This is a genomic window from Pseudocitrobacter sp. 2023LY-00077, assembly GCF_055796175.1.
This window is the reverse complement of record NZ_JBSPEI010000015.1, coordinates 56,681-111,953: the sequence shown is the minus strand read 5'-3', so window position 1 is coordinate 111,953 and position 55,273 is coordinate 56,681. Positions and strand designations below refer to the sequence as shown.

57 protein-coding genes (2 of these 57 cut by a window edge) are annotated in these 55,273 nt (G+C 55.3%); 20 read left to right on the top strand and 37 right to left on the bottom strand.

Translation table 11 applies throughout. From position 1 onward, the window contains the following. Positions 1-252, bottom strand: the 5' portion of a protein-coding gene (cybC, locus tag ACWWFX_RS18870; RefSeq protein ID WP_231825542.1) for a cytochrome b562. Its footprint begins 138 nt before the window's first position; the window shows 252 of its 390 coding nt (coding positions 1-252); its start codon is at positions 250-252; the stop codon falls past the left edge of the window. A gap of 65 nt (positions 253-317) precedes the next feature. After that, positions 318-1,670, bottom strand: a complete 1,353-nt coding sequence (gene pmbA / locus ACWWFX_RS18865) for a metalloprotease PmbA (RefSeq protein ID WP_473224471.1) — start codon at positions 1,668-1,670, stop codon at positions 318-320. A gap of 94 nt (positions 1,671-1,764) precedes the next feature. Here pmbA and yjgA point away from each other — a divergent pair, with 94 nt between their 5' ends. Next, the gene (gene yjgA, locus ACWWFX_RS18860; RefSeq protein WP_015966156.1) at positions 1,765-2,316 is read left to right on the top strand and encodes a ribosome biogenesis factor YjgA; all 552 of its coding nucleotides are present in this window, start codon (positions 1,765-1,767) and stop codon (positions 2,314-2,316) included. 125 nt (positions 2,317-2,441) lie between these two features. On the opposite strand, the gene ACWWFX_RS18855 is transcribed toward yjgA, so the two are convergent. Further along, entirely contained in the window at positions 2,442-2,963 is a 522-nt protein-coding gene (locus tag ACWWFX_RS18855) for a GNAT family N-acetyltransferase (RefSeq protein ID WP_473224470.1), read from the bottom strand. An 81-nt stretch (positions 2,964-3,044) separates the two neighbouring features. Next, positions 3,045-4,421: a UDP-N-acetylmuramate:L-alanyl-gamma-D-glutamyl-meso-diaminopimelate ligase gene (gene mpl / locus ACWWFX_RS18850; protein WP_473224469.1), complete on the bottom strand. Its 1,377-nt coding sequence runs from the start codon at positions 4,419-4,421 to the stop codon at positions 3,045-3,047. A 175-nt stretch (positions 4,422-4,596) separates the two neighbouring features. Here mpl and fbp point away from each other — a divergent pair, with 175 nt between their 5' ends. Next, a complete protein-coding gene (fbp, locus tag ACWWFX_RS18845) occupies positions 4,597-5,595 on the top strand; it encodes a class 1 fructose-bisphosphatase (RefSeq protein ID WP_276220600.1) in 999 nt (332 codons plus the stop codon). A 38-nt stretch (positions 5,596-5,633) separates the two neighbouring features. Here fbp and yjfF read toward each other — a convergent pair whose 3' ends face one another. From yjfF to ytfQ, 4 genes are all read right to left on the bottom strand, one after another. After that, a complete protein-coding gene (gene yjfF, locus ACWWFX_RS18840) occupies positions 5,634-6,626 on the bottom strand; it encodes a galactofuranose ABC transporter, permease protein YjfF (RefSeq protein WP_473224468.1) in 993 nt (330 codons plus the stop codon). Then, positions 6,613-7,638, bottom strand: coding sequence for a galactofuranose ABC transporter, ATP-binding protein YtfT (gene ytfT / locus ACWWFX_RS18835; RefSeq protein WP_276220601.1), 1,026 nt, complete (start codon positions 7,636-7,638; stop codon positions 6,613-6,615). Before ytfT ends, yjfF begins: the two co-directional genes overlap by 14 nt. 10 nt (positions 7,639-7,648) lie before the next feature. Then, the gene (gene ytfR / locus ACWWFX_RS18830; RefSeq protein ID WP_473224467.1) at positions 7,649-9,151 is read right to left on the bottom strand and encodes a galactofuranose ABC transporter, ATP-binding protein YtfR; all 1,503 of its coding nucleotides are present in this window, start codon (positions 9,149-9,151) and stop codon (positions 7,649-7,651) included. A 121-nt stretch (positions 9,152-9,272) separates the two neighbouring features. Further along, positions 9,273-10,229 (bottom strand): galactofuranose ABC transporter, galactofuranose-binding protein YtfQ, encoded by a 957-nt coding sequence (gene ytfQ, locus ACWWFX_RS18825; protein ID WP_253898310.1) that lies wholly within the window; start codon positions 10,227-10,229, stop codon positions 9,273-9,275. Between the two features lie 392 nt (positions 10,230-10,621). On the opposite strand from ytfQ, the gene ppa reads away from it, so the two are divergent. Further along, entirely contained in the window at positions 10,622-11,149 is a 528-nt protein-coding gene (ppa, locus tag ACWWFX_RS18820; protein ID WP_473224466.1) for an inorganic diphosphatase, read from the top strand. A 239-nt stretch (positions 11,150-11,388) separates the two neighbouring features. Here the strand turns inward: ppa and ACWWFX_RS18815 are convergent, their stop codons facing one another. From ACWWFX_RS18815 to tamA, 5 genes are all read right to left on the bottom strand, one after another. Beyond that, positions 11,389-11,739 (bottom strand): type II toxin-antitoxin system ChpB family toxin, encoded by a 351-nt coding sequence (locus tag ACWWFX_RS18815; protein ID WP_276220603.1) that lies wholly within the window; start codon positions 11,737-11,739, stop codon positions 11,389-11,391. Further along, entirely contained in the window at positions 11,733-11,984 is a 252-nt protein-coding gene (locus ACWWFX_RS18810) for an AbrB/MazE/SpoVT family DNA-binding domain-containing protein (RefSeq protein WP_473224465.1), read from the bottom strand. Before ACWWFX_RS18810 ends, ACWWFX_RS18815 begins: the two co-directional genes overlap by 7 nt. A 207-nt stretch (positions 11,985-12,191) precedes the next feature. Continuing rightward, positions 12,192-12,536, bottom strand: coding sequence for a gamma-glutamylcyclotransferase family protein (locus tag ACWWFX_RS18805; protein WP_015966166.1), 345 nt, complete (start codon positions 12,534-12,536; stop codon positions 12,192-12,194). A gap of 2 nt (positions 12,537-12,538) precedes the next feature. Next, entirely contained in the window at positions 12,539-16,318 is a 3,780-nt protein-coding gene (gene tamB, locus ACWWFX_RS18800) for an autotransporter assembly complex protein TamB (protein WP_473224464.1), read from the bottom strand. After that, a complete protein-coding gene (gene tamA / locus ACWWFX_RS18795; protein WP_473224463.1) occupies positions 16,315-18,048 on the bottom strand; it encodes an autotransporter assembly complex protein TamA in 1,734 nt (577 codons plus the stop codon). Before tamA ends, tamB begins: the two co-directional genes overlap by 4 nt. A 267-nt stretch (positions 18,049-18,315) precedes the next feature. Between tamA and msrA the strand changes: the two genes are divergently transcribed. Next, entirely contained in the window at positions 18,316-18,957 is a 642-nt protein-coding gene (msrA, locus tag ACWWFX_RS18790) for a peptide-methionine (S)-S-oxide reductase MsrA (RefSeq protein ID WP_473224462.1), read from the top strand. A 2-nt stretch (positions 18,958-18,959) separates the two neighbouring features. Here the strand turns inward: msrA and ACWWFX_RS18785 are convergent, their stop codons facing one another. After that, complete coding sequence (locus tag ACWWFX_RS18785) at positions 18,960-20,009, bottom strand: LacI family DNA-binding transcriptional regulator (protein ID WP_456146997.1); 1,050 nt, start codon at positions 20,007-20,009, stop codon at positions 18,960-18,962. Positions 20,010-20,199: 190 nt separating this feature from the next. Between ACWWFX_RS18785 and ACWWFX_RS18780 the strand changes: the two genes are divergently transcribed. The 4 genes from ACWWFX_RS18780 (at position 20,200) to paeA (ending at position 25,053) form a co-directional block, all read left to right on the top strand. Continuing rightward, complete coding sequence (locus tag ACWWFX_RS18780; RefSeq protein ID WP_473224461.1) at positions 20,200-21,354, top strand: Gfo/Idh/MocA family protein; 1,155 nt, start codon at positions 20,200-20,202, stop codon at positions 21,352-21,354. Positions 21,355-21,462: 108 nt separating this feature from the next. Then, a complete protein-coding gene (locus tag ACWWFX_RS18775) occupies positions 21,463-22,530 on the top strand; it encodes a Gfo/Idh/MocA family protein (RefSeq protein WP_473224460.1) in 1,068 nt (355 codons plus the stop codon). A gap of 10 nt (positions 22,531-22,540) precedes the next feature. Beyond that, on the top strand, positions 22,541-23,563 hold the full coding sequence (locus ACWWFX_RS18770; protein WP_473224459.1) for a Gfo/Idh/MocA family protein: 1,023 nt from the start codon (positions 22,541-22,543) through the stop codon (positions 23,561-23,563). 149 nt (positions 23,564-23,712) lie between these two features. Next, on the top strand, positions 23,713-25,053 hold the full coding sequence (paeA, locus tag ACWWFX_RS18765) for a polyamine export protein PaeA (RefSeq protein WP_456146994.1): 1,341 nt from the start codon (positions 23,713-23,715) through the stop codon (positions 25,051-25,053). 66 nt (positions 25,054-25,119) lie between these two features. Here the strand turns inward: paeA and ACWWFX_RS18760 are convergent, their stop codons facing one another. Next, positions 25,120-25,326 carry a DUF1107 domain-containing protein gene (locus tag ACWWFX_RS18760; RefSeq protein ID WP_015966176.1) on the bottom strand — a complete coding sequence of 69 codons (207 nt, stop codon included), beginning with the start codon at positions 25,324-25,326 and terminating at the stop codon, positions 25,120-25,122. A gap of 324 nt (positions 25,327-25,650) precedes the next feature. On the opposite strand from ACWWFX_RS18760, the gene ACWWFX_RS18755 reads away from it, so the two are divergent. Then, complete coding sequence (locus ACWWFX_RS18755; RefSeq protein WP_276220612.1) at positions 25,651-26,208, top strand: YtfJ family protein; 558 nt, start codon at positions 25,651-25,653, stop codon at positions 26,206-26,208. Here the strand turns inward: ACWWFX_RS18755 and cysQ are convergent. Beyond that, positions 26,198-26,941 (bottom strand): 3'(2'),5'-bisphosphate nucleotidase CysQ, encoded by a 744-nt coding sequence (gene cysQ / locus ACWWFX_RS18750; protein ID WP_276220613.1) that lies wholly within the window; start codon positions 26,939-26,941, stop codon positions 26,198-26,200. The genes ACWWFX_RS18755 and cysQ overlap by 11 nt on opposite strands. Positions 26,942-27,159: 218 nt before the next feature. On the opposite strand from cysQ, the gene ACWWFX_RS18745 reads away from it, so the two are divergent. Further along, positions 27,160-29,103 carry a bifunctional 2',3'-cyclic-nucleotide 2'-phosphodiesterase/3'-nucleotidase gene (locus ACWWFX_RS18745; protein WP_473224458.1) on the top strand — a complete coding sequence of 648 codons (1,944 nt, stop codon included), beginning with the start codon at positions 27,160-27,162 and terminating at the stop codon, positions 29,101-29,103. An 83-nt stretch (positions 29,104-29,186) separates the two neighbouring features. Here the strand turns inward: ACWWFX_RS18745 and ACWWFX_RS18740 are convergent, their stop codons facing one another. After that, positions 29,187-29,567 carry a winged helix-turn-helix transcriptional regulator gene (locus ACWWFX_RS18740; RefSeq protein ID WP_473224457.1) on the bottom strand — a complete coding sequence of 127 codons (381 nt, stop codon included), beginning with the start codon at positions 29,565-29,567 and terminating at the stop codon, positions 29,187-29,189. An 88-nt stretch (positions 29,568-29,655) separates the two neighbouring features. Between ACWWFX_RS18740 and ACWWFX_RS18735 the strand changes: the two genes are divergently transcribed. The 4 genes from ACWWFX_RS18735 to ytfE all read left to right on the top strand — a co-directional run bounded on the left by ACWWFX_RS18735 (position 29,656) and on the right by ytfE (position 33,244). Further along, the gene (locus tag ACWWFX_RS18735; RefSeq protein ID WP_473224456.1) at positions 29,656-30,504 is read left to right on the top strand and encodes an SDR family oxidoreductase; all 849 of its coding nucleotides are present in this window, start codon (positions 29,656-29,658) and stop codon (positions 30,502-30,504) included. Between the two features lie 81 nt (positions 30,505-30,585). Continuing rightward, positions 30,586-31,410 carry an AraC family transcriptional regulator gene (locus tag ACWWFX_RS18730; protein WP_473224455.1) on the top strand — a complete coding sequence of 275 codons (825 nt, stop codon included), beginning with the start codon at positions 30,586-30,588 and terminating at the stop codon, positions 31,408-31,410. Between the two features lie 75 nt (positions 31,411-31,485). Further along, positions 31,486-32,463 (top strand): DMT family transporter, encoded by a 978-nt coding sequence (locus tag ACWWFX_RS18725; RefSeq protein ID WP_473224454.1) that lies wholly within the window; start codon positions 31,486-31,488, stop codon positions 32,461-32,463. 118 nt (positions 32,464-32,581) lie between these two features. Further along, positions 32,582-33,244 carry an iron-sulfur cluster repair protein YtfE gene (gene ytfE, locus ACWWFX_RS18720; RefSeq protein WP_473224453.1) on the top strand — a complete coding sequence of 221 codons (663 nt, stop codon included), beginning with the start codon at positions 32,582-32,584 and terminating at the stop codon, positions 33,242-33,244. An 83-nt stretch (positions 33,245-33,327) separates the two neighbouring features. Here ytfE and cycA read toward each other — a convergent pair whose 3' ends face one another. Beyond that, positions 33,328-34,734 carry a D-serine/D-alanine/glycine transporter gene (gene cycA, locus ACWWFX_RS18715; protein ID WP_276220621.1) on the bottom strand — a complete coding sequence of 469 codons (1,407 nt, stop codon included), beginning with the start codon at positions 34,732-34,734 and terminating at the stop codon, positions 33,328-33,330. Between the two features lie 312 nt (positions 34,735-35,046). Further along, complete coding sequence (fklB, locus tag ACWWFX_RS18710) at positions 35,047-35,667, bottom strand: FKBP-type peptidyl-prolyl cis-trans isomerase (protein WP_015966186.1); 621 nt, start codon at positions 35,665-35,667, stop codon at positions 35,047-35,049. Between the two features lie 231 nt (positions 35,668-35,898). Between fklB and ACWWFX_RS18705 the strand changes: the two genes are divergently transcribed. After that, a complete protein-coding gene (locus tag ACWWFX_RS18705; protein ID WP_456146989.1) occupies positions 35,899-36,552 on the top strand; it encodes a LysM-like peptidoglycan-binding domain-containing protein in 654 nt (217 codons plus the stop codon). Positions 36,553-36,587: 35 nt separating this feature from the next. Here the strand turns inward: ACWWFX_RS18705 and ACWWFX_RS18700 are convergent, their stop codons facing one another. The 5 genes from ACWWFX_RS18700 to rpsF all read right to left on the bottom strand — a co-directional run bounded on the left by ACWWFX_RS18700 (position 36,588) and on the right by rpsF (position 39,104). Further along, on the bottom strand, positions 36,588-37,520 hold the full coding sequence (locus ACWWFX_RS18700) for a DMT family transporter (RefSeq protein ID WP_108476141.1): 933 nt from the start codon (positions 37,518-37,520) through the stop codon (positions 36,588-36,590). Between the two features lie 144 nt (positions 37,521-37,664). After that, positions 37,665-38,114: a 50S ribosomal protein L9 gene (gene rplI / locus ACWWFX_RS18695; protein WP_015368607.1), complete on the bottom strand. Its 450-nt coding sequence runs from the start codon at positions 38,112-38,114 to the stop codon at positions 37,665-37,667. A 41-nt stretch (positions 38,115-38,155) separates the two neighbouring features. After that, positions 38,156-38,383 (bottom strand): 30S ribosomal protein S18, encoded by a 228-nt coding sequence (gene rpsR / locus ACWWFX_RS18690; protein WP_000135199.1) that lies wholly within the window; start codon positions 38,381-38,383, stop codon positions 38,156-38,158. A 4-nt stretch (positions 38,384-38,387) separates the two neighbouring features. Further along, positions 38,388-38,702: a primosomal replication protein N gene (gene priB, locus ACWWFX_RS18685; protein WP_015966189.1), complete on the bottom strand. Its 315-nt coding sequence runs from the start codon at positions 38,700-38,702 to the stop codon at positions 38,388-38,390. Positions 38,703-38,708: 6 nt separating this feature from the next. After that, a complete protein-coding gene (gene rpsF, locus ACWWFX_RS18680; RefSeq protein ID WP_015966190.1) occupies positions 38,709-39,104 on the bottom strand; it encodes a 30S ribosomal protein S6 in 396 nt (131 codons plus the stop codon). A gap of 338 nt (positions 39,105-39,442) precedes the next feature. Between rpsF and yjfY the strand changes: the two genes are divergently transcribed. Then, positions 39,443-39,718: a DUF1471 family protein YjfY gene (yjfY, locus tag ACWWFX_RS18675; protein WP_276220646.1), complete on the top strand. Its 276-nt coding sequence runs from the start codon at positions 39,443-39,445 to the stop codon at positions 39,716-39,718. A 62-nt stretch (positions 39,719-39,780) separates the two neighbouring features. Here the strand turns inward: yjfY and ACWWFX_RS18670 are convergent, their stop codons facing one another. The 7 genes from ACWWFX_RS18670 to ulaA form a co-directional block, all read right to left on the bottom strand. Beyond that, positions 39,781-40,332: a YagU family protein gene (locus ACWWFX_RS18670; RefSeq protein ID WP_473224452.1), complete on the bottom strand. Its 552-nt coding sequence runs from the start codon at positions 40,330-40,332 to the stop codon at positions 39,781-39,783. Positions 40,333-40,469: 137 nt separating this feature from the next. Beyond that, positions 40,470-41,156: an L-ribulose-5-phosphate 4-epimerase UlaF gene (gene ulaF, locus ACWWFX_RS18665; RefSeq protein ID WP_064525814.1), complete on the bottom strand. Its 687-nt coding sequence runs from the start codon at positions 41,154-41,156 to the stop codon at positions 40,470-40,472. Continuing rightward, positions 41,156-42,010, bottom strand: a complete 855-nt coding sequence (ulaE, locus tag ACWWFX_RS18660; RefSeq protein ID WP_473224451.1) for an L-ribulose-5-phosphate 3-epimerase UlaE — start codon at positions 42,008-42,010, stop codon at positions 41,156-41,158. The genes ulaF and ulaE overlap by 1 nt, the downstream gene beginning before the upstream one ends. A 9-nt stretch (positions 42,011-42,019) precedes the next feature. After that, positions 42,020-42,670 (bottom strand): 3-keto-L-gulonate-6-phosphate decarboxylase UlaD, encoded by a 651-nt coding sequence (gene ulaD / locus ACWWFX_RS18655; RefSeq protein ID WP_023216462.1) that lies wholly within the window; start codon positions 42,668-42,670, stop codon positions 42,020-42,022. Positions 42,671-42,683: 13 nt separating this feature from the next. Then, positions 42,684-43,148 carry a PTS ascorbate transporter subunit IIA gene (gene ulaC / locus ACWWFX_RS18650; RefSeq protein WP_276220654.1) on the bottom strand — a complete coding sequence of 155 codons (465 nt, stop codon included), beginning with the start codon at positions 43,146-43,148 and terminating at the stop codon, positions 42,684-42,686. 9 nt (positions 43,149-43,157) lie between these two features. Then, positions 43,158-43,463, bottom strand: coding sequence for a PTS ascorbate transporter subunit IIB (ulaB, locus tag ACWWFX_RS18645; protein ID WP_000218362.1), 306 nt, complete (start codon positions 43,461-43,463; stop codon positions 43,158-43,160). A gap of 15 nt (positions 43,464-43,478) precedes the next feature. Then, the gene (gene ulaA, locus ACWWFX_RS18640) at positions 43,479-44,876 is read right to left on the bottom strand and encodes a PTS ascorbate transporter subunit IIC (RefSeq protein ID WP_276220660.1); all 1,398 of its coding nucleotides are present in this window, start codon (positions 44,874-44,876) and stop codon (positions 43,479-43,481) included. A gap of 362 nt (positions 44,877-45,238) precedes the next feature. Between ulaA and ulaG the strand changes: the two genes are divergently transcribed. Beyond that, positions 45,239-46,303, top strand: a complete 1,065-nt coding sequence (gene ulaG / locus ACWWFX_RS18635; RefSeq protein ID WP_456146987.1) for an L-ascorbate 6-phosphate lactonase — start codon at positions 45,239-45,241, stop codon at positions 46,301-46,303. A gap of 146 nt (positions 46,304-46,449) precedes the next feature. Then, positions 46,450-47,205 (top strand): HTH-type transcriptional regulator UlaR, encoded by a 756-nt coding sequence (ulaR, locus tag ACWWFX_RS18630; RefSeq protein WP_108476134.1) that lies wholly within the window; start codon positions 46,450-46,452, stop codon positions 47,203-47,205. Here the strand turns inward: ulaR and yjfP are convergent. Beyond that, positions 47,202-47,930 (bottom strand): esterase, encoded by a 729-nt coding sequence (gene yjfP / locus ACWWFX_RS18625; RefSeq protein ID WP_473224450.1) that lies wholly within the window; start codon positions 47,928-47,930, stop codon positions 47,202-47,204. The genes ulaR and yjfP overlap by 4 nt on opposite strands. Positions 47,931-48,136: 206 nt before the next feature. On the opposite strand from yjfP, the gene bsmA reads away from it, so the two are divergent. Then, positions 48,137-48,448, top strand: a complete 312-nt coding sequence (gene bsmA, locus ACWWFX_RS18620; RefSeq protein WP_149464966.1) for a biofilm peroxide resistance protein BsmA — start codon at positions 48,137-48,139, stop codon at positions 48,446-48,448. A gap of 160 nt (positions 48,449-48,608) precedes the next feature. Further along, complete coding sequence (gene yjfN, locus ACWWFX_RS18615) at positions 48,609-48,884, top strand: DUF1471 family protease activator YjfN (protein ID WP_015966203.1); 276 nt, start codon at positions 48,609-48,611, stop codon at positions 48,882-48,884. A 63-nt stretch (positions 48,885-48,947) separates the two neighbouring features. Here yjfN and ACWWFX_RS18610 read toward each other — a convergent pair whose 3' ends face one another. The 5 genes from ACWWFX_RS18610 to purA form a co-directional block, all read right to left on the bottom strand. Continuing rightward, complete coding sequence (locus tag ACWWFX_RS18610; protein ID WP_473224449.1) at positions 48,948-50,567, bottom strand: isovaleryl-CoA dehydrogenase; 1,620 nt, start codon at positions 50,565-50,567, stop codon at positions 48,948-48,950. A 118-nt stretch (positions 50,568-50,685) separates the two neighbouring features. Beyond that, positions 50,686-51,417, bottom strand: a complete 732-nt coding sequence (gene rlmB / locus ACWWFX_RS18605) for a 23S rRNA (guanosine(2251)-2'-O)-methyltransferase RlmB (RefSeq protein ID WP_276220670.1) — start codon at positions 51,415-51,417, stop codon at positions 50,686-50,688. A gap of 106 nt (positions 51,418-51,523) precedes the next feature. Then, positions 51,524-53,965, bottom strand: a complete 2,442-nt coding sequence (rnr, locus tag ACWWFX_RS18600) for a ribonuclease R (RefSeq protein WP_276220672.1) — start codon at positions 53,963-53,965, stop codon at positions 51,524-51,526. A gap of 38 nt (positions 53,966-54,003) precedes the next feature. Continuing rightward, a complete protein-coding gene (nsrR, locus tag ACWWFX_RS18595) occupies positions 54,004-54,429 on the bottom strand; it encodes a nitric oxide-sensing transcriptional repressor NsrR (RefSeq protein WP_015966207.1) in 426 nt (141 codons plus the stop codon). Between the two features lie 205 nt (positions 54,430-54,634). Further along, positions 54,635-55,273, bottom strand: the final stretch of a protein-coding gene (gene purA, locus ACWWFX_RS18590; protein WP_276220676.1) for an adenylosuccinate synthase. It continues 660 nt past the right edge of the window; the window shows 639 of its 1,299 coding nt (coding positions 661-1,299); its start codon lies beyond the right edge, outside the window; the stop codon is at positions 54,635-54,637.

Sequence of the window (55,273 nt, the reverse complement as noted above, 5' to 3'; positions counted from 1 at the left end):
ATAATCTTTCATCTCGGCGCTGTCAGCCGCTTTACTTTCCAGCTTCGGCGGAGTTTCTTTCTGGGCGTCCAGCGCGGCGGTACGCATTTCGGTGAGCGCCGCTTTCAGCTCGGTCGCATCCGAAGTGCTTTCCACCACTTTGAGGTTTTTCGCCAGCGTTTCCATATCCTCTTCGAGATCGGCGAACGCAGGTGCTGCCGCGCCCAATGCAAGGGAGGATACGGCCAACATTGCTAAGAGTTTTTTACGCATTGCTCACTTCCTTTTTTATTATTAAGCAATCAGACGCCGCAGGGCGCGTCCGTAAAAACCGGGCGTTATTGCCCGGCGATTTTCATCTCCGGCAGAAGCACGGAGCCACACTGGATATTGCTGCGCGTTTCAATGTCGTCAGCAATCGTGACGATATTACGCCACATATCTTTCAGATTTCCTGCGATCGTAATCTCACTGACGGGATACTGGATCTCACCATTTTCAACCCAGAAACCGGATGCACCGCGAGAATAGTCGCCGGTAATACCGCTGACACCTTGTCCCATCAGTTCGGTGACGACAAGACCTGTCCCCATCTCTTTAAGCAACTTTTCAAAACTCAGCCCTCGTCCGGCGATGCGCCAGTTGTGAATGCCGCCCGCGTGACCGGTGCTCTTCAGGCCCAGTTTCCGCGCAGAGTAATTCGTCAGCAGCCACTGCATCAGTACGCCATCTTTGATGATGTCGCGACGCTCGGTGCGCACGCCTTCGCTATCGAACGGCGTTGAGGCCAACCCTTTCAGCAGGTGCGGATGCTCTTCAATGGTCAGCCACTCCGGCAGGATCTGCTCGCCGAGGGAATCGAGCAGGAAGGTTGATTTGCGATACACCGAGCCACCGGCAATCGCACCAACCAGGTGGCCAAACAGACCGGTTGCCACTTCGTTGGCGAAAATGACCGGGGCTTTCATGGTAGAGAGTTTACGTGGCGACAGGCGCGCCAGCGTGCGGCGGGCACACTCTTCGCCGACGAACTCCGGCGTTTGCAGGTCGCCCAGCGCGCGGCCAATCGTGTAGGCGTAGTCACGTTCCATATCGCCGTCGGCTTCGGCGATCACACAGCTGGAGAGCGAGTGGCGCGTTGAGCAGTAACTTTGCAGCATACCGTGGCTGTTACCGAACACTTTGATGCCGTAGTGGCTATTAAAACTGCCGCCTTCGGTATTGGTGATGCGTTTATCCGCCTTCAGCGACGCCTGTTCTGCGCGCGCGGCGTATTCAATCGCCTCATCCGGCGTCACTTCAGCCGGGTGGAACAGATCGAGATCCGGTGCATCGAAGGCCAGCAGATCTTTTTCTGCGACGCCTGCGCACGGGTCTGGCGAGGTATAACGGGCGATATCCAGTGCCGCCTGAACGGTACGCGCGATGGCGTCCGGGCTGAGATCGGTTGAGGACGCGCTGCCTTTACGATTCTGGTGATACACGGTGATGCCAAGCGCACCATCGCTATTAAATTCAACGTTTTCCACTTCACCATAACGGGTGCTGACGCCAATGCCCGTGGTCTTACTCACCGCGACTTCAGCACCATCTGATTTGCCTGATGCCAGTTCCAGTGCGGTGGAGACAGCTTTTTCCAGCGCTATGCGCTGTTCTGCAACTTGTGTGATTACTTTCATCGCCAATGCCATAATGTTAGGTAAAGTTACCTGAAGTCTAACAGAGAACCCTTTCTCAGTGTGCGCCCAAGCTGTTAGTATTAGCCTCTTTTTTAAGGAGCCTGAAATGACAAAGCAGCCCGAAGACTGGCTCGACGACGTCCCCGGTGATGATATCGAAGACGAAGATGATGAAATTATCTGGGTCAGCAAGAGTGAAATTAAACGTGACGCCGAAGAGCTTAAGCAGCTTGGCGGTGAGATCGTAGACCTGGGTAAAAACGCGCTGGATAAAATCCCGCTCGATGATGACCTGCGTGCCGCCATTGAACTGGCACAGCGCATCAAGAAAGAAGGTCGCCGCCGCCAGATGCAGCTGATTGGTAAAATGTTGCGTAGCCGCGACGTCGAGCCGATTCGCCAGGCGCTGGATAAGCTGAAGAACCGCCACAACCAGCAGGTTGCCCTGTTCCATAAACTGGAACAACTGCGCGATCGTCTGATTGATAACGGTGATGAAGCGATGGATGAAGTCCTGAATCTGTGGCCGAATGCTGACCGTCAGCAACTGCGTTCACTGATCCGCAACGCGAAGAAAGAGAAAGAAGGGAATAAGCCGCCGAAGTCTTCGCGTCTGATTTTCCAGTATCTGCGCGAACTGGCGGAGAACGAAGGGTAAGTCGCCCTATGCTCTATCCGGCCTGCTGGCCGGATATCGCTTTGCCTGATGGCGCTTCGCTTATCAGGCCTACGATTCACCGAGTTTGTAGGTCGGATAAGCGCAGCGCCATCCGACGCGGTTTTTCACTGCATCACCACCTGACACAACCCCTCATTAAACCGCTGATACCCCACCGCATCGATCCCCTGCGGGTAACTCAGCACCACCAGTTCATGGTCGGCAATCCCCTGATGATACGTCGGGTGCGCGTGCGCCCACGGGTTGGCGACAAAACCCATTGATTCATAAAACCGTAGCCGCCGGTGGGCGATTTCCGTGGTAAGCGGATCAATTTCCAGCACCGTTAACGGTGCGCGGGTCAGAAGTTCAGCCAGCAAGATTTTACCGTAACCTTTCGAGCGCAATGTACCATCGACGGCCAGATGCTCAATGTAAAGCATCTCTCCCAGCCGCCAGCTACCGCTCATCCCCACAAATTGCTCACCGTCGAACCACGCCTCCAGCGTATAGCGCGGGTCGTTAAGCGCTTGCGCTTTCGCCGCAGGTTCACGCTGTTCATGCCACGGAAAAGCCTGCGCGTACAGCGCATCGACGCGCGCAAAAAGCACCGAATCAGTTGAAGTGATTTTATGTGTCGAAAGCATCCGTGTTCCCTTCTGAAAATTGCCAATAAAAAAGCCAACCGGTTTCCCGGTTGGCTGCGCAGAAACCTGACCTGAGTGAGGTTACTGTTGTTGCTGTTCCGCTTTTTTCGCCAGGCCGTCCAGCAGTTTCTGATGGATACCGCCGAAACCGCCGTTGCTCATCACCAGAATGTGATCGCCCGGATGCGCGGTTTTCAGCACCATGTCCACCAGCGTATCGACATCGGCGCTCCAGTGCGCAGGCTGCACGCAGGCTTCCGCCACTTCAGCCACCTGCCACGGAATGTGCTGCGGCTGAAGCAGGAAGACTTCATCCGCACGTCCCAGTGACGGGGCGAGATCGTCTTTGCAGATGCCCATTTTCATGGTGTTGGAGCGCGGTTCCAGCACCGCCAGAATGCGTGCCGTGCCGCCCACTTTGCCGCGCAGCGCCTGAAGCGTGGCGAGGATGGCCGTCGGGTGGTGCGCAAAGTCATCGTAGACGCTCACGCCGTTGGCTTCGCCGCGCAGTTCGAGACGACGACGGGCGTTGATGAACGTCCCCAGCGCGTTCGCCGCATCCGCAGGCGTAACGCCGACGTGACGCGCGGCAGCAATCGCCATAAGGCCATTGTGCATGTTGTGCTCGCCCACCAGGCCCCATTTCACCTGACCGACGACGTCGCCATCGAGCAGCACTTCCCACTCGGAGGCATCGGCGTTCAGTTTTTTCGCCTGCCAGTGGCCCTGCTCGCCCACCAGCTCCTGCTCGCTCCAGCAACCCATCGCCATCGTCTGCTTCAGGTTGATGTCGTTTTCCGGCCAAATAATGCGCCCCTGCCCAGGTACGATGCGTACCAGATGATGGAACTGTTTCTGAATCGCTTTCAGGTCGTCAAAGATGTCCGCGTGATCGAACTCAAGGTTGTTGAGGATCAGCGTACGCGGGCAGTAATGTACGAATTTAGAACGCTTATCAAAGAAGGCGCAGTCGTATTCATCCGCTTCAATGACGAAGAACGGGCTGTCGCCCAGACGCGCAGAAACCTCAAAGTTCCCCGGCACGCCGCCGATCACAAAGCCCGGCTTGTAGCCGCACGCTTCGAGGATCCAGGTCGCCATACCGGCAGTGGTGGTTTTACCGTGCGTACCGGCAACGGCCAGCACCCAGCGGTCGCGCAGGACGAAATCATGCAGCCACTGTGGACCGGACATGTACGGAATGTTCTTTTCCAGCACCGCTTCAACACACGGATTCCCGCGCGTCATGGCGTTACCGATGATCACCAGATCCGGCTGCGGGTCGAGCTGGCTGGCGTCGTAACCCTGAATTAAATCAATGCCCTGGTTCTCAAGCAGCGTGCTCATTGGCGGATACACATTCGCATCCGAGCCCGTTACTTCATGGCCGAGGGAGCGGGCCAGCATTGCCAGTCCGCCCATGAAAGTGCCACAAATTCCCAAAATATGAATGCGCATACGTCACTATCCTTCTTTTATCTGCCGCACATTTTACCCACATGTTCGCCAGCAGAGAAATGCATTTCAGGATATTCCGTACTTTGCTGGCGCGATTCACCTGTGCGCATTCTTTTTATTCTTTGTTAAGATTGTTGCAGTCGCTTTACTCCACATTAACTGCAGGGAAAGTGTTATGAAAACGTTAGGTGAATTTATTGTCGAGAAACAGCATGAGTTTTCTCATGCGACCGGTGAGCTTACCGCTCTGCTGTCGGCAATAAAGTTAGGTGCCAAAATCATCCACCGCGATATCAACAAAGCAGGTCTGGTTGATATCCTGGGTGCCAGCGGTGCTGAAAATGTTCAGGGCGAGGTGCAGCAAAAACTCGATCTGTTCGCCAACGAGAAACTGAAAGCCGCACTGCGCGCCCGCGATATCGTCGCTGGCATCGCATCCGAAGAAGAAGACGAGATTGTGGTCTTTGAAGGGTGTGAACACGCGAAATATGTGGTGTTGATGGATCCACTGGACGGCTCCTCCAACATCGATGTGAACGTCTCTGTCGGGACGATTTTCTCTATCTATCGCCGCGTGACGCCTGTCGGTACGCCGGTCACCGAAGAAGATTTCCTGCAACCGGGTAACAAGCAGGTCGCTGCCGGTTACGTGGTTTATGGCTCCTCAACCATGCTGGTTTACACCACCGGTTGCGGCGTCCACGCCTTCACCTACGACCCGTCGCTGGGCGTGTTCTGCCTGAGCCAGGAGCGCATGCGCTTCCCGCAAAGAGGTAACACCTACTCCATTAACGAAGGTAACTACATTCGTTTCCCGGCTGGCGTGAAGAAATACATTAAGTTCTGCCAGGAAGAAGACAAGTCCACGCAGCGCCCGTACACCTCGCGCTATATCGGTTCTCTGGTGGCGGACTTCCACCGTAACCTGCTGAAAGGCGGCATCTACCTCTACCCAAGCACCGCCAGCCACCCGGAAGGGAAACTGCGCCTGCTGTACGAATGCAACCCGATGGCGTTCCTCGCGGAACAAGCGGGCGGTAAAGCCAGCGATGGCGAGAATCGTATTCTGGATATCATCCCGGAAACCCTGCACCAGCGTCGTTCGTTCTTCGTCGGTAACGACCATATGGTTGACGATGTTGAACGTTTTATCCGTGAGTTCCCGGACGCGTAAATCCGCCAAAAAATGAAAAGGGAGCCTCGCTCCCTTTTTTATTGCTTCGTCGCGACCCTTGTCACTGGCGCATTCTGCCGATTTTCCCACAACACGGTCAGCGCACGTTGCAGGGCGATGAAGACAAACAACAGAATGCCGATGGCGATTTTCGTCCACCATGAACTGAGCGTGCCGTCGAAGTTGATGTAGGTCTGAATCAAGCCCTGAATCCCCACGCCAAACAGTGTGCCCAGCACGGTTCCAACCCCGCCGCTTAACAGCGTGCCACCGATGACAACCGACGCAATCGCGTCAAGCTCCACACCCACGCCCGCCAGCGCATAGCCCGCCTGGGTGTAAATCGAGAAGACAATGCCCGCCAGCGTCGCCAGCCCGGTTGAAAGCATATAGATGCGAATCGTCGTGCTGCGAGTGGAAATGCCCATCAGGTTCGCCGACGTCGCGCTGCCGCCGATGGCATAAACCTGATTACCAAAACGGGTGCGATGGGCGAGGAAAATCCCGATGACAACGACCATCAGCATCAGCAGCCCCATCGCGCTTAAGCGCCCGCCGCCGGGGATCATCCACGCAAGGCTGGAGAGCGTGTCGTAAACAGGATGGTTAATCGGAATCGACTCTTCAGAGACCAGATAGCTGACGCCGCGCAGGAAGAACATCCCCGCAAGCGTAATGATGAACGCCGGGATTTTCAGCGCATCAATCAGCAGCCCCATAAATGCGCCGAACGCACAGCCCATCACCAGCACCAGCGGGAAAGCCAGCAGCGGTGAGATCCCCCAGAACCCAATCGCTTTGGCGAGGAACACGCCGGTAAAGGCGATCACCGACCCGACCGAGAGATCGATCCCGCCGGAGAGGATCACAAACGTCATGCCGACCGCGATGATCCCCAGAAAGGCGTTGTCAGTGAGAATATTGCAAATCACCCGCGTTGAGGCGAAGCCGGGAAACTGGGTCAGGCAGTAGAGATAACCGAGGATGAAAACGCCGAGCGTGATCATCAGTGGTAAGTTACGTTTTATCATGGCCGCGCATCCCCTTCAGTATGCTAATAAAGCGCGGCGACTGAACAATCAGCACGCACAGCACCACCACCGCTTTCACTACCTGATTGAGCTCCGGCGGAAAACCCGAGAGCAAAATCCCGGTATTCATCCCCTGAATAATCAGCGCCCCCACCACCGACAGCAGCAGGTTAAAGCGCCCGCCCATCAGCGACCCACCGCCAATTACCACCGCCAGAATGGCGTCCAGCTCCAGCCAGAGCCCGGCGTTATTGGCATCCGCACCGCGAATGTCCGCCGCCACAATCACTCCGGCGATGGCTGCGCACACGCCACTCAGGACGTAGGTCAGCATCACCACAATACGGGTGTTTACCCCGGCATTTTTTGCCGCACGAATGTTGATACCTACCGCTTCGATAAACATCCCCAGCGCCGTTTTGCGGGTAAACAGCCAGAAAATCAGCAGCGTCACCAGCGCGATGATCACCGGCGTCGGGAACAGCAGCAGCGAGCCGCTGCCCAGCCATGCCAGATGCGGCGAATCAAAGGTGACGATTTGTCCGGTGGTGATCAGTTGCGCGACCCCACGCCCGGCGACCATCAGAATCAACGTCGCCACAAAGGGCTGAATTTTCAGGATCGCCACCAGAATACCGTTCCATAAACCCGCCAGTACGCCAGAGCCGAGCGCCGCCAGCAGGACTACAGGCAGGCTATGCCCGGCGACGGTCATCGAGGCCGCCGTCGCCCCGGCAATCGCCATTACCGCGCCAACGGAGAGATCAATCCCACCGGTGGCGATCACCAGCGTCATACCCACCGCCAGCAGCGCGACGGGTGCGGCGCGGTTAAGAATATCAATCGGGCTGCCGAACAGACGACCATCCTGCAACACCACTTGTAAAAAGTGCGGTGAAACAAGGCTATCGACCAGCAGCACCAGAAGAAGCGCGATAATTTGCGGCATGCCCGTCGGCCATTTGAAGCGGCGTTTGGGCTGGCCTGGCTGGGGTAAGGATTGTGGCATCACGGTTTACTCCTTATGCCGCAATAGCATTCATAATGGCCGGAACGGAGAGCTTATCGAGCGGGATCTCCGCCACCTGTCGGCGATCGCGCATGATGATTATCCGGTCGGCATAGCCCACCAGTTCTTCCAGTTCAGATGAAATCACCAGCAGCGCCAGCCCATCAGCGCACAGGGTTTCGATCAGACGGATGATCTCCGCATGTGCGCCGACGTCGATCCCGCGCGTGGGTTCGTCGAGGATCAGGAACTGTGGGCGCGTCAGCAGCCAGCGTGAGAGCAGGACTTTTTGCTGATTGCCGCCAGAGAGAAATTCGATCGGCTGTTCAGCACTCGGCGTGCGAATGCCGAGCTGACGAATAAAACGCTCGGCAATCTCGTTTTGTTCTTTGCGCGCAATGGGCCTTAGCCAGCCACGCTGGGCCTGAAGCGCCAGAATGATGTTTTCCCGCACCGACGCGGCGGCAATGATCCCGTCGGTTTTGCGATCCTCCGGGCAGAAGCCGATCCCCAGGCAGGACGCCTGATGCGGCGATCGCAGGGTTTGGCTTTTGCCTTTGATCGTCGCACTGCCGCTGTCGGCGGGTTTGATACCGAAGATCACTTCCGCCGTTTCGGTTCGCCCGGAACCAAGCAACCCGGCGAGTCCCACGATCTCACCAGGGCGCACCTGGAGATCGAACGGTTCGATAGTGCCCTTTTTGCCGAAACCTTCAAACGCGGCGATCGGTTTGTCGCTTAACAATGTGCGGCCTGCGCGTTGTAAGGCGTGGGTGTCCAGTTCGCGGCCAAGCATCATTTTCACCAGTTCAATCTGCGGAAGCTCGCGCGTTACCCGGCAGCCGACGAACGCGCCGTTGCGCAGCACGGTAATGCGATCGCTCACCGCGTAGACCTGATCGAGGAAGTGGGTAACGAAGATCAGACTGACGCCCTGATCGCGCAGCTGGCGCATCAGCGTGAACAGCATCTCCACTTCTTTGGTATCGAGGCTGGCGGTGGGTTCGTCGAGGATCAGCACTTTGGCGGAGAGATCGATAGCACGACAAATCGCGACGATTTGCTGCATCGCCACGGAAAACCGGTTGAGCGGCTCGCGGACATCCAGCGAAAAGCCGTAGGATTCCATCAGCGCGGTGGCGCGCTTTTCCATCTCTTTACGGCGCAGAAAACCGAAGCGTTTCGGTTCGCGACCAATGAAAAGGTTATCCGCTACCGACATATTAGGCAGCAGGTTCACTTCCTGATACACGGTGCCGATACCCAGCTGTTGGGCGTGAGCAGTATTTTTAGGCGAGATGGTGTTGCCATCCAGCCAGATTGTGCCGCGATCGGCATGATAAACGCCGGTTAAGGCTTTGATAAGCGTCGATTTCCCTGCGCCATTTTCGCCGAGCAGCGCCATGATCTCACCGCGCCGCAGGCTGAAATCGACGTTATCCAGCGCTTTAACGCCGGGGAAGAATTTGCTTAATCCTTCAGTGCGGAGGATTTCCTGGTGTTGGTTGGTACTCATGGTTTCCCCCTCACCCTAACCCTCTCCCGCAGGGAGAGGGGATAGAATGTGCATAATGGTTGGGTCCTGCTCCGGTTTTCTCCCTCTCCCTGCGGGAGAGGGCCGGGGTGAGGGGCCAAACTCAATACCCCATATTTTTCTTCTTCTCTAACTCTTCTTTTGCCGTATCCGGCAGGTAAAGCGTCGATTTAGTGACGGTCACTTTTTCCGGCAGGGTGCCATCTTTTTTGAATTTCTCCAGCGCATCAAACGCCGGTCCAGCCATGTTTGGCGTCAGCTCCACGCTGGCGTTTGCTTCACCGGCAATCATCGCTTTATAGATATCTGGCACGCCGTCGATAGAGCCGGTGAGGATATCTTTACCCGGCTTGAGTCCGGCTTCTTTAATCGCCTGAATCGCGCCGATCACCATATCGTCGTTATGGGCGTAAACCATGCAGATGTTCTTGCCATTGTTCTCAGCCTTGATGAAGCTTTCCATCACTTCTTTCCCCTTACTGCGGGTAAAGTCGCCGGATTGAGAACGGATAATTTTGATGTTTGGCGCTTTAGCAATCGCTTCGGCAAACCCTTTCTTGCGGTCAATCGCCACGCTCGCACCCACGGTGCCTTGCAGTTCAACCACGTTACACGGTTTGCCATCGACGGTTTTAGCAAGCCATTCGCCAATCAACTGCCCTTCGAGCACGTTATTTGCCGTGACGGTGGTCATGTAGAGCGATTTGTCTTTCACATCAATCGAACGGTCGAGCAGGAACACCGGAATCTGCGACTCTTTGGCCTCTTTCAGCACTGGCTCCCAACCTGTCGCCACCACTGGCGCAATGAAGATGGCGTCCACGCCCTGGGCGATGAACGAGCGTACCGCTTTGATTTGGTTCTCTTGTTTCTGCTGACCATCGGCGATTTTCAGGGTGATACCGCGCTTCTGCGCTTCACTCTTCGCAACGTTGGTTTCCGCTGCGCGCCAGCCGGATTCAGAACCTACCTGCGAAAATCCCACTGTTAAAGGGGCAGCCATGACCATAGACGACATGGCTGCGGAAACTGCTGTGACAAGAAGTAAGCGCTTCCACATAAAGTTATCCTCATAGGGTTATTGTTGGTGAAAAACACGCCTGCGGACAAACTATAGACAATGGCAAATGTAACAGAATGCGTTACATCACAATTCAGGAAAGTGAATGCAATGTTAATTGTCAGTGTTGACAGGAGCTGAGGAGGAACAAGGGATCGGGCGATGATTGATATTGCAGAATTTTCGTACGATCCGAGGTGCGTAAAAGCACCAATGTAAACGGTTTCACAAATTTATTCAGGATGCGGCTAACTTTATGGATTTTAGAGTCATCGGAAGGCGCTGAAAAAGGCACCGTCGGTTAGAGAAGAGGTAAAACAGCTCAAGACTTTCGCGATGAGTTGGCTATAATACCCGCCACTTGTTTGCCATACATTTTAAAGGAAACAGACATGAGCTTACTCAACGTCCCAGCGGGTAAAAATCTGCCGGAAGATATCTACGTCGTTATCGAGATCCCGGCGAATGCGGATCCTATCAAATACGAAGTCGACAAAGAGAGCGGCGCACTGTTCGTTGACCGCTTCATGTCCACTGCGATGTTCTATCCGTGCAACTACGGCTACATCAACCACACCCTGTCTCTGGACGGTGACCCGGTTGACGTACTGGTCCCAACGCCGTACCCGCTGGAGCCGGGTTCTGTGATTCGCTGCCGTCCGGTTGGCGTGCTGAAAATGACCGACGAGTCTGGCGAAGATGCCAAACTGGTTGCGGTACCGCACACCAAACTGAGCAAAGAATACGATCACATCAAAGATGTGAACGACCTGCCGGAACTGCTGAAAGCGCAGATCACCCACTTCTTCGAGCACTACAAAGACCTCGAAAAAGGCAAATGGGTTAAAGTTGACGGTTGGGACAATGCTGAAGCGGCTAAAGCGGAAATCATTGCTTCCTTCGAGCGTGCGAAGAAATAAGCTTTCTTTTTGCGTGAAAAAGACACCGCTTCGGCGGTGTTTTTTTATGCCTGAAGCCAGGGTTGCCGGATGCGGCGTAAACGCCTTATCCGGCCTACAAAATAGTGCAAATTCAATTTATTGCAGAAACCTTGTAGGCCTGATAAGCGTAGCGCATCAGGCAATGTTGCATTCGTCATCACTCTCACACCGCTTCGGCGGTATTTTTTTATGCCCGAAGGCATCACCGCGTACTCCGCCTAATCCAGAATTGCCTGCGCCCGAAGTAGAACATCTTCCACCACTTCCGCACTTGCTTCGCCCAGTTTCTTTGCCCCACGCGCGTTAAGATCCATCATGCGAAACTGATTAACCAGCACAACGCCGCTGACGTCGCCGGTTTTGCAGCTCAGTGGAACAGCGAAACCGGCATAGCGCGCATGGTTTCCACCGCGTGTAACAGGCGCGACAAGCACCATTCCTAAGCGATTAAAGGCGCTAACAGAGAGCACTAATGCAGGACGCCCTTCGCCCTTTTGTTCGTGGCCGCTCGTGGGGTCAAACCCCACCAGCACAATATCGCCGCGCGCAAACATTGTGCTTTTTACCATGCTTCGTCACCCTGCGGACCGCTTTGCCCCCAAAGCTCTTCTTCGCTTAACGCCGGCGCGTTGATGTCGCACTGGGCCAACAGCGCATCCAGCGAATAGTGCCGTTTCAGCGGCGTCAGGATTATCTGGTGTTCTTTCACCTTTACCTCCATGTTCTGCCCGGCGGACAGATTCAACTCTTTGACGACGGTACCTGGAATGACCATCCCCATACTGTTTCCCCATTTTTTGATGGTAACGTGCATAGCGCCCTCCTGAAGTTATACAAAGTATAACTCAGCAGTTCACCGTCGAGTTTGCCTTTTTGGGGTAAAACGCGCCAGCGTCCTTTTTAAGGTTTTCTTTAATCTGGAAAGAAGAACGTAGCGTGAAGAGACAACGGGAACAGATTGCAGAATAAGCGCGGTATGGCGCACAAAAAACAACGCCACCCGAAGGTGGCGTTATGAGGATTAATACTGGTCTTTATCTAACCAGTCTCCGCTTTCTATCAGCGGCAGCCCATCGACCGGGCGCTGATAGACGTACATCCAGGCACTACCGTATGGCGTTTGGATAAGGTGACGAGCGTATTCACCCGCTTTGGTGCGTAGCTCGTCAAGTTCAGCCATCGTCGCCGCATCAACCCGGTAAACCTCACCGTGTACTGTGCCCTTTCCCGGCACTGCGCCTGGATAGTGGCCCAGGCTGTACAGTTGATAATCGGCCACGCTGTGCTGGCCCAGCAACTGGGCGTTGGTCATCCAGTGGCTGTTGCCTTGTTTACGCCGCAAACTGCCGTATACAAATATTCGCATTGCTAAAACTCAAACTGATAGAGCAAATCAAGCGCCTGGTCGATACCAGACACCGCTTCCAGATATAGCTTAGGCATCAGGCGATAGCGTAACGTGAGAGTCGCTAAGGAGTCAAAGATCCCTACACCATATTTCACCTGTAGACCTGGCAGTACGTAGCCGCTGACCACCACCTGGGATGAGTCGCCCACCCCTTGCGTGTCCAGCGCCAGATTGCTTACGCCAAATGTCTCGCCGATTTTACCCACAACCTGACCACTTTGTGCAACCCCCAGGCCAATAAGCATGGATGTCATCGCGGCACTGTCGCTCTGATCGCTGTCCAGCCCCTGTCCACGAACCAGGTAAGAGAGCGCCATCTGTTGCGACATCGCCGGGTCGGAGAAGACTTCGGCTTTCGGTTGGTCTGCCGGGCCGGTGACGCGAATACCGGCAGTCACATCATCTTCGGTGGCGTCCGGGTTACGGATCGCTTCGATGTTCAGCAGCGGCTGATCCGGCGGGCCGGAGAAGAGCAGCTCACCTTTACGCACAATCAAATCCTGGCCGTAGGCGTGGAAGCGCCCTTCCGGAATGTTGATCTGCCCGTTCAGGCCGAGCCCCTGTTTATCCTGCGCCACTTTCAAATCACCGGTGAGTCGTGCTTTCAGCCCAAACGCATCCAGACGCACGTTGTTGCCGACGTGAATGGTCAGGTTACTGTTGATCGGAATCGACGCGCTTTTCGGGTTTTCCGGCTGTAGCTGATCGTTGAGCATCACTTCATCGCTGGAGACGCCCACTGCGCTTTCCGGTACGTCGTGTACCACAATGCGCGCCCACGGCACATCAACGCTGCCGTCGAGCGTAAACAGGCTCGGCGTGGCGTTAAATACCACATCCGGCGAAACGTCGAGGCGCACCATCGGCGGCACGGTAATACGTACCCGGCTGCCTTTCGCCGCCACGCTGGCGCGCCAGTTGTCGATCTGCGTCCAGTCGGCGTTGCCGCTCAGGCTAATACTCCCCTGCTGCGTGACCACTTCCCCTTGCAGAGTGGAACGCGTGCCGTTGAAGTTCATCGCTATCTGGCTCGGCTGCATGTCAAACGGCATGAAGTTGGCGTCGAGATCGACACCGTTCAACTGCATTTGGCCAAACAGCTGTGGCCCCTGAACGTCGCCCCCGAGACGCAGGTTGGCGTTCAGTGTTCCCGCCGCTTTCTCGCCTTTTGCGAAGATAGGGTTAATCATCGCCAGCGAGAAGTTGCGGATGTTGACGTTGCCGCCCAGGTTACGCCGCCCCTGCGGATCGGTAACCTGAATCTGTCCATCAAGTTGCCCGTTATTGGTCAGGCGAATCATCCAGCCCAGCTCGGCGCGGTTGTTGTGCAGGTCCGCATTGAGATTGAGCGTGTCGAACGCCACCGGTAGCGGCGCGTCGTTGACAATCTGAGTGACCTTCACGTTACGCCCGTTGAGCGTCACTTTCCCCTGCGGCAGGACTTCTTTGGTCGTGTCCCAGCTCACATCGGCGTTACCGCTGAACACGCCGCTGGCCTGCGTCTCTTCCGGCATAAACGGTTTGAGCATCGCCAGGTCGAAACGGTTAAGGTTCACCTGCGCACGCCCCGTCGCCCCGGCGTCGATGGTCTGCGGCACGCAAAGCTCGGCATTCGGGTTAGTCCAGCAGTGCGGGCCCACGCTGATTTTCTGCTCTTTGTTACGGTAATCGAGCGCGATCGCCCGAGACAGCGACCACGGGCCGACCGGCGTCTGGAAACGGGTATCGCTCAGCGAACCTTTCCAGCGCTCTTCTTTGCGATCAAAACTACCCGCCAGCGCCAGTTGCCCGGAGACCGGTTCACCGTTAATGCGCAGATTCAACGTGTGCTGTTTCTCGCTACCTTTGGCACTGAGATCCACGAGGCTGATATCCACGCCAGGCTGCGCAATACGCTCGACGCGCACATCAAGATTGCCCGCGATCTGGTCGGTGGATTTCACATCGCCTTCCACGCGTACCTGACCGACGGTCAGCTCCTGCCAGCGCAGGCCGCGCGCGGTGATATCCGCCAGCAACTGCGGCGCTTCCACCGTGCCGCGCACTTTCACCAGACCTTTCGCCGTGCCGCCCAGACCCGGCAAGGCATTATCCAGATTAGGCGCATCGATGGTGGCGTCGAGATTGAGATCTTTAACGCCCAACTCACCTTTCACGTCCGCACTGTTGCGCCCCAGCTCCAGATGCAGACCTGGAATGGTCCACTGCATGTAGCTGTTGCCCTTCAGGGAGCCGTCAACATTCACTTTGTTCTGCTTCACGTTGCCGGTAATTTTCAGCGACGGCACATCCATCTGCCAGGTGCCGCCGTACAGGCTACCCTGGGTTTTGATCAGGCCATCCAGTTTCGACGGCCAGTCCGGCACCTCTTTTGCCGTGTTGATGCCGTGCAGCGCCAGCTCGCCGCGCCAGCTGATCGCCTGCTGCCAGTCGAGCAGGGCTTTCAGCTCGGTGGTGCCTTCCAGCGCCGCGACGGTGAGTTTGTCGAGATTGACCTGAAGTTCGTTGCCTTTCGCATCCAGCTTAATGTTGGCAGGCGGCACGCCCTGACCTTTCACCGCCGTCGCGAACGACAGCGTGTAGTCGGTCATTTTGCCGCTGAGTTTCAGTTTCAGATCGTCGGCCTGGAACTGCTTCTCACCGGTAAATGGCCAGTACAGCTGCTTGCTGGTCACTTCCAGATTCAGCGGCAACCCGGCTTCGGCCAGTTGCGTTTGCGCGCGCAGTGACATATCCACCGGGCCGGAGAGATTCACACCCAGTTCCAGTTGCTTACGCACATCACCGCCCAGCTTGAGCTTGATTTTCTCGCCCTTCAGCGGGTCAATGTTCAGCGTGCTGTTGAGGGTGATATCCACCGGCCAGTCGTTGGTCAGTTGCGCAGTGCCGGTGGCATTTACCGTGCCCTGGCTGGAATCGATATCCAGCGTGTCCAGCTTCATATTGCCGTCGATGCTGCTCACCTTCAGCAGCATCTTGTACACCGTCAGGTCCGTATCGCCGGTGATGCGCAGTTGCTCGCCGCTGAAAGATTCAATATTCAGATTGAGCGGCAGATGCACATCGGTCATCTCCGGCAGCACCGGTTTCGAGAAGAGATCTTTCATCGTCTCGCCGAGCGGTTTTTCCTGCGGCTGCGGGTTGTCAATCTTCGGCTCAACCACCTCTTTCTGCGCCACGTCCGCCACTTTCGGCAGGGCGATCAGCAGCCCTTGCAGCGTGGTTGGCGTCAGCGTCAGGTTTTTCTCCTGCCAGTTCAGCCCGGTCATGAAATCCATCACCGACAAGGTGGTGTCGTCGATTTTGATATTCACATTGTTGAGCGACACGCGGCTAAGGGTAATGGGATATGGCGTGGAGAGATTCAGCGGGCCGCTCTCTTCCTCTTCCGCCGCCGGTGCGGACGGCGGCATTTTGCTGCTGTCGATGGCGACGTTGACGTCACGCAGGCCGATGTCGTCCACGCACAGGCTGCTGCTCCACAGGCATTCGGTTTTCACCGCCAGATGAAACTCACCCGCGTTCACCGCCACACCTGGCTGGGTGTAGCGCACGTTTTTCAGTGTCAGATTGCGCCAGCCGCCGGTCACCTGGCCGATCTCCAGCCCCGGTACCCAGCGGTTCGCAGCATTAAACAGCAGATGCAAACCTTTGGTGGTGCCAATCAGGAACGCCACCGCGCCGATAAGCAGCACGATAAAAATCAGTACGCCGAGGCTTATCTTCTTCCATAAACTCATAATTCAGGCCCCAGACCGATGTAGAACTGTAATCCATGCTCGTCTTTGTCGCCCAGCGGTGCGGCAACGTCGAGCTTGACCGGGCCCACAGGAGACTGCCAGCGAACGCCGACGCCCGCGCCGGTTTTCCAGTCGCTGCGGCGGATATCGCTCACCGCTTCGCCGCCGTCCATAAAGACCGCGCCCCACCATTTACCGGTGACGTTGTACTGGTACTCAACCGAGCCCGTCGCCAGTTTAGAAGCCCCTTTCAGCTTGCCGTCATCGTATTCCGGCGAGATCGATTTGTATTTGTAGCCACGAATACTGCGGTCGCCCCCGGCGAAGAAACGCAGATCCGGCGGAACCCGGTCGAAATCGCCGGTTTCAATCCAGCCGAGGTTGCCGCGCATTACAAAGCGGTGTTTGTCGTATAAGGTCCGAATCCAGACGTTTTGCGCCTGCCAGACGCTGAAGTCAACGTCTGAGCCCCAGGCGGTGTTGGAGTAGTCGATGGAGTACCGTTGGGAATCGCCCCAGGTCGGCATCAGGCCGCCGCGCGAGCGGGTACGGCTGATCATCACGCCCGGATAAAACAGCATGGTGGTGTTGGTGACGTTACCCTGGGTAAAGTGGTCGAAGCTCCAGCGCAGGTTAATCGCCCGCTGCCAGCCGCTGGAGAGGTCCCAGTAGCGCGACAGCGCAAGCGTGGTGGAGTCGGCTTCCGTATCGTTCAGGTCGGTGCGCTTAAAGCCCCCTTGCACCAGATAATACTGTTCAAGCGGGTTCTTTAAGAGCGGCATCTTGTAGCTGAAATCGAGGATCTGCTCAGGTGCGGAGACGCTGGCGCTGGTCGTCAGGCTATGCCCATAGGAGTTGATCCACGGTTTTTTCCACGTGGCCTTCACGCGCGGCCCGACGTCCGTCGAGTAGCCGACACCGGTTTCGATGGTGTTTTCACTGCGCGGCGAAACCACGCCATGCAGCGGTAAGACTTTCGTTTTGCGTGATTTTTCGAATTCCGGCGCGACAATCACCGATTTAAACCAGCCGGTCGCCGACAGGCGGCGGTTCAGCTCTGCCAGATCGCTGGACTGGTAATAATCGCCCTGCTTAAACGGCACGAGATGCTGCAAATACTCTTCACGAATCTGCGAGCCTTCAAAAGTGACCGCGCCGAAACGATAGCGCTCGCCGCTGTCATAATCGATATCCCAGAACGCCTGATGGCGATCGAGCGCGATACCAAGCTGGCTCTTTTTGAATTCGCTATCAAAATAGCCGCGACGCAGCGCAACGCTGGTTAAGCCTTTTTTGAAATCGTCGTAATCGCTGTGATCGAGCACCGAGCCAATCGCCGGACGCGTTTTCAGCAGCGCGAGATAATCTTTATCGGTGCGCGCGCCACCGCGCAGAATCACGTCGGTGCCGCCAATGCGCACCGGTTCACCCGGCGTGACTTTCGCCAGTAGCACCTGACGCCCTTTTGCCGGCGGTGGTTTCAGTTCAAAATCAATCGTCGGTTCGTAATAACCAAGCGCTTTTAAGCCTTCACGGATGGCGTCATCGACGCGTACGCGAAAACGGCGATCTGGCGTGACCTCATCACCCTGAATTGTCGAGAGCTGCGCTCGAACGTTTTTTTCCAGTTGCCCTGAAAGTCCTTCAACCTGCAAACGTATATTCGCTGCACTGGCAACACCGCTGGTCAGCAGTAAACCGACCACACATAACTGGCGGATTTGTCGCACATTTTCTCCTGAATATCCTGTTTCCACCCCAATGGAAACGAAAGCCTTTCCACGGCAATAACGGCGTCGGATACGTATCAACCGATTCCCTGCTCATACGTATGGCGCTCTGTTTTTAATAACCCTAAACGTTCTCGGGTTGAAAAAGAGACAACACCCCAAATTATTCTTATGTTTAAATCTAGACGTATTCGGCGTGTTTATTGTGTTAAAACTCACGCCTGGTTACAACCTTAACTGCTCATCCCGTAATCTGGAGACCGTCCTATGAGCTTATTTGAGAAAAATCACCTTGTGTCTCAATCGGATGCGCTCCCCGGACGCAATACACCGATGCCTGTAGATACGTTACACGCCGTTAACGGTCACTCAATGACGAATATTCCGGATGGAATGGAAGTGGCTATTTTCGCGATGGGATGCTTTTGGGGCGTTGAGCGCCTGTTCTGGCAGCTTCCTGGCGTATACAGCACGGCGGCTGGCTACAGCGGCGGTTACACGCCGAATCCGACCTACCGCGAAGTCTGCTCCGGGCAGACCGGACACACCGAGGCGGTACGCGTGGTCTATGACCCGTCCGTTATCAGCTATGCACAACTGTTGCAGGTATTCTGGGAAAATCACGACCCGGCGCAAGGCATGCAGCAGGGCAATGACCACGGTACACAATATCGCTCAGCGATTTATGTGCTGACGCCGGAGCAGGAGCGCGAAGCGCACGCCAGCGCCGAACGCTTCCAGGCCGCAATGAAAAGTGCGGGCGACGATCGTCGCATTACCACGGAAATCGCCACCGCCAAACCGTTCTACTACGCGGAAGATGACCACCAGCAGTATCTGCACAAAAACCCGTATGGCTACTGCGGTATCGGTGGAATTGGCGTCTGCCTGCCGCCTCAGCTGGCATAACGCTACGGAGAAATCGCCGCGCGGGCCGTATGCCGCGTGGCGCTGACCACGCTGCCCGCTTCGCGCATTTTACCCTGCAACAGCAGGTTGAAAATGGGGGCCTGCGGGCGATTCAGCCGCGTTTGCAACAGGTGAACGGCCTCAATCCCGAGTTCCCGACACGGCACTTCAACGCCCGTCACTGAGGCATTTCTCAGGTGCCAGCTAAAATCAGTGGTCAACAGCGAGATATCCTGCGGCACGCGCAGACCATGACGCGTCAGCACGCGCTGCACGCCCACCGTCATCCCTGAACTTCCGGGGAAAATCGCCTCTGGCCAGAGGCCGCGTGGGTGACTACTCAGCCAGGCGTCCAGCGCCTGTTCCGCTTCGTGAGCAGAAAATCCTTCCGTCACAATCAAAGACTGCTCGGGATCAAACGGAACGTGGTAGTCGCGATAAGCCTGTTTTATCCCTTCCAGACGCGTATAGAGCGTTTCGCGCCGCAGGCAGGTGAGCGATAACACGCGCCGATGCCCGTTCTCAAACAGATGACGCAGCGCACTGTAACCAATGGCGTGGTGATCCGGCGATACCGCATCGAGCGCCATCTCTTTGTCATGAGAGTTAATCAGCACGCAGGGTTTATTCAGACTGGCTGCGAGCTTAAAGATAGTTGGGTCGTCGGTGCCGATAATAATGATCGCGTTGATGTGCTTACTGCCGGTCTTATCGAGAAAAAGACGAATGTCCGCCTGCCGCTCCTCCAGCCCGCACCAGGAGAGATACACATCGTGCGGGGCCACCGCGTCAGCAATGCCTTTGGTCACTTCCTGATAAAAGGTGTCGCCGTTGGCGGTAAACGTACGCGCCGGCGCAAACACGGCGATGCCATTAATCAGCAAACGCCCGCTCGCCATCTCTTCCAGCACACCTAAACGGCGCGCGCATTTCACTATCGCCGCCCGCGCTTTTTCACTGGTGTACGATTTCCCGCTCAGCACGCGTGAAACGGTGCTGATGGAGTAGCCCGTTTGGGTGGCGATCTGCTTCATTTTCAGCTTACCGGACATGATGTGATCTCGCTCGCAATCAAATTCTGCAAATATTTGCAGAACCAGTAAGCTGATTTTAAAACCTTTTTTTACCCTTTCGCCCATATTCCTGCTTTCCCTGCGAGCATTCTCACAAAATCCGTTTGTCGCCCCGTTTCACCTTTTCTATGTTGCAGACATCAACCCTTTTTACGACGCAAGGTACAGCATGAAGAAGGTACGGTTTGGCATTATTGGTGTGGGGAATATCGGTACGGTTCACGCCCGCTATCTGCTGGCGGGAACGGTCAAAGAGGCCTGCCTGACGGCAGTGTGCGACAACAATCCTGAAAAACACGCGACCATTCGCGCTTTAGTGGGCGAAGAAGTCGCGCTGTTTAGCGATGCGCAGGAGATGCTGCAAAGCGGGCTGATTGACGCGGTGATTGTCTCTACACCGCACTACGAGCATCCGCGTTTGTCGATGATGGCGATGCACCTGGGCATTCATACGCTGTGCGAAAAACCGGCTGGCGTGTACACCGCGCAGGTACGCGAGATGAACGAATTCGCGCGCGGCTGCAATGTGGTGTTCGGCATGATGTTCAACCAGCGCCCTAACCCGCTGTATCAGAAAGTGAAAGACCTAATCGACAGCGGCGAACTGGGCGAAATTCGCCGTTCTAACTGGATAATCACCAACTGGTATCGCTCACAAAGCTACTACAACTCCGGCGGCTGGCGCGCCACCTGGAAAGGCGAAGGCGGCGGCGTGCTGCTCAACCAGGACCCGCACCAGCTTGACCTTTGGCAATGGCTGGTCGGTATGCCCGTTCGCGTGCGCGCGTTCTGCCAGTTCGGCAAACATCGCCAGATTGAAGTCGAAAACGAAGTCACCGCTTACGCGGAGTACGCCAACGGTGCGACGGGCGTGTTTATCACCACCACCGCAGAAGCCCCCGGTACGAACCGCCTGGAAATCGCCGGCGATCGCGGCAAAGTGGTGGTTGAAGAGGGCAAGCTGCGTTTCTGGCGACTGCGCGAATCGGAAACCGAATTCAACGCCCGCTGGCAAAACGGCTTTGGCGAACCGGAGTGCTGGGAAGTGACTATTCCGGTGGCACCGGAGTGCAGCGATCATCACGTGATCACAACCAACTTCGCTGCCGCCGTGCTGCACGGTACGCCGCTGCTGGCACCCGGTCAGGAAGGCATTCGCGGCCTGACGCTCTCTAACGCAATGCACCTTTCCACCTGGACGGACAACTGGGTCGATCTGCCGCTGGATGAAGCACTGTTCAAACAGCTGCTGGATGAGCGCATTGCAACGTCAGTGGATAAAAACGTCGAGAGTAAAACCCTGGACGCGTCCGGAACCTGGTAAGCGGAATTGCCCGGTGGCGCTTCGCTTACCGGGCCTACGAAATACAGATTGTAGGTCGGGTAAGCGCAGCGCCACCCGACATAAAGGCAGGCACCAACAGGAGCAACAATGAGCATCAAAGACGGAATGAACTACGCCCCGGTGGGCAAACCGCAGCCGGTGGTTGCGCCGGGTGAATTTATCATTGCCGCCGCCGCGCTGGATCACGGCCATATCTACGGCATGTGTAACGGCTTGATTGAAGCGGGTGCAACGCTGAAGTGGGTGTTCGATCCCGACCCGGCGAAGGTGGCAAAATTCGTCGAGCAGTATCCGCAGGTGAAGGTGGCTGATTCTCTGGAAACCATTCTGACCGATGCCAGCGTGCAGCTGGTTGCTGGTGCCGCCGTGCCTTCTGAGCGCTGCCCGCTGGGCCTGAAAGTGATGGATGCAGGCAAAGATTATTTCACCGATAAAGCGCCCCTGACCACCCTTGCGCAACTGGAACAGGCAAAACGCAAAGTGCTGGAAACCGGGCGTAAATACGCGGTGTATTACAGCGAACGCCTGCACGTTGAAAGCGCCGTCTTCGCCGGGCAACTGGTGGAACAAGGGGCGATTGGCCGCGTAATGCAAACCCTCGGCGTTGGCCCGCACCGTGAAGGCGAAGGACGCCCGGAATGGTTCTACGATAAAGCCCTGTTCGGCGGCATTCTGTGCGATATCGGCAGCCATCAGATTGAGCAATTCCTCTTTTATACCGGCAACCGCAACGCGCGCGTGGTGGCAAGCCAGGTGCGCAACGTTAATCATCCGCAGTATCCGCTGTTTGAAGATTTCGGCGACGCGATGCTGGCGGGCGACAACGGCGCAACCGGCTATTTCCGCTGCGACTGGTTCACACCGGACGGCCTTTCAAGCTGGGGCGACGGCCGTCTGACGCTGCTGGGCACCGAGGGCTATATCGAAATTCGCAAGTATGTCGATATCACCCGTCAGGAGCAGGATGTGGTTTATCTGGTCAACAAAGAGGGCGAGTTCCGCTATCCGGTGGCGGGTAAAGTAGGCTTCCCCTACTTCGGCCAGTTGATTCTCGATTGCCTGAACCGCACCGAAAATGCCATGACCCAGGAACACACGTTTAAAGCCGCCGAGCTGTGCGTGAAGGCGCAAATGCTGGCCAACGCTCAGGCCTAACGGAGGCACTATGGGACCCATTCATGCAGCGATTATCGGCGCAGGCTCCATTCATGGTTGCCATGCAGACCCGATACTCCAGCACCCGCAAGCCCGGTTGTACGCACTTGTTGATACGGATGTTGACAAGGGCCGGGCGTTGGCAGAAAAGTATAATTGCCGCTTTTACGCCGACTACCGCGACCTGCTGGCCGATGCAGACGTCGATGTGGTGCACATCTGTACACCCCATAATCTGCACCGGGAGATGATTATCGCCGCACTGGCGGCGGGCAAACACGTCTTTAGTGAAAAGCCTGTCGTCATGAATGGGAGTGAACTGGCGCAGATCCAGGCTGCGGTCGAGCGTGCCGATACGCAGCTTGCGGTCTGCTACCAGAATCGCCTTAACCCCACCAGCCAGCGCATCCGCCAGATTATCCAGAATGGAACGCTCGGCAACATGTTAAGCGTCAAAGCCAGCCTGACCTGGCATCGCCACGGCACGTACTATAACGAAAGCCCGTGGCGTGGTCGCTGGGCTACGGAGGGCGGCAGCCTGTTGATAAATCAGGCGATTCATACGCTGGATTTGATGCAGTGGTTTGCCGGCGGCGTGCGGCGCATTAAGGGTGTGGTGGAAACCAGCCTGCTCGAATCGCTTATCGAAACCGAAGATTCGGCGATGGCAACGATGGAGTTCAACAACGGCGCGCGCGGCATTTTCTACGCCACCAACTGCTACACCACCGATTCCCCACTGGCGCTGGAGATCCACTTTGAGCGCGGATTCTTACAGCTCGAACGCAGCACGCTCTGGCAGGTGGTCGATGAGCAACGCACGGCGCTCGTTAATGACGAGCTGCCGCACGGCAACGTCAAACGCTACTGGGGCGACAGCCACCGCCAGGCAATAAACGATTTCTATGCGGCAATCCTCGACCCGACGCAATACGGCGGGGCCGATATTCACGATGCGGCGGTATCGCTGAGAATGGTCAACGCCCTTTATCAATCCTCGGCGCAGCGTCGCTGGATTGACCTTCCCCGCTAAGCAAAATGCGCCCACTGGCGAATTTACACTCTTTTACGCTATACTAGCTGCGAATTCGCCGGTCCAGTGCCTTCGGACCGGTTTTTAGTGTATTCCACACGACGTTCAACTTCCCTTCCGAGGATCTGGCCTTAACGGTCGGATAAGATATGTTAAACAGTATTTTAGTAATACTTTGCCTGATTGCCGTCAGCGCCTTTTTCTCGATATCCGAGATCTCGCTGGCTGCCTCCCGTAAAATCAAACTCAAGCTGCTGGCCGATGAAGGCAATGTGAATGCGCAACGCATCCTGAAAATGCAGGAAAACCCCGGTATGTTCTTCACCGTGGTGCAAATTGGCCTTAACGCGGTCGCCATTTTAGGCGGTATCGTGGGCGATGCGGCATTCTCACCGGCGTTCCACAGCCTGTTTTTGAATTACATGTCTCCTGAGCTCGCCGAGCAGCTGAGCTTTATTCTCTCCTTCTCGCTGGTGACCGGCCTGTTTATTCTGTTCGCCGACCTGACGCCGAAGCGCATCGGTATGATTTCGCCGGAAGCCGTGGCTTTGCGCATCATCAACCCGATGCGCTTCTGTCTTCTGGTCTTCCGTCCGCTGGTCTGGTTCTTCAACGGCCTCGCCAACAACATCTTCCGTATTTTCAAACTGCCGATGGTGCGTAAAGACGATATTACGTCTGACGACATTTATGCGGTGGTGGAAGCGGGTGCGCTGGCGGGTGTGCTGCGTAAACAAGAACACGAACTGATTGAGAACGTGTTTGAGCTGGAATCACGTACCGTGCCGTCTTCCATGACGTCGCGCGAAAACGTGATTTGGTTTGACCTGCATGAAGATGAGCAGAGCCTGAAAAACAAAGTGGCCGAGCATCCTCACTCTAAGTTCCTGGTGTGTAACGAAGATATCGACCACATCATTGGTTATGTCGATTCGAAAGATCTGCTGAACCGCGTGCTGGCAAACCAAAGCATGGCGCTGAACAGCGGGGTGCAGATCCGCAATACCCTGATTGTGCCGGACACGCTGACCCTTTCTGAAGCGCTGGAAAGCTTCAAAACGGCGGGTGAAGACTTCGCGGTTATCATGAACGAATACGCGCTGGTGGTGGGCATCATCACCCTGAACGACGTGATGACCACCCTGATGGGCGACCTGGTCGGCCAGGGCCTGGAAGAGCAGATCGTGGCGCGCGATGAAAATTCATGGCTCATCGACGGCGGCACGCCGATTGACGACGTGATGCGTGTGCTGGATATCGACGACTTCCCACAGTCTGGCAACTATGAAACCATCGGCGGCTTCATGATGTTTATGCTGCGTAAAATCCCGAAACGCACCGATGCGGTGAAGTTCTCCGGCTACAAGTTCGAGGTGGTGGATATTGATAACTACCGCATCGACCAGCTGCTGGTCACGCGCATTGATAACAAGCCTACGATGTTAGTGCCAAAACAGGCTGAAATCGAAGAGAAAGGTACAGCGGCATAAATCGCTTCCCTGAAAACATCAACGGCTCCCATTGGGAGCCGTTTGCTTTTCTGCCGCTAGCTGCCGTTATGCCATCTCGGTTTGCAGACGCATAACGTGGCGGTTGACCTCGGACATCACAGAATAGTGCTGCTTGTCCTTAATCTTGGGGAGCAAAATTTTCCCCTTATCAAACTCAAAAGCACCAACGTCCTTGATGTACAACCGTCCACGGAACAGGATTTTTACGTACTTTGCCACCTGAAGCGGGTTGTAGCGTTGGAAAATTTTCATTCTTATCTCCTGCGAGTATAACGCCCTTGTTGATTCCAAATTTGGTTCAACGCTCCGGGGCGCAATGTTAAATACCCGTTAACTATAGTCCATAACCACAGAGCTACCCTAGTATAGGGAGCTTTATTTACCTTTTTATTACAATAATTGAGAATTTTCTTTTCAGCTATACGATGAATACAGTATAAGCCTTCGATTTACTGCGGTTATGTGCGTTCCGCCACAAAGTGGCACTAACCTTGCGGGAAAAACATATCAATAGCACTTATGCTTAAAAGCATCGGCCAAGTGGTCGGATCACCTGCATAAAAAGAAGGACACACCATGACCTTACGTTCTCTGTTGGCCATTTCATGCCTGTTAATGCCGTTGATGGCGTCCGCCCACGCACTGAAAGAGGGTGAACGCGTACCTGCGGTAGGCGTTGCCGATCGCGGTGAATTGATGCTCGACAATGATAAGTTTAGCTACAAAAGCTGGAATAGCGCGCAGCTTCCTGGAAAAGTGCGAGTGGTGCAACATATTGCCGGACGCACTTCCGCCAAAGAGAAGAATGCCGGGCTGATTGAAGCCATTAAAGCGGCGAACCTGCCGCATGACCGCTACCAGACCACCACCATCGTCAACACCGACGACGCCATTCCGGGCACCGGAATGTTTGTGCGTAACAGTCTGGAGAGCAATAAAAAGCTCTTCCCATGGTCGCAGATTGTGGTCGACAGCAACGGCGTGGTGATGAAAGCCTGGCAACTGGAAGAAGAGAGTTCAGCGATTGCGGTGCTGGATAAAGACGGCCGCGTGCAGTGGGCAAAAGATGGCGCGTTGACGCAGGATGAAGTGCAGCAGGTGGTTACCCTGCTGCACACATTACTTAAAAAATAGCGACGCGGAAGCCGGGGTTGAGGAAGGATTCACGCGGCGTGTAATCGAGGGTTTTCCCCTGCCAGTCGTGAACCCGCGCCCCGGCGGCAACGGCCACCGCGTGCCCTGCGGCAGTATCCCAGACGCAGGTCGGCCCAAAACGCGGGTAGAGCTGCGCCTGCCCTTCTGCGACCAGGCAGAACTTGAGCGATGAGCCAATAGAGGTGGTCTGATGCTCACCCAACTGTTGTAAATATTCAGCGAGTTCCGGATCGCTACTGTGCGAACGGCTAATCACCACCAGCGGCGGGCGTGCATCGCGGGCGTGAATTTGTTTACTCACGCCGCACTCTTCTTTCCACGCTTTGCCTTCGGCTGCGCTGTACATCACCTTCGTGACCGGCGCGTACACCACGCCCAGTACCGGCTTACCGTGCTCAATCAAGGCGATATTGACGGTGAATTCGCCGTTGCGCTTAATAAATTCTTTGGTGCCATCCAGTGGGTCCACCAGCCAGTAGCGCTGCCAGTGCTGACGCACATCCCAGCCCGGCGGGTCCTCTTCCGACAGAATCGGAATGTCAGGCGCCAGCGCTTTGAGGCCGTTAACAATCACATGGTGCGCCGCAATATCCGCTGCCGTGACGGGAGAATCGTCTTTCTTGCTGGCAACGTCCATCGGTAGCGCTCCATCATAAACCTGCATAATGGCATCGCCCGCGTTCCGTGCAAGCTGACATACTTGTTCTAACATTCTCCACCTCGTTGAGATTGCAGTGGTGTTAACTCGTTGTTTTATTTATATCGCATCGTCACGCATTGCGCCATTCCCATCGGCGACGCCGGGTCAGGATATCTGTGAAGCGCTGCCGGTTTCCGGTCATCCTTTTCTGGCATGATTCACATTCTCGTAAGCAACAGAATGTACATACATTTTCTTATGTGCCCTGGATCTGAAAAGGACGCCCCCTGATGATTAAGTTTAGCGCAACGCTCCTGGCCACGCTGATTGCTGCCAGCGTCAACGCCGCCACGGTCGATCTCCGCATTCTGGAAACCACTGATTTGCACAGCAATATGATGGATTTCGACTATTACAAAGATTCTGCCACCGAGAAATTCGGACTGGTCCGCACCGCCAGTTTAATTAATGCCGCCCGCGCGGAGGCCGCCAACAGCGTGCTGGTGGATAACGGCGATGTGATTCAGGGCAGCCCGATGGGCGACTACGCAGCAGCCAAAGGCTTAAAAGCCGGGGATACGCATCCGGTTTATAAGGCGATGAACACGCTCGATTACGTGGTGGGAAACCTGGGCAACCATGAGTTTAACTATGGGCTGGACTTCCTTCATAAGGCCATCGCAGGCGCGAAGTTTCCGTATATTAACGCCAATATCATCGACGTTAAGAGCAAGAAACCGCTTTTTACACCCTATCTGATAAAAGAAACCACGGTGAAAGATAAAGACGGCGCAACGCATACGCTGCGTATCGGCTATATCGGTTTTGTGCCGCCGCAAATCATGACGTGGGATAAAGCCAATCTAGACGGCAAAGTGACAGTCAACGACATCACCGAAACCGCCCGCCACTATGTGCCAGAGATGCGTAAAAACGGTGCGGATGTGGTGGTCGTAATTGCCCACTCCGGGCTCTCTGCCGACCCGTATCAGGCGATGGCGGAGAACTCCGTTTACTATCTCAGTGAAGTGCCGGGCGTCGATGCGATTATGTTTGGCCACGCGCATGCCGTTTTTCCGGGGAAAGATTTTGCGGATATCAAAGGCGTGGACCTTGATAAAGGAACGCTGAACGGTGTGCCTGCGGTGATGCCCGGAATGTGGGGCGACCATCTGGGCGTGGTCGATCTGGTGCTGAATAATGACAGCGGCAAATGGCAGATCACCTCGTCGAAAGCGGAAGCACGCCCAATCTACGATACGGCGGCGAAGAAATCGCTGGCGGCGGAAGACAGCAAGCTGGTTGAAATCTTAAAAGCGGATCACGACGCCACGCGCGAGTTTGTCAGCAAGCCTATCGGAAAATCGTCCGACAATATGTACAGTTTCCTGTCGCTGGTGCAGGACGATCCGACCGTGCAGGTCGTCAATATGGCGCAGAAAGCCTACGTCGAGCACTATATTCAGGGCGATCCGGATCTGGCAAAACTGCCGGTGCTTTCCGCCGCCGCGCCGTTTAAAGCCGGTGGACGTAAGAACGACCCGGCGAGCTATGTCGAGGTTGAGAAAGGGCAACTGACTTTCCGTAACGCCGCCGATCTGTATCTCTATCCGAACACATTGGTCGTGGTGAAAGCCAGCGGTAAAGAGGTGAAAGAGTGGCTGGAGTGTTCAGCCGGACAGTTTAACCAGATTGACCCGACCAGCACCAAACCGCAGTCGCTCATCAACTGGGATGGCTTCCGCACCTATAACTTTGACGTTATTGACGGCGTGACGTATCAAATTGATGTCAGCCAACCGGCACGCTACGACGGTGAATGCCAGACGGTGAACCCAAAAGCGGAGCGCGTGAAAGATCTGAAATTTAAAGGGAAACCGATCGACCCGAACGCAACGTTCCTGGTGGCGACCAATAACTATCGCGCTTACGGCGGCAAGTTCGCGGGCACGGGCGACGGGCATATCGCGTTCGCCTCACCGGATGAGAACCGTTCCGTGCTGGCCAGCTGGATAAGTGCCGAATCGAAACGTGCAGGCGCTATTCACCCGGCGGCGGATAACAACTGGCGCTTAGCGCCGATTGCCAGCAAGGCCGCGTTGGATATTCGCTTTGAAACCTCGCCTTCTGAGAAAGCGGCGGCGTTTATTAAACAGAAGGCGCAGTATCCGATGAAGCAGGTCGCGACCGATGATATCGGCTTTGCGATTTATCAGGTGGATTTGAGGAAGTAATGCAACGCCGGGTGGCGGCTTCGCCTTATCCGGCCTACAGGGAATGATTTTGTAGGCCGGATAAGCGCAGCGCCATCCGGCATTTATGCCGCACGGTCATCCCGCACCGCCAGCACTTCTGGCAAATTCAGCTCAATCCAGTCGGCCAGCGCGGCAACCTTCTCACTCACCTGCTCACCCAGCGGCGTAAGGCTATACTCCACATGCGGCGGTACGACCGGATAGGCGATGCGGTTGAGAAAACCATCCTGCTCCAGCGCCTGTAACGACTGGGCGAGCATCTTTTCACTCACCCCGCCCATTTTGCGTCGCAGATCGCTAAAACGGTGCGTGCCTTCGCGCAGCGCGACCAGAATCAATACGCCCCAGCGGCTGGTGACGTGTTTCAGCACATCGCGCGACGGGCACTGTTCGGCGAAGAGATTACCCTCTTTCAGTTGTTGCGACAGGCTCACCTGACTCATTTTACACTTACCTTTTTGTACGTACTTACTAAAAGTAAGTTTAGGTGTTAGCGTATTCAAACACAAGACAAACCGATGGAGACTTCCCATGATCGCAATTACCGGCGCAACCGGCCAACTGGGCCAGCATGTTATCGAATCCTTACTGAAAACCGTTCCTGCGAGCACTGTTGTGGCTATCGTGCGTAACCCGGCAAAAGCACAGGCACTGACTGCGCAGGGCATTCACGTACGCCAGGGCGACTACAGCGATGAAGCCGCGCTGAAATCGGCCCTTCAGGGTGTGGAAAAACTGCTGCTGATCTCTTCCAGCGAAGTGGGCCAGCGTGCCCCGCAGCATCGCAACGTGATTAACGCGGCGAAGGCGGCGGGCGTGAAATTTATCGCTTACACCAGCCTGCTACATGCGGATACCTCCCCGCTCGGCCTCGCTGATGAACACGTTGAAACCGAGAAAATGCTGGCTGATTCCGGCATCGCTTACACACTGCTGCGCAATGGCTGGTATACCGAGAACTATCTTGCCAGCGCCCCGGCAGCGCTGGAACATGGCGTATTTATTGGCGCGGCAGGCGACGGCAAAATTGCCTCCGCAACGCGCGCCGATTATGCGGCAGCCGCCGCGCGCGTGATAAGTGAGACAGGGCATGAAGGCCAGGTTTATGAACTGGCGGGCGACAGCGGCTGGACGCTGACACAGCTGGCAGCGGAACTGACCAAACAGAGTGGCAAACCGGTTACCTATCAGAACCTGAGCGAAGCCGATTTCGCTGCCGCGCTGAAAGGGGTTGGTCTGCCTGCGGGTCTGGCGGATATGCTGGCGGATTCGGATACTGGCGCGTCAAAAGGCGGTCTGTTTGATGACAGCAAAACGCTGAGTAAACTGATTGGCCGCCCAACCACGACACTTGCTGAGAGCGTCAAAGGTATCCTCTGAAGGTTACTATTTGGTTAATTTTTGTAGCGTCCCTCCGGGTCATCTTCGATAATGAAAAGATGATACCGGAGGAGCCTATCCGTGCAGGGCGTACCAGACCACTTCACAGACGAAAAAGACAGCGCCAACTTCCGACACCTGCCGCAGGTGCCGGGGGTGGAGCTGTATCACGCACATATCTCGCGCTACGCCTTCGAACCGCATACGCATGAAGCCTTCGGCATCGGCACCATTGAGCTGGGCGCGGAGCGTTTTCGCTATCGCGGCAGCCAGTATGTGGCATCGGTGAATTCGATTGTCACCATGAACCCCGACGAACTCCATACCGGTGAAGCGGAAACCGCCGACGGCTGGCGTTATCGCATGATTTACCTCGACCCGACGCAGCTTGAAGAGATCACCGGTGTCCGTCACTGGTGGTTTAGCGATGTATTGCGCCATGACCCGCAGCGCTCGCAGCTTATCGGCCAGCAGATTTATCAGTTGTGGCATACCCGCGATCCGCTGGCTCAACAAGGCGTTCTGCTCGATCTTATTGATACCTTCCGCCCCTTCGCCCATCATGCGCCGCAGAGTGCGGAAGCCAGCCATCGCTTCGACCAGGTTCGCGACTATCTGCACGATAACTACATGCAGCCCGTGACACTCGACGAACTGGCGCAGGTCGTGGCGCTAAGCCCGTATCATTTTCAGCGCCAGTTTAAAGCGCATTTCCACGTCACTCCGCATCAAATGCTGATGGCGATCCGCCTGTGGCGCGCGAAAGCGTTTCTGACCCACGGCATGCCTGCGGCCGAGGTGGCGGCGGCCACAGGCCTTACCGATCAGTCGCATCTCACCCGCGCCTTTACCCGGCGCTACGGCATCACTCCGGTGCGCTACCAGAAGCAGGTTGCCAGGCGCTAATGCGCAATCCGGTACAATATTCCCGCCCTGCACCCGCCTACACTGTGGCGAACAGTGGTCAATGTGGATGTGAAAATGATTAGTGGTGTGCTGTACGCTCTGCTGGCGGGGCTGACGTGGGGTTTGATTTTTGTCGGGCCGTTGATCGTGCCGGAATATCCTGCGGTGCTGCAATCGACCGGGCGTTATCTGGCGCTGGGGCTTATCGCCTTGCCGCTGGCATGGCTGGGGCGCACAAGGCTAAAGCAGCTCAACCGGCGCGACTGGTTTACCGCCCTGGCGCTGACTATGATGGGCAACCTGATTTATTACGTGTGTCTGGCGAGCGCGATTCAGCGCACCGGCGCGCCCGTCTCAACCATGATCATCGGCACACTGCCCGTGGTTATTCCGGTTTTTGCTAATCTGCTCTACAGCCAGCGCGACGGCAAACTCGCCTGGTCGAAACTGGCTCCGGCGCTTATCTGCATTGGTATTGGCCTGGCGTGCGTGAATATCGCCGAGTTAAGCCACGGCTTACAGGACTTCAACTGGACGCGCTACGCATCCGGTATTGCGCTGGCGTTAGTCTCGGTGGTGTGTTGGGCGTGGTATGCCCTGCGCAACGCCCGCTGGCTACGGGAAAACCCGGATAAGCACCCAATGATGTGGGCCACCGCGCAGGCGCTGGTGACGCTGCCGGTGTCGCTGCTGGGTTATTTTGCCGCCTGTGGCTGGCTGAGCACCCAGCCTGAAGGTTTTCCGCTGCCGTTTGGCCCGCGTCCGATGGTGTTTATTACGCTGATGATCGCTATTGCCGTGCTCTGCTCGTGGGTCGGCGCGCTGTGCTGGAACATCGCCAGCCAGCGTTTACCTACCGTCATCCTTGGGCCGTTGATCGTGTTCGAGACGCTGGCCGGGCTGCTTTATACCTTCATACTTCGCCAGAGCGTACCGCCGCTGCTGACGCTGAGCGGAATTGCCCTGCTGGTGCTGGGCGTGGTGATTGCGGTACGCGCAAAGCCCGTTAAGCCTGCGCTGCGGGAGTTGAGCCAGAAAACAACAAATGCCTGATGGCGCTGCGCTTATCAGGCCACCCCGTTCCGAGGAAGATCACCCCCAAAGGGGTATATCTTCGCCTTAAAGATGCATTTAAAATACATCTTATATTATCGATGACGAGGTAACGACTATGGCCTTCCGCGACCAACCTTTAGGTGAGCTGGCGCTCTCCATCCCGCGCGCATCTGCGCTGTTTCGTAAATACGATATGGACTACTGCTGCGGCGGTAAGCAAACCCTGGCTCGCGCTGCGGCTCGCAAGGAACTGGACGTTGACGTGATTGAGGCTGAGCTGGCAAAACTGGCTGAGCAGCCGGTTGAGAAAGACTGGCGTACCGCCCCGCTGGGTGAAATCATCGATTACATTATTCCGCGCTACCACGATCGCCACCGTGAACAACTGCCGGAATTGATTTTACAGGCCACCAAAGTCGAACGCGTACACGCCGACAAACCGAACGTGCCAAAAGGCCTGGCAAAATATCTGACGATGCTGCATCAGGAGCTCTCCAGCCACATGATGAAAGAGGAGCAGATTCTGTTCCCGATGATCAAACAGGGCATGGGCAGCCAGGCGATGGGGCCAATCAGCGTGATGGAAAGCGAGCACGACGAAGCGGGTGAACTGCTGGAAGTGATTAAGCACACCACTAATAATGTCACCATTCCACCCGAAGCCTGCACCACCTGGAAAGCGATGTATAACGGTATCAACGAGATGATCGACGACCTGATGGAACACATCAGCCTCGAAAACAACGTGCTGTTCCCGCGCGCGCTGGCGGGTGAATAATCCCCTGTCTTGATGTTTCCCCTGCCATCAGGCAAACATAAAAAAAGGTGCCGTTAAGCACCTTTTTGACATTTTCCATCAGCTTATTTGGCGATGGCTTTTTTTCTCAGGAACATCCAGCCCAGCCCCAGAATCACGAACCACAGCGGGGTGACGATCAGCGCCTGACGGGTATCGGTTTCCAGCGTCAACAGAACGATAACGAACGCAAAGAACGCCATGCAGACCCAGCACATCACTTTACCCAGCGGCATCTTGTAGATCGATTTCTCGTGCAGATGAGGACGCTGTTTGCGATACACCAGGTAAGAACACAGGATAATCGTCCACACGAACATAAACAGAATCGCGGAGACGGTGGTGATCATGGTAAACGCCGCGATCACGCTTGGGTTCACATACAGCAGCACCACGCCGCCCAGCAGGCAGATACAGGAGAAGGTCAGCCCTTTCGCCGGTACCGCGCGTTTAGAGAGCTTGGCGAACGCTTTCGGTGCCACGCCGTCCTGCGCCAGGCCGAACAGCATACGGCTGGTTGAGAATACGCCGCTGTTCGCGGAAGACGCCGCTGACGTCAGCACCACGAAGTTGATAATGCTTGCTGCCGCCGGCAGGCCGACCAGCATAAACAGTTCTACAAACGGGCTCTTATCCGGGACAACAGAGCTCCACGGCGTCACGGACATAATGATGATCAACGCGAAGACGTAGAACATGATGATACGAATCGGAATCGAGTTGATCGCCCGTGGCAGGGATTTCTCCGGGTCTTTGGTTTCCGCAGCCGTCGTACCCACCAGCTCAATCCCCACGAAAGCGAAGACCGCTATCTGGAAGCCTGCAAAAAAGCCGCTAATGCCTTTCGGGAACCAGCCACCGTCATTCCACAGGTGCGCAAATGAGGCCTCGGTGCCGTTTGGTGCCTGGAAGTGCATCAGGATCATCACCAGGCCGACGACAATCAGCCCCACAATGGCGACGATTTTGATCATCGCAAACCAGAACTCCATCTCACCGAACATCTTCACGGTAGCAAGGTTCAGGCTCAAAAGCAGCACGACAACGGCAAGTGATGCCACCCAGTCCGACAGCCCCGGGAACCAGAACTGCGCATAGGCGGTTATCGCCACAACGTCGGCCATGCCGGTGACCACCCAGCAGAACCAGTAGGTCCAGCCGGTGAAATAGCCCGCCCACGGGCCAAGCAGGTCGGCGGCGAAGTCGCTGAAAGATTTATATTCGAGGTTGGATAACAGCAGCTCGCCCATCGCACGCATCACGAAGAAGAGCATGAAGCCGATTATCATATAGACAAAAATAATCGACGGGCCGGCAAGACTAATGGTTTTCCCGGAACCCATAAACAGCCCGGTACCAATTGCGCCACCAATTGCAATAAGCTGAATATGCCGGTTCGTGAGGTTTCGCCGCAGCGATTGTTCAGCCGGAGCCTGTTCTTCGTCGGCTGCGACTTTTATCTGATCTACCATGTGATTTTCTTCCTGTTGGTTCTGTCTGTGTTGTGCAGGCTCTTGTGGCCTTTATTTCATCTAATGAGACGATCCCGAAAATAGGATGACTCGATATTAGGTAAGAATCGGCGGGATGAATACTATGATTTGAATATAATGTTAATTATATGTTGAAAGTGAGTGTTATATCACTCCAACTATGGGAATCACGTCACAAAAATACACGCAATAGATGTATTTGCAAGATAAAACTCCAGCAAATGTCTAACTTAAGAATTTACTACTCATTTTAAGTATCCCCTCACCATAAGGAGAGGGGATGACGCGAGCTTACAGGATTTCCAGCAGCTCGACTTCAAAGACCAGGGTGCTGAACGGCGGAATGGACGCACCAGCGCCGCGCTCACCGTAGGCCAGGTTATGAGGGATAGTCAGTTCCCATTTGGAGCCAACCGGCATCAGGGTCAGCGCTTCGATCCAGCCTGCGATAACGCCGTTAACCGGGAATTCAGCCGGTTCGCCGCGCGCAACGGAGCTGTCGAATACGGTGCCGTCGATCAGTTTACCGGTATAGTGCACGCGAACGTGGTCGGTGCGCGCCGGGATAGCGCCTTCGCCCTGAGTCAGAACGCGGAATTGCAGACCGGATTCGGTGCTGTTCACGCCTTCTTTTTCACGGTTTTCTTCCAGGTATTTCACACCGTCTGCCGCCATCGCTGCAAAACGTTCTTTACGCACAGCATCAGCACGTTCGTGGATTTCACGCAGCGCACGGTGCACAGCTTCAACAGGCACAGCAGGCTGTTTGCCTTCCAGTGCGTCAGCGATGCCAGCTACCAGCGCTTCCGGCAGCAGGCCCTGCAAACCGGACTCGCTCAGCTGCTGTCCTACCTGCAGGCCGATGCCGTAGCTTGCCTGTGCTTCGATGGTGTCAAAAGTCGGGGTGGCCATTGTCTTTCCTTTCTTCGGGTATAAAGTAGCGGGCAGCATAACAGCCATGCCCTGAACGGTAAACTTTGTGTCAGGAAAGATGACAAATCGCGGGGAAAAAGAAACAATAGGCTGGGAGAATGATCTTGCCTAAGGATGTGTTGCGAAAGCGCGCTTTGCCTCGCCGTTCAGGCAGTTAGCCAGCTATACTCGTGACGAGGATAATAAAAGACGCGGAGCAGGAGGAAAACCATGCCCGGGCGATTTGAGTTAAAACCTACGCTGGTGAAGATTTGGCATGCGCCGGATAATCTTCGCATCATGGACCCGCTACCAACCATGCACCGTCGCGGCATTATTATTGCTGCGCTGGCGGTGATCATCGGCTTCCTGCTGCCGTCAAACGACGACACAACGTCCGATCCGGTAAGCCGCACTGCGCAGCTCGATGTGCAGTCGCAATCACGCCCACAGCCCGACAACGCGCCAATGCAAACGCAGCTGGTGACGCCGAGCAACGATCCCGGCCTGGTCGCTCCTGTTGAGCCGGAACCTGTTCCTGAAGAACAGCCGCAGGAGCAAGAGCAGCCACAGGCGCAGAGCCAGCCGCAAACGCAACCGTTCCAGGAAAATCAGGGCATCGACCAGCAGTGGCGCTCCTACCGCGTAGAACCCGGTAAAACGCTGGCACAGCTGTTCCGCGACCACAATCTTCCGGCAACCGATGTTTACGCGATGGCGCAGGTCGAAGGTGCAGGCAAGCCGCTGAGCAGCCTGCAAAACGGCCAAATGGTACAAATTCGCCAGAACGCCAGCGGTGTGGTAACGGGGCTAACCATTGATACCGGGAATGGACAAGTGCTGTTTACCCGCCAGCCGAACGGCAGTTTTATTCGCGCGCGGTAATGCATTAGCCCGATGACATCATCATCGGGCTGACCTTATTTCTTGCTGACCTTATTCACCCACCAAATCCCCGAGCACACCAGCACCAGCGCCACCGCGTATTTCACTTCCAGAATATTTTCACCGAGGAAGATAGCGGACAGCACCGTTCCCGCGACCGGAATAACGAAGTTAAACGGCGCAATCATACTGACGCGGTTGTATTTGAGAATCACGCTCCACAGAGCGAAAGCGACGGATGAGAGGAATACCAGATACGCGAGGATCGCCAGCGCCGTCGTGCTCTCAATCGCTAAATGACCACCCGTAAGATAGCCGCCCACCACCAGCGCGCCACCGCCGATCGCCAGTTGCCAGCCCGTCATGACCGTAGGGTCAACCGTTTGTGAGATACGTTTGCCATAGAGCGTGGCTGCCGACAGGATAAAGGCGGCGAGCACTACAAAGCCATCGCCCTGCCAGACAAAGCTGAAATCCGCCAGCGAGTGGTTGAAGTTCACCAGCATCACGCCGATAAAGCCCAGCACGCAGCCGATGGTTTTGTTATAGCTCAGGCGGTCATTCTGATAGATAAAGTGCGCCAGTAACACGCTAAAGAAGGTGCCTGTCGCATTCATGATGGACCCCTTCACGCCCGTCGTGAACGCCAGACCGATGTAGAAGAAGGCGTACTGGATGGAGGTTTGCGTGAGCCCCAGCAGTGTGAGCTGACCGAACTGGCGACCGCTCAGGCGTGCGATAGGTTTACGCTGCGCCAGCGCGAAAAGCAGCAACACCAGCCCGGCAAACAGAAACCGGTAGCCAGCAAAGACTATCTTCGACGGGATATCGTCGGTCGCGATGTGAAAAAGTTCATAACCGTTTTTGATGGCGGGGTAAGAACTTCCCCACAGCAGGCAACAGAGCGTTGCACAGGCGTAAGCAACATGTTTACGGGCAAAGACGGGAGCCGGGCAGGCAGTTTCCATTCCATACACCAGAGTTAAAATGACGTTTCATTTATTATCATGGATTGTATGAGAAATAGCTACCATACCAGCGCTAAAGCAGGAGCGATAAAAAGCAAAACGCCGGCACAGGGCCGGCGTCTTGTCGTGGTGATGAGTAATTAATTACTCAGCAACAACGTTTACAACCAGTTTAGCGAATACTTCGCTGTGAACCTGGAAGTCAACTTCGTGCTCACCAGTGGTACGCAGAACGCCGTTCGGCAGGCGAACTTCGCTCTTAGCAACAGCAACGCCAGCAGCAGAAACTGCATCAGCGATGTCGCGAGTACCGATGGAACCGAACAGTTTACCTTCGTCGCCAGATTTAGACGCGATGGTAACGGTGCCCAGTGCATTGATTGCTTCAGCACGTGCGTTAGCAGCGGCCAGAACGTCAGCCAGTTTGGCTTCCAGTTCAGCACGGCGTGCTTCGAAGAATTCAACGTTTTTCTTGGTAGCAGGAACAGCTTTACCCTGTGGTACCAGGAAGTTACGAGCATAGCCCGCTTTAACGTTAACCTGATCACCCAGGCTACCGAGGTTTGCTACTTTATCAAGCAGAATAACTTGCATTACCTTATCCTCTCAAAGTCGTATTAATGGACCGTGACCGATTACTGATGACGATCAGTGTACGGCAGCAGGGACAGGTAGCGAGCGCGTTTGATAGCGCGAGCCAGCTGACGCTGGTATTTTGCACGGGTACCGGTGATACGGCTTGGGACAATCTTACCGCTTTCGGTGATGTAGTTTTTCAGCGTAGCGATATCTTTATAGTCGATCTCTTGAACGCCTTCCGCGGTGAAACGGCAGAACTTGCGACGACGGAAATAACGTGCCATATGGCTAGTCTCCAGAATCTATCAATTCAATCTGCTCGGCATGCAGGACCATTTTAGTCAGGCCATTCTTTGCTTTGTGGCAAGAGATAAAGCCCTGAACGGTGACTGCGCTACCGACCGTTATACTGTGAGTAATGGCCTGGTTTTCGTGTCCGCTAATAATAACGGGCATTTGGCACCACGCCTGCCGGTGAAAGCCGGCTTCCTCTTGCACAGAACGATGCTCAAGCACGAACTGGCAGTGAGGAATTCCTGATGGACTGACCTTTCGAAGGGGAGCCCTGCACACGGTGCCGGACAGCGCCAGACGGTTGGTCATCAGAAATTACTCTTCAGAATCCCCAGCTTCAGCATCATCTGCGGTTTCGTTTGCGAAATCATCGCGACGTTCACGACGCTCGTCTTTCGCTTTAACCATCGGAGATGCTTCGGTAACAGCGTGTTTAGTACGCATAACCATGCTGCGGATAACGGCATCGTTGAAGCGGAAGTTAGTTTCCAGCTCATCGATCGCTTCCTGCGGAGCTTCAACGTTCAGCAGAACGTAGTGAGCTTTGTGCAGTTTGTTGATCGGATAAGCCAGCTGACGGCGGCCCCAGTCTTCCAGACGGTGGATCGTACCTTCTGCTGCAGTGATTGCACCAGTGTAGCGCTCGATCATGCCCGGAACCTGTTCGCTCTGGTCAGGATGGACCATAAAAACGATTTCGTAATGACGCATCGAATTGCTCCTTACGGATTATTCAGCCTCCTGTCTGGGTCAGCCGCGGCCCATGGAGGCAAGGAACGTGTTAAAGGGCGGCTGAAAAATTGACGCGTCATAATACTTGTACGGCCTGTGAAACTCAAGGTGATTGCACAAATAATTCGCACAAAGCGTAAAGCGGGTCTAAGGCGATGATTTAGAATCAAACAGCATGAGATGCGCTGCTTTTTTGAACAACCCCATCAAAAATGGTCACGATTTACCCTAAGAGAAACGATTACACTTTATGTAGAACAACCGTATCGAGAGGAGCGAAGTTACCGTAACGTCAGTGCTGAAGTGGAGCGTACAGGATGAAAAACATCACCATTGCCATTCTCGCGGCGCTGTTTCTAAGTGCAAACGTCTCCGCCGCCATCAAAATCGACGCCCGTCAGGCTCGCAATATGGACGATGTGCAGAGCTTAGGGGTCATTTATATCAACCATAATCTCGCGACGGTCAGCGAGGCTGAGCTGGCGCTGAATGAAGAAAGCGACGCTCAGGGCGCGAAATACTTCCGCCCGATATTAATGCATGAGCCGGGGAGTAATGGCGTGATACATGCAAGTGCCGCTGTTTATCGTTAAGCATCTGCGACACGCCAGAAAATGCAGTTGTCCGGTTTATCCGAACAACTGCATTTTACATTTTACGGCAACGTAACCTCTGGGTCTGGCTCATGCGTTATGCGATTACGTAAATCACGTCTTATCAGTTCGATGACCCAAAACCAAAAAATATGCCCCGCTATTTCAGAAACATACTCATCAAATGGAAGTTCCGTTAACGGTGGCGTCAGATTTAATGCCGGGCAAAATATCCCATGCACGGCTACCGTCACGATTAACCCTGCAAGGACGCCCTGCCAGAGTTTCACTTTCGGGAAGCACTCCGCTGCAACGCAATATCCAATCGCAAAGACAAGCGAAAAAATTATGTGCGTCACCATCACAGGGTTAATTATATGCTCAGAGAAGGTGTAGACCGTTTGGGTTGGATCAATGCCCATATAATCACGTAAGAATATATAAGGCGGGTTAAACTCATCCCGACCGCCTGAAAATGTACGCGGAGGCAAAGGGACTTCCGCGCCCCACTTCACAAATGCCGACATAATACCTGCGGCGAACCCAACAAACGTCGCCACGCCATAGCGACGACGAGCAGGATCGGTTCTCACAAAAAGTCCGTTAAGCGCCATAGAAACCCCGGAATATTCCGTATAAGAAGATGAGTAAGGGTCTGTCTTTTATCCCTGGCAGGCCGCGTTATTGATAAGAAAGGCCCCGTCGCCTGACCGATGACATCCCTGAGGAGATTCGGCAACGGGGCGCTTAGTTACTTCTGCCCGTAATAGGCGTTTGGCCCGTGCTTACGCATGAAGTGTTTATTCATCAGGTAGCTGTCGATAGGGTTTAGCTGCGGGTTAATGCCGCGCGCAATCCACGCCATTTTCGCCACTTCTTCCATCACCACTGCGTTATGCACCGCATCGTGAGCATCTTTCCCCCAGGCGAACGGTCCGTGCTGATACACCACAATTCCCGGCGTATGCAGCGGCTCGGCGTCACCCAGCGTTTCGATAATCACTTTGCCAGTGTTTAGCTCGTATTCACCCTGCACTTCTTCTTCGCTTAACCCGCGCGTACACGGGATATCACCAAAGAAGTAGTCAGCGTGCGTAGTACCTAACGCCGGGATCGCCAGCCCCGCCTGCGCCCATGCGGTGGCATGAGTGGAGTGGGTATGGACAATGCCGCCCAACGACGGATAACGGCGGTAGAGTTCGAGATGCGTCGCAGTGTCGGAAGACGGGCGATACTCCCCTTCCACCACCTTGCCGCTCATATCGACCACCACCATATCGTCTGCTTTCATGGTTTCGTAGGCGACACCGCTGGGCTTGATCACCACCAGCCCGCGTTCGCGGTCAATGGCGCTGACGTTGCCCCAGGTAAAGGTCACCAGCCCGTAGCGCGGCAGATCCATATTGGCTTCAAATACCTGCTGTTTCAGCTTTTGCATTATGCCGCCTCCACCATGCCTGCTTTGACCATGCGCGCTTTCACCCAATCACGCGCTTTAGCCACTTCTGCCGCTGGGTCTTCCGCCGTTTCGCTCCACATCTCAATCAGATAGGGCCCGCAATAGCCACTCTGTTTAAGCGTTTCGAAGCAACGTTCGAAATCCACCACACCCTCACCAAACGGCACGTTTTTGAAGACGCCCGGTTTGGTGTCTTTCACATGCACCGCGACGATATGCCCGATTCCGGCCTGCAACTCCATCTGCACGTCGTTGTCCCACGCCGACAGGTTGCCAATATCCGGGTAAAGCTGGAACCACGGGTTGTTGAGATAGTGCGCGTAACCCAGCGCCTTGCTGATGGAGTTCATCAACGGATAGTCCATGATCTCCATCGCCAGCGTCACCTGCGCACGGCTCGCCATCTCAACGCTCTCTTTCAGGCCGTCACGGAAACGACGACGCGTTTCGTTATTGGCTTCCTGATAGTAAACGTCATAGCCCGCCAGCTGGATCACGCGAATGCCGACGTCCTGCGCGAACTGGATGGCTTTGCGCATGATCTCCAGCCCCTGCGCCCGCACTGCGTCATCTTCACTGCCCAGCGGAAAACGACGATGAGCAGAAAGGCACATGGACGGCACGCGCACGCCGGTTTCCACAACCGCGTTGACCAGCGCCAGACGCTGCTCGCGGCTCCAGTCGAGGCGCGACAGGCGCTCGTCCGTTTCATCTACCGACATCTCGACAAAATCGAAGCCTAACGTTTTTGCCAGTTGCAGCCGTTCCAGCCAGCACTCCCCGGCGGGGAGCGCTTTTTCATAGATGCCAAGCGGGATTTGTTTGGACAACATATCCGCTCCTTAGCCCCACAGCTGGGCGATGGAACGTTTGAACTGACGCGCAGCTTCAACCGGAGAAGCGGCATCACGGATGCTGCGACCCGCGATAAACACATGAATCGGAATGCCTTTGAACAGCGGCAGATCTTCCAGCGCCAGGCCACCGGTGACGGTGACTTTGAAGCCCATATCGGAAAGACGTTTGATCGCGGTGATATCTGCTTCGCCCCATGCCACGCCTGCGGCCTGCGCGTCACGGCTGCGGTGATAAACCACCTGCTGAATGCCTGCGTCGCGCCACTGTTGCGCCTGTTCCCAGGTCCAGTAACCGGTCAGTTCGATCTGCACGTCGCCGTTAAACTCTTTTGCTACGTCCAGCGCACCTTTGGCGGTGTTGATATCCGCACAGCAAATTACGGTCACCCAGTCAGCGTTGGCTTCGAAGCACATACGAGAAAGGATTTTGCCCGCATCGGCAATTTTGGCGTCTGCCAGCACGATTTTGTGCGGGTAGAGTGCTTTCAGGTCACGAACCGCACGCACGCCTTCGCCCACGCACAGAATGGTGCCCACTTCGATAATGTCGACTTCTTCGGCAATCAGGCGAGTGGTTTCGTAGGCGCTATCCATAGTCTGGTTGTCCAGCGCGACTTGCAACATCGGTAATGACATGTTCAATTCCTTCTTAAGCTGCCGCGTTGGTGCGGTCAATGAGATCCAGTACTTCCTGCTCGGTACGGCAGGCACGTAAACGGTCGAAATTCTCTTCATCTTCAAACAGGTTGACGATCTGCATGATGCCCACTTCCTGGTGAGTGTTGGCATCGACCGCCGCCATAGTGATGAGGATATCCACCGGGTCGTTATCTTCGTGGTTGAACTCCAGCGGCTTTTTCAGCGTCACCAGCGCAAAACCGGTTTTCTTAACGCCCTCTTCCGGGCGACCGTGCGGCATTGCCAGGCCCGGTGCGAGCACAAAGTATGGGCCGTGCTGTTCAACGCCATCCAGAATCGCCTGGTAGTAACGCGGCTCAACAACATCGGCCGCCACCAGCAGGTCAACGCCGATTTTCACTGCGTCCTGCCAGGTTTCAGCTTCAGCCTGCAGACGGATGGATTTATTTTCAGCCAGCGAATCACGTAATTTCATGGCGCGCCCTTACTTCACGTCTTGCGGGAAATGTTCTTTGATCACTTCCAGCAGTTTCGGGCCAAAGTCGGCAGGAGAGAGCATGTTGCGCACGCCAACCACGTATTTGTTGCCGGTCACGGTGATTTCGCCCGCAATGTGCGTAGAAGCGATGATGATATCCGCGCCGCTCAACTCGCTTTTGTATTCGCCAACCGCGCAGCTGTTTACCGTGTGGTCGATGTTCGACTGGGTTAAAAACTGGTCCACTTTCATCTTCATGATCATGGAACTGCCTTGTCCGTTGCCACACACAGCCAGAATACGTACGGTCATAATCAAAACTCCTTATTAAGCAGACTGTTCTGCCAGTTGTTTTTCTGCATCTTCTTCTGCGCGCAGCGCGCGGCCAGCGAAGAACATATAAGCCAGTGCAATGACGATGATGACGGTCATAAAGGCGATACCGATGGAGAAGAAACCCTGCATCATCGGCGGTGCCAGAATCGACCAGTCCGCCATCCCCATCCAGGCGCTCATACCGGTGAGTTTCACCGCCCAGACGCAGCCGAAGATTTCAATCATCCCCATCACCAGACAAATCTTGATCGCCGCACGCCAGCCGCCGAAGTGGTTAGCGAACACGCCGATAGTGGCGTTAGAGAAGAACATCGGGATAAAGCCCGGAATAATCAGAATGGAAGAGCCGCAGGCGACCAGAATGCCAACCGCAATCAGCTGACCGATAGTGCCCCACATAAAGCCCCAGACCACGGCGTTCGGCGCGAAGCTATAGATAGCCGCGCAGTCAATCGCCAGCACCGCACCGGGGATCAGGCGTTGGGAAATGCCGTTAAACGCTTCAGAGAGTTCCGCCACAAACATGCGCACGCCCTGAGTGATGATGAAAATCGCCACCGCAAAGGAGAAACCGGTTTGCAGGATGTAGACCGTCCAGTGCACTTTGCCCGCCATCGCCTGCACGGTATCGATACCGAAGGAGAGCAGAATGGCACCAAAGAAGATGGTCATGACAATCGCCGTGGAGACGATGTTGTCGTGGAAAATATTCAGCCAGCCTGGCAGTTTGAGGTCTTCAACGCTCTCCTCTTTTTTGCCGAGGAACGGCGCGACTTTATAAGCAATCCATGATGCAAACTGTTGCTGGTGACCGATGGAGAAACCGCAGCCGTCCGTCACTTCCTGAGTCGGCTTGTACATCATGTTGGAGGTGATGCCCCAGTAGAGCGAAACCAGAATCGCGGTGCAGATAATGGTGGTCCACATGGAGTAGCCAAAGATGAACAGCGTGACGGCAATCAGCCCGGCCTGCTGGAACATGATGTGGCCGGTCAACATGATGGTGCGAATGCCGGTAATGCGACGCAGCAGCACGTAACAGATGTTCAGTGCCAGCGCTAACAACACCGCGTAACCCACCCAGCTATAGGCATCGCCCATGCGCTCGATAGTGGCCATCATCGAAGCGTAAGTATCTGAAATCGCACCGTTGATGCCATAAACTTCCGACATTTTCGCCACCACCGGTTTGAAGGTGCTGGTCAGGATGCCGGACCCGGCCTGCAGCAGCATAAAACCGATAATCGTTTTGATGGTGCCTTTGATAATCACGCTGACGCTTTTACGCAGCAGGATGTAGCCCAGGCAGGTCACGATACCCAGTAACAGCGGGGCATTGGTCATTACCTGATTAAAAAAAACGGTAAAGATGTTGTAGAGGATATCCATAACGCTCTCCGGGATTGAAGGCGCAGCGGTCAGCATGCGTCTGTCTGTTTTGAATGCTCACTCTAATAATCAAAAATAATCACAACAAGATTTAATTTGATTAAATGTGACTTGCGCCGCAATAATAACCACCATCCTTATATGGATATAAATGATTCTGATTATCAATTAATTTATCCATTTAAAATCAATAAAATACAAACAAAACACATTGATTCAAGCCGTTATAAAATACATACAGAGACATAGCCTCCTACCTGTCTTGTGATCAATGCCCATTGCAATCTTGAAAAAACAGCGTCATTATCAATCACAACAAATCACCATGTGACGTATTTTGAAATCTTTAAGAGGGATAAATCATGAGTAAAGTAGAAACTATCACGCGTGAATCCTGGATCCTGAGCACCTTCCCGGAATGGGGCTGCTGGCTGAACGAAGAGATTGAGCAGGAGAAAGTGGCACCGGGAACATTTGCGATGTGGTGGCTGGGCTGCACCGGTATCTGGTTGAAATCTGAGGGTAACACCAATATCTGCGTCGATTTCTGGTGCGGTACTGGCAAGCAGAGCCACGGCAACCCGCTAATGAAGCAGGGCCACCAGATGCAGCGCATGGCGGGTGTGAAAAAATTGCAGCCAAACCTGCGCACCACCCCGTTCGTCCTTGATCCATTTGCCATCCGCCAGATCGACGCCGTGCTGGCTACTCACGATCATAACGATCATATTGATGTGAACGTCGCCGCAGCCGTAATGCAAAACTGCGCTGATGATGTGCCGTTTATCGGGCCGAAAACCTGCGTGGATTTATGGATTGGCTGGGGCGTGCCGAAAGAGCGTTGCATCGTGGTTAAGCCGGGCGACGTGGTGAAAGTGAAAGACATTGAAATTCATGCGCTTGATGCATTTGACCGTACTGCACTGATCACTCTGCCAGCGGATCAAAAAGCGGCTGGCGTACTGCCAGACGGTATGGACGATCGTGCGGTGAACTACCTGTTCAAAACGCCTGGCGGCACGCTGTATCACAGCGGCGACTCCCACTACTCTAACTACTATGCAAAACATGGTAACGAGCATCAGATCGACGTGGCGTTAGGATCGTATGGTGAAAACCCGCGCGGTATCACCGATAAAATGACCAGCGCCGATATGCTGCGTATGGGCGAAGCGTTAAATGCGAAAGTGGTGATTCCGTTCCATCACGACATCTGGTCAAACTTCCAGGCCGATCCGCAGGAAATCCGCGTACTGTGGGAGATGAAAAAAGATCGTCTGAAGTATGGCTTTAAGCCGTTTATCTGGCAGGTTGGCGGCAAATTCACCTGGCCGCTGGATAAAGACAATTTTGAGTACCATTATCCGCGCGGTTTCGACGACTGCTTCACGATTGAACCCGATCTGCCGTTCAAATCGTTCCTGTAAGCATTTGTTCTGCCGGATACCCTTCACGTATCCGGCTCGCAACGCTCTCCTTTGCCGGATAGATCCTATCCGGCACTCTCCTGACATAGTATTTTCGTGACATTTCAAATATCATCTTTGCTCATCATTTTTTATCGGATTAGCTCATGACGGAAGCGCAAAGGCATCAAATATTACTCGAACTGCTGGCGCAGACAGGCTTTGTCACCGTAGAACAGGTGATGACCCGACTGGGGATTTCACCGGCCACCGCTCGCCGGGACATCAACAAGCTCGATGAAAGCGGCAAACTGAAAAAAGTGCGCAACGGTGCCGAAGCTATCAATCAACCGCGCCCGCGCTGGTCACCGATGAATATTCATCAGGCGCTGAATCACGACGAGAAAGTTCGTATCGCCAGAGCCGCATCCCAGCTGGTGATGCCCGGTGAAAGCGTGGTCATTAACTGCGGGTCAACCGCTTTTCTGCTGGGGCAGGAAATCTGCGGTAAACCGGTGCAAATCATCACCAACTATTTACCACTGGCGAACTATCTGATTGAGCAGGAACATGACAGCGTGATCATCATGGGCGGGCAGTACAACCGCAGCCACGCCATTACGCTCAGCCCACAGGGCAGTGAAAACAGCCTCTACGCCGGGCACTGGATGTTCACCAGCGGTAAGGGCCTTACCGCCGAAGGGTTGTATAAAACCGACATGCTCACCGCGATGGCCGAACAAAAGATGCTTAATGTTGTCGGTAAACTCGCCGTGCTGGTCGATAGCAGCAAAATCGGCGAGCGAGCAGGCATGCTGTTCAGCCGCGCCGATGAAATCGATATGGTTATCACCGGCAAGCAGGCTGACCCGGACATCCTCAAAGCGCTGGAAGCACAAGGCGTGCAGGTGCTGCGCGTTTAGAGATGGCGCGTAAAGAAATCCACAGCGTGGGTTAAGGCTTCTGGCGTAATGCGATGGCGCACGCCAGCTTGCCAGACACAGGTCAAATTAGCGTCCAGTTGGTCGCGCTTCAACGCCTGCTGCAGACGAAATGTTTCATCAGGCGGCACCACATCGTCAGCATCTCCGTGCCAGAGCAGCAGCGGCCTGTCTGCGACACGGGCGAGCTGCTGGCTGACATCCCACTCGGCCAGCAGCGGCGCAAGGCCAGCACGCTGCGTTTCGGCGGGGGGGAATAGCGTTGTGGAAAGCGAACCGAAATAGCCCGACCCCATCAGGCTAGCCACGCATTTAAGCTCAGGATGATGTGTCATGATCCCCAGTGCCGTCATTCCGCCCATCGAAGCCCCCGCCACCGCAAGACGCCCCTCGCTCACCAGTCGCTCACGGTATAGCGCTTCCTGCAATGCCGGAAACTCATGAAAGTTTTGCAGCAGGATCTGCCAGAAGTGCTGTAACCGTTGCTGCTCGTCACCGTTAAAGCGCGCCCCATGTTCCGCCGCGCTCGGCATCACCACGCGAAAACCAGCCTGCGCCAGCGCGACGGCAAAATAGCTGTAAACCAGGTTTGAGGAGGTAAATCCATGATAAAAAACGATGCATGGCAGCGGTTGTTCAGCGCAGCCTTTCGGGAACGCATGCAGGATTTCATTCCCCGCGAGCATGCGCATTTCCAGTTCAATCATCGGTTGCCTCCTTCCGGCATACTGAATATCAGGCAAAGCAGTGGGGCTTTAGCAGATGATCCTTTGTCTGATTTTTAACATTGAGAACCAAGTTGCACTTTCGTGAGATTTTCATTCGAAAATAGCGCTTGAGATAACAAATCGGGAACATTCCCCTAATGGGAATTTCCTTATACCACTACACTGTGAATATCAGGAAACGGGATATGGTTATGCGTCGCTTTACTCCTCTGTTACTGGCGTTACTGTTGAGCAGTTGCAGCATTCTGGAAGGTACGCCTACGGCCCCTCCAGCGGCAACGGATACTCCACAAGAAATTCGTCGTAACCAGACGGAAGGCTTGCAGCGGATGGGCACCATCAGCGTCATGATATATGGCTCGCCAATGGATGTCGAAGCCGCGCTGAAAGCCAAAGCGACTGCGGCCAAAGCGGATTACTACGTCATCATTATGATTGATGACAGCACGGTGGTTCCGGGGCAGTGGTATTCGCAGGCCATCCTTTACCGTAAATAGTGGACAACATTGTTGAACCAGATTTACGCAGGTTTGTACCTTATTCACGTTTCCCTGATGCAATATGGCGTCAACAACGACCCATCCGAAGGAGCGGATGCAAGTATGCCCTGACGTCTGCTATGGACTGCCCTACGGGGTTTTGTATATGGAGCTGACGATGAAACGATCTCTTACCTTATCTACCCTGCTCTTTTCTGGCGGAGCCAACACCAGCGCGGCGCAATCGGCTGAATTTGCCAGCGCGGATTGCGTTACCGGGCTGAATGAAATCGGGCTGATTTCCGTGAACAATATTTCCGGTAGCCAGCAAGATGTCGAAGATGCCATCGCCCAGAAAGCGGATGAACAAGGTGCTTCCTGGTATCGCATTGTTCAGATGTACGAAGAGCAGCAACCGGACAACTGGCGAGCACAGGCGATTATCTATGCCTGAGACAATAAAACGCGTGGAAGAGTAACCGGCAGAAAGCCGCTCTTCCACGACGTCGCCATTTCCTCACACGCCCCCTGTCGCCCTCAGCAGTACGTCACTGATAACCTGATCGTTAAGCAACACGCCGCCGCGCGTATCCAGCATCATTCGACACCAGGCCTGCGCCATCGGTGGTGACGCATATTTCAGCATCTGCGCGCCCGTACCCAGTAAATAGATTTGCATCACAATTTCGCGCCCCTGCGCTTCCGACGGCTTACGTAAACGCTGTTGCAACTGCCGCCACTGGCGATCGTAGTGGCGATCCTGGCCTTTCACGTCGCCGCACATCTCCGCCAGCAGTTCCAGCGCATCCGGCTGCTTTGTCAGCACGCGCAGCACATCCAGACACATGATATTTCCAGAGCCTTCCCAGATACTGTTCACCGGCATTTCGCGATAGAGACGCGGCAGTTCATTCTCCTCGCAATACCCGGAACCGCCCAGCACTTCCATCGCCTCGGCGACAAACGGCATACCCGCCTTGCAGATGGCGAATTTCGCCGCTGGTGTAAACAGCCGCGCCCAAAGGCGCTCAGCCTCATGTGACTGCCGTCCCCATGCGCCAGCAAGGCGAAACAGAAACGCCGTTTGTCCTTCAAGCTGTAATGCCATTCGCCCCAGCACCTGGTGCATCAGCGGTAAATCGACCAGATTCTTGCCAAACGCCTGACGCTGGAAGGCATGATAAAGCGCCACCGACAGCGCCCGACGCATCATGCTGTGACTGCCCATTGCGCAATCAAAACGCGTCAGGCCACCCATGCGTAGAATTTGCCGCACGCCCTCGCCCTCTTCGCCCAGCAGCCAGCCGATAGCGTCCTGAAATTCAACCTCACTGCTGGCGTTAGAACGGTTACCGAGCTTATCTTTCAGGCGTTCGATACGAATGGCGTTGCGCTGCCCGTCGGGCAATAAGCGCGGCATAAAGAAGCAGGAAAGCCCGCCAGTGGCCTGCGCCAGCACCAGGTGCGCATCGCTTTGCGGTACCGAGAAAAACCATTTGTGACCCACCAGCCGATAGCTGCCATCCACCAGACGCTCCGCTCGCGTGGTGTTGCTCAACACGTCCGAACCACCCTGCTTTTCTGTCATCCCCATCCCAATCAGCAACCCGCGTTTTTGCCCGCCGGGTAGCAAATGCGGATCGTAGCGATCGCTCAGAAGTGGCGTTAGCCACTCTTTAAATTCACCTGGCAGCGCCTGTTGCAGCAAGGGAGTGGCCGCAAACGTCATGGTAATCGGGCACAGCGTTCCGGCTTCCACCTGCGCATGCAGCATAAAACGCGCGGCGCGGGCAACGAACGAGCCCGCGCGAGCATCCTCTTCCCACGGCAGGTTGTGTACCCGGTTGGCGCACAGCCCCTGCATCAGCAGATGCCACGCGGGATGAAAACGAACGTCGTCCAGACGTGTGCCGGTGGCGTCGTAGCGCAGAAGCTCGGGGGGATTGGTGTTGGCGAGCCGCCCCAGTTCCAGCGATTCGGCGGTACCCAGTTGCTGACCGATACTCGCCAGCAGGTCGCTATCCCAGCCCGCGCCTTCGCGCGCCAGCGCCTCGCGCAATGCGCCATCGGACAAAAACAGATTGCTGTTATTTAACGGGCCAGGCTGATTAAAAACGGTGTGCGTTTGCCAGGACATGTGTCTCCCTCCGTCAAGTGGCAGTGCCTTAAGTATGGACAGAGGTAAGGATTTGGCGCCGGATGGCGGTCACAAAAAAGCCATCCCGCGGGATGGCTTGATTTTAACGCATGATGCATTAACCGCGCTGGCGTACCGCTTCAAACAGGCAGATGCCCGTCGCCACGGAGACGTTCAGCGAAGAGACGCTGCCCGCCATGGGAATGCTGATCAATTCATCGCAGTGCTCACGGGTCAAACGGCGCATACCTTCACCTTCTGCACCCATCACCAGCGCCATACGGCCGGTCATTTTGCTCTGATAGAGGGTGTGATCCGCTTCGCCGGCAGTGCCGACGATCCAGATATTCTCTTCCTGCAGCACGCGCATGGTACGCGCCAGGTTAGTGACGCGGATCAGCGGCACGTTTTCCGCCGCACCACAGGCCACTTTCTTCGCGGTCGCGTTAAGCTGCGCGGAGCGATCGCGCGGAACAATCACCGCGTGCACGCCCGCCGCATCGGCGCTACGCAGGCAGGCGCCGAGATTGTGCGGATCGGTGACGCCATCGAGGATCAACAGGAACGGGTTTTCCAGCGAAGCGATCAGATCCGGCAGATCGTTTTCCTGATACTGGCGGCCCGGCTTCACGCGCGCAATAATGCCCTGATGCACGGCACCTTCGCTTTTCTCATCCAGATACTGGCGGTTCGCCAGTTGGATCACCACGCCCTGCGCTTCCAGCGCGTGGATCAGCGGCAACAAACGTTTATCTTCGCGGCCTTTTAAAATAAAGACTTCCTGAAAACGTTCAGGAGCGCGCTCCAGCAGGGCCTGGACTGCGTGGATACCGTAAATCATTTCACTCATTGATGGGTCTCATTGCTAACGTTTTGCCGGGGGCGCTGCGCTTGCCCGGCCTACCGATTATTCTCCCTCTCCCCTATGGGGAGAGGGTCGGGGTGAGGGGCAGGTTTTACTCCGCCACTTTCTTCTTCGCCGCGCGCTTCGCTTTGGTTGCGGCAGCAATTTTCTGCGTTTTCTCAGACGGTTTTTTCGCTTTTCTCGCGTCTTTCTTCGCGGCTTTCGGCTTCTGCTTTTTCTCACCGCGGAAAGCGCTGTCCGGCTCGAAATTCACTTTCTTGCCAACCTGGCGACGGCGACTGCCGTTTTTATTCGCCGGGCCTTTCTTCGCTTTTTCGCGTTCAGTTTTGCCGACATTACGCGGCGCACGTTCGCTGGAAATCAGCGAGAAGTCAATCTTACGCTCGTCCATGTTTACCGCTTCCACGCGAACTTCCACGCGGTCGCCCAGACGATAGGTCTGCCCGCCGGATTCACCAATCAAACGCTGACCAATCTGGTCGAAACGATAGTAATCGTTATCCAGCGATGAAACGTGGACCAGGCCATCGATAAACAGCTCATCGAGACGGACAAAGAAGCCAAAACCGGTCACGCTGGCAATGACGCCTTTAAAGACGTTACCCACCTGATCCTGCATGAAGTCACACTTCAGCCAGTCAGCGACGTCACGCGTGGCTTCATCAGCGCGGCGTTCGGCCATGGAACAGTGCTGACCCAGTTGCAGCATCTCTTCCATCGAGTAGTGATAGCCACCGGTTTCCGTGGTGTTACCTTTATGGCCCTGCTCTTTCGCCAGCAGATACTTAATGGCGCGGTGCAGCGACAGGTCAGGATAACGACGAATCGGCGAGGTAAAGTGTGCATACGACTGCAACGCCAGGCCGAAGTGACCCCGGTTTTCCGGGTCGTAAATCGCCTGCTTCATCGAACGCAGCAGCATGGTTTGCAGCATTTCGGCGTCAGGACGATCGGCGACGGATTCCAGCAGCTCGGCGTAGTCACGCGGCTCCGGCTTGTTGCCGCCCGGCAGTTCCAGGCCCAGCTCCGACAGAACGGAACGGAATGCGGTAATCGCTTCCGTCGTTGGCTTATCGTGAATACGGAACAGCGCAGGTTCTTTCGCTTTCTCGACGAAACGCGCCGCCGAGATGTTTGCCAGAATCATGCACTCTTCAATCAGTTTGTGCGCATCATTACGCTGCGTCTGCTCAATACGTTCGATACGGCGTTCGGCGTTGAAGATAAACTTCGCTTCTTCGCTCTCGAACGAGATACCGCCACGTTCGCCGCGCGCTTCATCCAGCACTTTATAGAGGTTATGCAGCTCTTCGATGTGCTTAACCAGCGGCGCATACTGCTCACGCAGATCCTGATCGCCCTGCAGCATATGCCACACTTTGGTGTAGGTCAGACGCGCGTGCGAGCTCATCACCGCTTCATAGAATTTATAACCCGTTAAGCGGCCTTTTGATGAGACGGTCATTTCGCAGACCATACACAGGCGGTCAACCTGCGGGTTCAGCGAGCACAGACCGTTAGAGAGCACTTCCGGCAGCATCGGTACAACCTGAGACGGGAAGTAAACGGACGTACCACGGTTGCGCGCTTCTTTGTCCAGCGGGGTTGGCGGACGAACGTAATAGCTTACGTCGGCAATCGCCACCCACAGACGCCAGCCGCCACCGCGTTTTTTCTCGCAGTAAACCGCATCGTCAAAGTCACGGGCGTCTTCACCATCGATAGTGACCAACGGTAAATCACGCAGATCGACACGGCCAATTTTCGCTTCTTCCGGCACCTGCTCTTTCAGCCCGGCAACCTGCGCTTCTACCGCTGGCGGCCAGACGTAAGGGATCTCATGGGTACGCAGCGCCATGTCAACGGCCATGCCGGTGCCCATGTTATCGCCGAGCACTTCGACAATTTTACCAATCGCCTTGGTGCGGCGGGTTGGGCGCTGGGTCAGTTCGACCACCACCACAAAGCCCATACGCGCGCCCATCACCGCTTCTGGCGGGATGAGAATATCAAAGCTCAGGCGGCTGTCGTCGGGCACCACAAAACCGACGCCCGCATCGGTGAAGTAGCGGCCAACGATTTGCCCGGTTCTCGGCTCCAGCACGCGCACAATACGCGCTTCGCGACGGCCTTTACGATCCGCGCCCAGCGGTTGTGCCAGCACCTGGTCGCCATGCATGCAGACTTTCATCTGTTCGCTGGAGAGATACAGGTCGTCTTTACGCCCCTCTACGCGCAGGAAGCCATAGCCATCGCGATGACCGATAACCATGCCTTTCAGCAGGTCGAGGCGTTCCGGCAGCGCATAGCACTGGCGACGAGTGAAGACCAGTTGCCCATCACGCTCCATGGCGCGCAGGCGACGGCGAAGGGCTTCAATCTGCTCTTCGCCTTCAATGTTCAGTTCAACCGCCAGCTCTTCACGATTGGCAGGTTTTTCACGTTTTGTTAAATGATCGAGGATAAATTCCCGGCTCGGGATAGGATTGGCGTATTTTTCAGCTTCGCGGTCCAGGAAAGGGTCTTGTGACATATCGGTTCCTCCGTAGTCATCGTTGTCGGCGATAGTCTTTACTCCACCAACAATAATTTATAAAGCGGTTGATTCTCTTCAACCAAATCGGCCAGTGTGTAGTTATCCAGTTCCTTGAGAAAACTTTGCACGGCTTGAGAAAGCGCCTGTTTCAATCGACAGGCCGGTGTGATGTGGCAGAACTCACTGCTGCAATTCACCAGCGAGAGAGGTTCCAGTTCGCGGACAACGTCGCCTACGCGAATCGTCTCCGCCGGCTTGCCCAGCCGGATCCCGCCATTTTTCCCCCGCACTGCCGTCACGTAGCCCGCGCGGCTTAGCTGGTTGATGATTTTCACCATATGGTTACGTGACACGCCATAGACCTCTGTCACTTCAGAGATACTGGTCATCTTGCCATCTGGCAACGACGCCATGTAGATCAGCGCGCGTAATCCATAATCGGTAAAGCTTGTTAACTGCACATCAACCTCAGGGGAACAGGAACTCGGGAAGAATAATTTCGAATATTTATATTGATGATAAACCAGCCACCAGCCAGGTCGCTAATTTTTTCGGTGCGGGAAGGAAAAAAGCGCGGATCTTGCAAGATATTAAGCCGGATACAGCGCAATGCGCGTTATCCGGCCTACAGGCCCGGTGACTCTCGTTACCGGGCATTTCCATCAATTACGCGTCGAACGGGTCGCGCAGAATCATGGTTTCGGTACGGTCAGGGCCGGTAGAGATAATATCAATCGGCACACCGGTCACTTCTTCGATACGCTTGATGTAGTTCAGCGCTGCCTGTGGCAGGCCGCTACGCTCTTTCACACCGAAAGTGGATTCAGACCAGCCAGGCATGGTTTCGTAAATCGGCTCGATACCTTCCCAGTCGTCTGCTGCCAGCGGAGTGGTAGTGACTTCGCGGCCATCCGGCATACGGTAAGCCACGCAGAGTTTAACCTCTTTCAGGCCGTCCAGTACGTCCAGTTTGGTCAGGCAGAAGCCAGACAGGGAGTTGATCTGCACCGCACGGCGAACCGCAACGGTATCCAGCCAACCGGTACGACGGCGACGACCGGTGGTTGCACCGTATTCGTTACCCTGTTTGCACAGGAATTCGCCGGTGTCATCAAACAGCTCAGTCGGGAACGGACCCGCACCCACGCGAGTGGAGTAAGCTTTGATGATACCCAGTACGTAGTCAACATAACGCGGGCCCAGGCCGGAGCCGGTCGCCACGCCACCCGCAGTGGTGTTGGAAGACGTTACGTACGGATAGGTACCGTGGTCGATATCCAGCAGCGTACCCTGCGCGCCTTCGAA

What these genes read in the sequence shown, in the direction of transcription:
- rpsF (WP_015966190.1), bottom strand. Translation starts at nt 39,104, where the DNA reads ATGCGTCATTACGAAATCGTTTTTATGGTCCATCCTGACCAGAGCGAA.
- ACWWFX_RS18785 (WP_456146997.1), bottom strand. Translation starts at nt 20,009, where the DNA reads ATGTCCGGTAAGCTGAAAATGAAGCAGATCGCCACCCAAACGGGCTAC.
- ACWWFX_RS18705 (WP_456146989.1), top strand. Translation starts at nt 35,899, where the DNA reads ATGCCCGGGCGATTTGAGTTAAAACCTACGCTGGTGAAGATTTGGCAT.
- ulaB (WP_000218362.1), bottom strand. Translation starts at nt 43,463, where the DNA reads ATGACCGTACGTATTCTGGCTGTGTGTGGCAACGGACAAGGCAGTTCC.
- ACWWFX_RS18610 (WP_473224449.1), bottom strand. Translation starts at nt 50,567, where the DNA reads ATGTCCTGGCAAACGCACACCGTTTTTAATCAGCCTGGCCCGTTAAAT.
- ACWWFX_RS18745 (WP_473224458.1), top strand. Translation starts at nt 27,160, where the DNA reads ATGATTAAGTTTAGCGCAACGCTCCTGGCCACGCTGATTGCTGCCAGC.
- ACWWFX_RS18670 (WP_473224452.1), bottom strand. Translation starts at nt 40,332, where the DNA reads ATGGCGCTTAACGGACTTTTTGTGAGAACCGATCCTGCTCGTCGTCGC.
- yjfN (WP_015966203.1), top strand. Translation starts at nt 48,609, where the DNA reads ATGAAACGATCTCTTACCTTATCTACCCTGCTCTTTTCTGGCGGAGCC.
- ACWWFX_RS18700 (WP_108476141.1), bottom strand. Translation starts at nt 37,520, where the DNA reads ATGGAAACTGCCTGCCCGGCTCCCGTCTTTGCCCGTAAACATGTTGCT.
- rnr (WP_276220672.1), bottom strand. Translation starts at nt 53,965, where the DNA reads ATGTCACAAGACCCTTTCCTGGACCGCGAAGCTGAAAAATACGCCAAT.
- ulaD (WP_023216462.1), bottom strand. Translation starts at nt 42,670, where the DNA reads ATGTCATTACCGATGTTGCAAGTCGCGCTGGACAACCAGACTATGGAT.
- rplI (WP_015368607.1), bottom strand. Translation starts at nt 38,114, where the DNA reads ATGCAAGTTATTCTGCTTGATAAAGTAGCAAACCTCGGTAGCCTGGGT.
- ulaR (WP_108476134.1), top strand. Translation starts at nt 46,450, where the DNA reads ATGACGGAAGCGCAAAGGCATCAAATATTACTCGAACTGCTGGCGCAG.
- rpsR (WP_000135199.1), bottom strand. Translation starts at nt 38,383, where the DNA reads ATGGCACGTTATTTCCGTCGTCGCAAGTTCTGCCGTTTCACCGCGGAA.
- fklB (WP_015966186.1), bottom strand. Translation starts at nt 35,667, where the DNA reads ATGGCCACCCCGACTTTTGACACCATCGAAGCACAGGCAAGCTACGGC.
- ulaG (WP_456146987.1), top strand. Translation starts at nt 45,239, where the DNA reads ATGAGTAAAGTAGAAACTATCACGCGTGAATCCTGGATCCTGAGCACC.
- ulaE (WP_473224451.1), bottom strand. Translation starts at nt 42,010, where the DNA reads ATGTTGTCCAAACAAATCCCGCTTGGCATCTATGAAAAAGCGCTCCCC.
- ACWWFX_RS18740 (WP_473224457.1), bottom strand. Translation starts at nt 29,567, where the DNA reads ATGAGTCAGGTGAGCCTGTCGCAACAACTGAAAGAGGGTAATCTCTTC.
- ACWWFX_RS18815 (WP_276220603.1), bottom strand. Translation starts at nt 11,739, where the DNA reads ATGGTAAAAAGCACAATGTTTGCGCGCGGCGATATTGTGCTGGTGGGG.
- ulaF (WP_064525814.1), bottom strand. Translation starts at nt 41,156, where the DNA reads ATGCAAAAGCTGAAACAGCAGGTATTTGAAGCCAATATGGATCTGCCG.
- ACWWFX_RS18725 (WP_473224454.1), top strand. Translation starts at nt 31,486, where the DNA reads ATGATTAGTGGTGTGCTGTACGCTCTGCTGGCGGGGCTGACGTGGGGT.
- msrA (WP_473224462.1), top strand. Translation starts at nt 18,316, where the DNA reads ATGAGCTTATTTGAGAAAAATCACCTTGTGTCTCAATCGGATGCGCTC.
- ulaC (WP_276220654.1), bottom strand. Translation starts at nt 43,148, where the DNA reads ATGAAATTACGTGATTCGCTGGCTGAAAATAAATCCATCCGTCTGCAG.
- ulaA (WP_276220660.1), bottom strand. Translation starts at nt 44,876, where the DNA reads ATGGATATCCTCTACAACATCTTTACCGTTTTTTTTAATCAGGTAATG.
- yjfP (WP_473224450.1), bottom strand. Translation starts at nt 47,930, where the DNA reads ATGATTGAACTGGAAATGCGCATGCTCGCGGGGAATGAAATCCTGCAT.
- yjfY (WP_276220646.1), top strand. Translation starts at nt 39,443, where the DNA reads ATGAAAAACATCACCATTGCCATTCTCGCGGCGCTGTTTCTAAGTGCA.
- ACWWFX_RS18735 (WP_473224456.1), top strand. Translation starts at nt 29,656, where the DNA reads ATGATCGCAATTACCGGCGCAACCGGCCAACTGGGCCAGCATGTTATC.
- fbp (WP_276220600.1), top strand. Translation starts at nt 4,597, where the DNA reads ATGAAAACGTTAGGTGAATTTATTGTCGAGAAACAGCATGAGTTTTCT.
- yjfF (WP_473224468.1), bottom strand. Translation starts at nt 6,626, where the DNA reads ATGATAAAACGTAACTTACCACTGATGATCACGCTCGGCGTTTTCATC.
- ytfQ (WP_253898310.1), bottom strand. Translation starts at nt 10,229, where the DNA reads ATGTGGAAGCGCTTACTTCTTGTCACAGCAGTTTCCGCAGCCATGTCG.
- cysQ (WP_276220613.1), bottom strand. Translation starts at nt 26,941, where the DNA reads ATGTTAGAACAAGTATGTCAGCTTGCACGGAACGCGGGCGATGCCATT.
- tamB (WP_473224464.1), bottom strand. Translation starts at nt 16,318, where the DNA reads ATGAGTTTATGGAAGAAGATAAGCCTCGGCGTACTGATTTTTATCGTG.
- cycA (WP_276220621.1), bottom strand. Translation starts at nt 34,734, where the DNA reads ATGGTAGATCAGATAAAAGTCGCAGCCGACGAAGAACAGGCTCCGGCT.
- yjgA (WP_015966156.1), top strand. Translation starts at nt 1,765, where the DNA reads ATGACAAAGCAGCCCGAAGACTGGCTCGACGACGTCCCCGGTGATGAT.
- rlmB (WP_276220670.1), bottom strand. Translation starts at nt 51,417, where the DNA reads ATGAGTGAAATGATTTACGGTATCCACGCAGTCCAGGCCCTGCTGGAG.
- ACWWFX_RS18855 (WP_473224470.1), bottom strand. Translation starts at nt 2,963, where the DNA reads ATGCTTTCGACACATAAAATCACTTCAACTGATTCGGTGCTTTTTGCG.
- ACWWFX_RS18770 (WP_473224459.1), top strand. Translation starts at nt 22,541, where the DNA reads ATGGGACCCATTCATGCAGCGATTATCGGCGCAGGCTCCATTCATGGT.
- ACWWFX_RS18755 (WP_276220612.1), top strand. Translation starts at nt 25,651, where the DNA reads ATGACCTTACGTTCTCTGTTGGCCATTTCATGCCTGTTAATGCCGTTG.
- paeA (WP_456146994.1), top strand. Translation starts at nt 23,713, where the DNA reads ATGTTAAACAGTATTTTAGTAATACTTTGCCTGATTGCCGTCAGCGCC.
- ytfE (WP_473224453.1), top strand. Translation starts at nt 32,582, where the DNA reads ATGGCCTTCCGCGACCAACCTTTAGGTGAGCTGGCGCTCTCCATCCCG.
- ACWWFX_RS18775 (WP_473224460.1), top strand. Translation starts at nt 21,463, where the DNA reads ATGAGCATCAAAGACGGAATGAACTACGCCCCGGTGGGCAAACCGCAG.
- ACWWFX_RS18780 (WP_473224461.1), top strand. Translation starts at nt 20,200, where the DNA reads ATGAAGAAGGTACGGTTTGGCATTATTGGTGTGGGGAATATCGGTACG.
- ytfR (WP_473224467.1), bottom strand. Translation starts at nt 9,151, where the DNA reads ATGAGTACCAACCAACACCAGGAAATCCTCCGCACTGAAGGATTAAGC.
- ACWWFX_RS18760 (WP_015966176.1), bottom strand. Translation starts at nt 25,326, where the DNA reads ATGAAAATTTTCCAACGCTACAACCCGCTTCAGGTGGCAAAGTACGTA.
- bsmA (WP_149464966.1), top strand. Translation starts at nt 48,137, where the DNA reads ATGGTTATGCGTCGCTTTACTCCTCTGTTACTGGCGTTACTGTTGAGC.
- pmbA (WP_473224471.1), bottom strand. Translation starts at nt 1,670, where the DNA reads ATGGCATTGGCGATGAAAGTAATCACACAAGTTGCAGAACAGCGCATA.
- priB (WP_015966189.1), bottom strand. Translation starts at nt 38,702, where the DNA reads ATGACCAACCGTCTGGCGCTGTCCGGCACCGTGTGCAGGGCTCCCCTT.
- mpl (WP_473224469.1), bottom strand. Translation starts at nt 4,421, where the DNA reads ATGCGCATTCATATTTTGGGAATTTGTGGCACTTTCATGGGCGGACTG.
- ppa (WP_473224466.1), top strand. Translation starts at nt 10,622, where the DNA reads ATGAGCTTACTCAACGTCCCAGCGGGTAAAAATCTGCCGGAAGATATC.
- ACWWFX_RS18805 (WP_015966166.1), bottom strand. Translation starts at nt 12,536, where the DNA reads ATGCGAATATTTGTATACGGCAGTTTGCGGCGTAAACAAGGCAACAGC.
- ACWWFX_RS18810 (WP_473224465.1), bottom strand. Translation starts at nt 11,984, where the DNA reads ATGCACGTTACCATCAAAAAATGGGGAAACAGTATGGGGATGGTCATT.